This window comes from Candidatus Solirubrobacter pratensis, from assembly GCF_000425945.1.
GTDB lineage: Bacteria > Actinomycetota > Thermoleophilia > Solirubrobacterales > Solirubrobacteraceae > Solirubrobacter > Solirubrobacter pratensis.
Genome location: NZ_AUEK01000012.1, coordinates 108,858 through 164,617 on the forward strand (window position 1 = coordinate 108,858; position 55,760 = coordinate 164,617).

The following is a 55,760-nucleotide window of genomic DNA, read 5'->3' on the forward strand; positions in this document are numbered from 1 at the left end:
CCGACCACCAGGTCGCCGAGGTCGAGCCAGATGGTGTCGTCGTCGAGGAGCGACTCGATGCCGGCGACCGTGCCGCTCTCGCCATACGAGGTCCGCAACGGGACGCTCGTCGCGCCGAGGTCCGACGTCCCGAGGATCCGCAGGACCGTCCCCGGAAGCTTGGGCGGGAGCTCAGCGTTCACGCGCGTCCTCCACGGCCGAGCGCGACGGTCACGAGCGCCGGCGCAGCAGCGCCACGGCGCCGATGTAGGTCACGCCCGCGATCGCCCCGAGCGCTCCGTAGGGGCTGCCATCGCGTCCGCTGGCGATCTCGTAGAGCCAGGCACCGATCACGACGAGGATCAGCACCAGCCCGGCAAGCGCAGTGGCGTGGATGTCGATCAGCGTCCAGCGCTCGTCTCGTGCTGGACCACCGAGGCCCTGCAGCGTCTCCGACCGCCGCCCCAACAGGAACAACGCGCCCACCAGCGCCATGACCCCGAATGAGATCACGCCGTCGCCGGCGTTGTCGCCGATCGCGAACGCGGCAAGCATCAGCGCGCCTAGGAACACCCAGAAGGCGGGCATGAACCAGCGGTTACGCATGATCCGGATCGGCATGGAACACCTCTTCCACGGTCTTCTCGAAGTAGCGCGCAAGGGCCATGGCCAGCGGGAGCGAGGGGGTGTAGCGCTCCTTCTCGATCGAGTTGATCGTCTGGCGCGAGACGTCCATCGCCTCCGCGAGCTGCAGCTGTGAGAGCTGGCTGGCGGTGCGGAGGACGCGGATCTCGTTGCGCATCGTGATGTAAAGCTAACTTGTCAGGAGCGGAGATGTCAAGCAAGCTATCCATCGGCTGTCGCGGACATCGGCCGCTCGGTCTCTCACTTCGACGTTCGCCGGCCGCAGTGGACGGGGGCCGGGGCCACGCGGTTCGCGTTGCGGCGCATCGCCGCGCCTCGGCAGGTCCGGCGAACTGCGCTGGCAAGGGAGTGACTCAGGTTGCCTGCGCGGTTCGCGGGGCCGGTGATCGGTTTGAGCCCCGGCGCTGGGGGTGCCTCACAAACCTTCGAACTATTCGAAGGTTCGTGAGGCACCCCTCCAATCCCCCGCGCGGACATGATCGATCGTGCGCGAAAACGCCACCGCGATGATCGATCGTGACCGTCAGCCGCCGAGCCGCGACAGACACCGGCGCGCACGGCTCAAACACCTCGCGAACCACGCAGCCAACGTGACCCGCTCCCTTACCAGCGCAGGTCCGAGAAGCGAAGCGACGCCCGCACCCGTCACACGCTTGCAACGCGACGGCGGCCCTGACGATCGCCGCGGCGGCACTCGCCGGGCTAGACGCCACGCGCGAGCGTGGCGAAGTGATCGCCGCGCTCCTCGAAGTCGCGGTACGCGGTGAAGCTGGGCGCCGCGGGCGAGAGCAGGATGACCGTCCCGGACTGCGCCCGCCGCGCCGCCTCGGCCACCGCGGACTCCATCCCGGGCACCTCGAAGGCGAGCTCGGCCGGCGCCCCCGCCGCTCTCGCCGCCGCCACCAACCGGGCGCCCGTCGCGGGCAATCCCAGCACCGTCGCGCCGCGCCCGGCCGCCACCTCCCCCAGCACCGCGTAGTCCTGCCCGCGGTCGGAGCCGCCGGCGATCAGGATCACGTCGCGCCCCGCGAACGCGGCGAGCGCCGCGAGCGCGGATTCCGGCGTGGTCGAGATGCTGTCGTCGATCCAGTCGACGCCGTCCGCGCTGGCCACCGTCTGCAGCCGGTGCGGCAGGGCCTCGAGGCCCTCCAGCGCACCGGGGAGCGGCGGCACCGCGATCTGCGCGGCGTCCAGCGCCGCCAGCGCCGCGCACACGTTGAGCGCGTTGTGCTCGCCTCGCAGCGGCAGCTCGCCCGCGGCCGCGCGGACGAGGCCCGAGCCGTCGGCCACCGCGCCGTCGACGACATGCCAACCGCCGGGCGCTCCGAAGCTCGCGCACCCATCCAGCGCAAGGCCCGCGAGCGCCGCGCACGCCTTCACGCCTGGGAGCCCGAGCAGCCGCAGCTTGTCGCGCCGGTAGGCCTCCTCGGAGCCGTGCCAGTCGGCGTGCTCCCGATAGAGGTTCGTGAGCACGGCGACCTCGGGCCCTGCCACGAGATCGGCGATCTGGTAGCTGGAGAGCTCGACGACCGCCCACTGGGACGGCGGGGCGTCGATCAGGTCGAGCGCCGGCCGGCCGATGTTGCCGGCCAGCTCCACCGCCTCCCCCGCGGCGCGCGCGAGGTGCGCGATCAGCGTCGCGGTCGTGCTCTTGCCCTTGGTGCCGGTGACGCCGACCACCCGCGCGCCGCCGCGCTCGGCCAGCCACAGCCCGGTCGCCGTCGTCACCGGCACGCCCAGACCGAGCAGCTCCTGCAGCTCCGGCCGGTACACCGACACGCCCGGCGAGCGCACGACCGCGTCGCAGCCGCGCAGCGCCTCGACCGCGTCGCGCGCGCCGACCACCGGCGCGCCGAGGTCCGCATCCCCTGCCCCGTCCATCACCACGACGGCCAGCCGCGCCGCCGGCAGGCGCTCGCGCAGATGGCGGGCGAACGAGCGGATCTCGCGCCCGGCGCCCCAGACGCCGACGGTCCGCCCGTCAAGCTCCGAGAAGCGCATCCACCTGGCCGAGGAGCTCGCGCGGCACTTCATGATCGTCCGAGAGCGCCAGCACGGGCGCGGGGAGCCCGTCCGCGTCGCCGAACAGCGGCAGCACCTCGTCCACGAGCCGGCGCACGACGCGCTGCGAGCGCCAGCGCGGATCGGCCGCCAGCATCCGGATCGCCGCGACGCTCTCCTCCACCTCACCCACGCACTCGAACGGCTTGTGCCCGCCGGTCGCCGTCAGCAGCGCGAAGCCCGTGTATTGCGCCTCGTCCTCGAGCATCGCCTTGCCGAAGATGCGCTCCAGTGCCGCCGGCTCCATGAACGGCGCGAGGATGAGGAAGACGAAGCGGCACTTGTCGCAGTCGCAGCACCACGACGAGGCTCGCAGCGCGGGATCGAGCCGGAAGATGCGGTTGCAGCTCGTGAACGCCGGGTGGTACTCGGGCAGCCGCGCGAACGCGCGCGCGATCGCGAGCTCCGCCGCCGGCCGCAGCACGGAGAAGATCCGCACGCCCGCCGCCTCGGCCGCCGCCGCGCGCAGCAGCCGCTCGGCCCGCAGCCCCTTGCTGAACTGGTGGTTGACCTCGACGCCGTCCCATGTCGTGTTGCCGGCGGAGGCCGAGCGCTCGTTGGCCAGCGCGACGGCGTCATAGCCGTGCAGCGCGGCCGTGAGCAATGCGACCGACGAGACGATCGCCGTCACGGGCACGTGCCCGTTCAGCGCACCGCGGGCGTTGAGCGCGCCGATCCCCGGGTCCAGGTGCCGCCGGACGAGCAGCCGCGGCAGGCCCGCGACCTCGACGGTCCGCTCGATCGGCTTGGCGTTCCCCACCGAGACCAGCGCCGTGTCGAGTCCCGAGCGCCGCACGATCTCCAGCGCCACCGCCGAGTCCTTGCCGCCACCGACCGGCACGAGCACGCGCCGCAGCGCGGACTCCCCCGCCTCCGCCCGCTGCGCGTCCCCAGCCGCAAACGCCGGCCGCGGCAGCGGAATCCGGTTCGTCGCGGCGAACTCGCCGAGCCCTTCGGAGTACAGCGCCTCCAGCAGCGCGCTCGTCGCCGGGCCCGGCGCCCCGGTCTCCAGCGCGACCCGCGCGGGCGCGGCCGTCTTGTAGTAGCTCACCCCAGCCGTCCAGTGCAGCAGCGCGAGCAGCGGCTCGACGGCGTCGAGGTCGGCCCCCGGAACCGGCGGCAGCTCGAAGCGCTCCTCGAACTCGATCTCGTCGTCGAGGGCGTAGCGCAGGCTCACCGCGCCCGACGGGTCCAGCGAGCGCCCGGTGAAGCGGAACACCGAGTACGCCGCGGGATCGAAGCGCGCGCCGTCGAGGACCTGTGCCGGTTCGGCCACGCGCTGAGGGTAGACGTCCCCGTGAGCGCGAGCGCCGCCCAGTCGAGGACGTCCACCTATGCCGCGATGCGGGCGCGCCGGCGGCTGCGGCCGGTCGCCGCGACGGTGCCGGCGAGCAGGGAGCGCACGCCGGAGCCGCGCGCCGGAGACATCGTTCGGGCTCTGTCGGAATGCGCACGCGCATGTCGGAACGCGAACATGTCGCGAATGTGTCAGTGTGCGCGCCGATGTTGGTCGTTGCAGTGCCCGCCATGGCGGCGGTGAGTACCCCTGCCCGCCATGAAGCGATCGTGCTGTCTTCGCGTCGTGCCGCCGTTCGGAAGGTGCACGCCCGCGAGGGCTCCACGCTCACAATCACCGTCCGGGGCCGCTCGTGCTCCGGCGCACCGCGCCTCGTCGCCACGGTCGACGGCAGGCGCGCGATGGCGATTTCCGTCAAGGGCCGTCGGTGGAGGACCGTCTCGCTCCCACACGGCGTCGCCGCCGGCGCGCACACCGTCCGGCTGCGCCTCGCCAATCCGCACCGCACCTCGCATTGCCGCCGCAGCCTGCACGTGCGCGGCGTCTCCCTCACCGCGAGCGGCGGAGCCGGCGCGCCGCAGGGCGGCGCTCCCGCCTCGCCCAGGGCGCCGGGCGGCGCAACCGGGGCGGCCGCGCCGCGCTGGATCGCCGCGCAGCGGACGACGTGGCAGTGGCAGCTGTCGGGCACGCTCGACCAGAGCGTCGCGGCGGACATGTACGACATCGACCTCTTCGACACGCCCGCCTCCACGGTCGCGGCCCTGCACGCCCAGGGACGGCGCGCCACCTGCTACGTCGATGCCGGCTCCTACGAGCCGGGACGTCCCGACTCCGGGACCTTGCCCGCGGCCGTGCTCGGCGCCGGAGTCGACGGCTGGCCAGGCGAGAAGTGGCTCGACATCCGCCGGATCGACGCCCTCGGACCGATCATGCGCTCGCGGCTCGACCTCTGCAAGAGCAAGGGCTTCGACGCCGTCGAGGCCGACAACGTCGACGGCTACTCCAACTCGTCCGGCTTCCCGCTGACGGCGGACGACCAGCTGCGCTACAACCGCTTCCTCGCCTCCGAGGCGCACGCCCGCGGGCTGTCGATCGCGCTCAAGAACGACTTCGACCAGGTCGCGCAGCTGCAGCCGGACTTCGACTTCGCGATCAGCGAGCAGTGCTTCGAGTACAACGAGTGCGGCTCGCTCAAGCCGTTCACCGCGGCGGGGAAGCCCGTCTTCGAGGTCGAGTACGGCGGCGACCCGGCGAGCTATTGCGCGCAGGCGAACGCCGCCGGCTTCATGGCGATGGCGAAGCGGATGAGCCTCGACGCGTGGCGCCAGCAGTGCTGGTGAGCTGACCGCCGGCCGGAGCCGACTCGCTAGCGTGATCGGGCAGTGACGCGGATCCGCCACGCGGCCTTCGATGCCGACGCCTTCGAGTGGGAGGGGGTGACGGCGCGCGCCTACAAGGACGATCCCGGCAGCGCGCGCGGGATGGCGTGGCAGGGCCTGACCCGCCACACGCTCGTGCGCGCGCCCGAGGCGGGCGTGAGCTTCGAGGTGCGCTACTTCGAGATCGCGCCCGGCGGCTTCTCGAGCCTGGAGAAGCACGAGCACGTCCATGTCGTCGTCGCCGCCCGCGGCAGCGGCCGCGCGCTCGTCGGCGACACGGTCGTCGAGCTCGCGGCGATGGACATCGTCGAGACGCCGCCGTGGGCGCCGCACCGCTGGATCAACACGGGCGACGAGCCGTTCGGGTTCCTCTGCACCGTCGAGGGCGAGCGCGACAAGCCCCAGCCCGTCAGCGACGCCGAGTGGGAGGCGCTGCTCAGCGACCCGCGCACGGCGCCGTTCGTGCATTAGGGCACCACGGCGTACTTCGCCGGCACCGGCGCGTGGAGCCGGCCGGCGAGCGCGTCGGGGAGCTGCTCGAGCGTGATGCGGGGGCCGGCGAGCTCGGCCCACGGGTACTCGCGGGCGGCGAGCACGTCGAGCGCCTGCGCGAGGTAGCGCGGCGTGTGGTGGTAGGTCCCGAGCAGCGTGACCTCCTCGTAGTGCACACGCGCCGTCGGGACGTTGAAGGACGTGTCGCGGGCACAGCCGCCGAACAGGTTCACGGTGCCGCCCGCCGCGGCCATGGCGACCGCGAGCTCCCACGCCTCGGGCCGGCCGACGGCCTCGATCACGAGCTCGGCGCCGCGGCCGCCCGTGAGCTGGCGCACGCGCGCGACGTCCTCGGGCCCGCGCGTGGCCGCCACTGTCGCGGCGGCTCCGAACCGCGCCGCCTGCGCGAGCCGCTCCTCGTGCGGGTCGAGCACGACCGGCGCGCCGCCCGCGCGCGCCACGAGCGCGCAGAGCATCAGCCCGAGCGAGCCGGCGCCGAGGATCGCGACCGGGTCGCCGGGCCGCACCTCGACCGCGTCGAGCGCGTGCACCGCGCACGCGAGCGGCTCCGCCAGCGGCGCCAGCGCCAGCGGCAGGCCGGGCGGCGGCGGATGCAGGTTCCGGCGCACGACGCGCTCGGGCACGAGCAGCTTCTCCGCGAAGCCGCCGAGCAGGTAGAGGAGGTCCTCGCACAGGCTCTCGCGCCCGCGCAGGCACTGATGGCACTCCCCGCAGGGCGCCGAGTTGCCGCAGAACACCGCGTCGCCAGGCGCGACGCCCTCGACGCCCGGGCCGGCCGACTCCACCACGCCGGCGAACTCGTGCCCGAGCCGGGCGGGATAGCGCGTGATCGACGGATGCCCGCGCAGGACGCTCTTGACGTCGGTCCCGCAGCTGGCGGCGGCGGCGATCGCGAGCACGACCTCACCCGGCCCGGCGACGGGGTCCGCGACCTCCTCGACGCGCAGGTCGCCGGGGCCATGCAGCAGCGCCGCCCTCACGCGTTGGTCACGATCACCTTCACGCCCTCGCGGCTGCGCGCCATGGCGAGCGCCGCGCCCGTGTCCTCCAGCCCGAAGCGGTGCGTGATCAGCTTCTCGGGCGTCACCGCGCCCGACTCGATCAGCGCCAGCGCGGCCCGCGTGTCGCGCGGGCCCGCGCTGTAGCTGGCCTGGATCTCGAGCTCCTTGAAGAAGACCTCGTCGACGACGAACGAACGCTCCTGCCCGGGCCCGGACGGCGCGAACAGCTGGATCACCGCGCCGCGGTCCGCGCACGCCAGCGCGAGCTCCCAGGCGGCCGCGGCGCCGGTCGCGAGCATGATCACGTTCGGCGTCCCGACCTGCTCCGCGCGCGGCTCGACGCCGCGTGCGCCCAGCTCCCGCGCCAGCTCACGGCGCGCCTGCAGCGGCTCGGCGAGCGTCACCGACGCGCCGCGCGCGACCGCCGCCTGCGCCGTGAGCAGCCCCATCTGCCCGCCGCCGATCACGAGCAGCCGCGTGCCGTCGCCCACCCGCGCGCGCTCCAGGCCGCGCACGCAGCAGGCGAGCGGCTCGACCAGCGTCGCCGCCTCGTCGCTGACCGAGTCCGGCAGCGGCAGGAGGTCGACGGCGACGTTGCGCGCCGGCACGAGGATCAGCTCCGAGAAGCCGCCCGGCTCGATCCGCGTCGCCTTGAAGGTGTCGCACAGCGTCTCGTGCCCGCGACGGCAGTGCTCGCACTCGCCGCACGGCACGTGGTGGTGGACGAACACGCGCTCCCCGACCGCCGCCGGCGCGCCCTCCCCCACCGCGACCACCACGCCCGCCGGCTCGTGCCCGAGCACGAGCGGGACGCGCGAGGCGAGGTACCACTCCATCAGGTCGCTGCCGCAGATGCCGCACGCGCGCATCTCGACGAGCACCTCGCCGCGACCCGGCACCGGCGCGGCGCGCTCTTCCAGCCGGACCTCGCCGCCGCCGTGGTAGACCGCGGTCCTCACGACGTGAGGGCGTTCGCGATCGCCGGGCCGAGCGGCGCCCGCAGCACGCCCACGTCGGTGATCAAGGCGGTGATCAGCTCGGCCGGGGTGACGTCGAACGCGGGGTTCCAGACGCGCGCGCCGGCCGCCGTCGCCACCTCGTCGGCGCTGCGCTGCTCGATCTCGATCTCCGCGCCGGACGCGGTCGCGAGATCGAGCGTCGAGCGCGGTCCGGCGACGTAGAACGGCACGCCGTGATGATGGGCGGCGATCGCGAGCGCGTACGTGCCGATCTTGTTGGCGATGTCGCCGTTGGCCGCCACCCGGTCGCACCCGGCGATGACGACGTCGATGTCGCCGCGCGCGAGCAGCGCGGGCGCGGCGCCGTCGGCCAGCACCGTCACCGGGATGCCGGCGTCCTGGAGCTCCCACGCCGTCAGCCGCGCGCCCTGCAGCAGCGGCCGCGTCTCGCAGGCGAAGACCTCCACGGGCTCGCCCGCCTCGGCCTTGGCGTAGACGACGCCGAGCGCCGTCCCGCGCCCCGCCGTCGCCAGGCGGCCGGTGTTGCAGACGGTCAGCACGCGCCGGGCGTGCTCGAGCTCGGCGCGCCCGTGCTCGCCGATCGCGCGGCATGCCTCGACGTCCTCCTCGAGGATGCGCAGCGCCTCGGCGCGCCGGTCGGCGGCGCCCAGCACGCGCTCGACCGCCCAGCGCAGATTCACGGCGGTCGGCCGCGCCGAGGCGATCCGCTCGATCGCCGCGGCGTCGTCGCCCGCGAGGACGACCCCCAGCGCGCCCGCGACGCCGATCGCCGGCGCGCCCCGCACTGCCAGCCGCCGGATCGCGTCGACGACCTCGTCGGGCGTCCGCAGCGTCAGGATGCGCTCCTCGCCGGGCAGCAGCGTCTGGTCGATGATCTCGATCGCGTCGCCGGTCCAGGCGACGGCGGCCCTGAAGTCCTTCATCCCCGGGAAGTCTCCTCCCGCGCGATCGCGGCCACCTCGGCGGCGGACGCGGGGCGCTCGAGCAGCAGCCGCCGCACGGTGCCGATGACGCCGCGGCCCGCGGCGGCGCGCGCGTCCTCCTCGAGCGTCTCCAGGTCCGGGACGTGCGCCAGCCCGACGACGCGCCGCGCCGCCTCGGTCGCGGCGAAGCCGGCGGCGTCGCGCCGCACCTGCTCGAGCCGCCGCTCCAGGTAGAGCTCGTTGAACACACGCGGGTCGACGACCGACGGCCAGAGCGAGCGCAGCTCGGCCTCGAAGCCGTTCCACGCCTCCTCGAACAGCGTCGCGACCCACGCGCCGTGCTCGTCGCGGCCCAGCACCGCGTCGCGCGCCAGCGTCACGACGAAGTTCGCCCACAGCAGCGCGAGGTCGAACCCCACCGGCCCGTAGAAGCAGAACTCGCCGTCGAACGCGCGCGTCGAGCCGCCCGGGTGCACCATCACGCTGCCGGTGTGCAGGTCGCCGTGGATGAGCGCCTCCGCGCGCGTCATGAACGCGTGCTTGAGCTCTCCGGCGGCCGCGATCAGCTCCGGCGCCTGCAGCGACTTGGCGGCGTCCTCGAGCTCCGGCTGGTACCAGTTGCGCTCGGCGCCGGAGAACGGCTCGGTGAGCACGAGGTCCTCGGTGATCTCGCACAGCTCAGGCGAGATCGCGGCCGCGACACGCCGCTTGAGCTCCTTCGCCTCGACGCCGAACGGCGACGTCCGGAACCCGACCCGGCCGACGTAGCGGCCCATCTTGCCCGCCGCGCCGTCGTGGCGCTCACCGTCGGTCAGCGCGCCGCGCCAGACGCGGTGGTCGGACAGGTCCTCGACGGCGAGGATGTAGCGCTCCGGATCGAACGCGTGCAGCTTGGGGATGGACTCCGGCGCCCACTTGCCGTGCTCGGCGTACGCGCGCGCCTCCGCCACCGCGCGACGCGGCGTGAACGGCCAGCTCGGCCCGACCAGCCGCACGTAGGGCAGCGCCTGCTTGAGCACCACGCCGCGCCCGGCGGCGTCGCGGCAGAGGAAGACGAGGTTGAGGTTGCCGTCGCCGATCTCCTGCACGTCGAGCGTCGCCGTGTCGACGAGCCCGGCGAGCTCGTCGCGCGCGTCGATATAGCGCCCGACGGTCTCCGGCTCGAGCAGCTCGTAGGTCTCATCGACCGCGGTCATCGCAGCCTCCGCACGCCGAAGGTCAGCAGCAGCGCGACCATGAGCACGACCCCCTTGACGAAGTCCTGCGTGTAGTACGGGAAGTTCTTGATCGTCAGGCCGTTGAGCATGATCCCGAGGAAGACCGCGCCGATCGTCGTCCCGAGGATGTTCGGCCGGTTGACCGCCAGCACGGCGTAGCCGACGAGCGCCGCGGCGACCGCGTCGAGCAGGAACGGGCTGCCGGCGCCGACGTCGCCTTCGCCGATGCGCGCGGCGAGGATGATCCCGCCGAGCGCGGCCAGCGCGCCGGACACGACGTAGGCGGCGATGCGCAGGCGGTCCACGCGCACGCCGGCCAGCCGCGCCGCCTCCGCATTGCCGCCGATCGCGTACAGCTGGCGGCCCCAGCGCGTGCGGTCCAGAACGATCCACAGCACGAGCGCGACGAGCGCGAACAGCACGATCGGGAACGGGATCTCGCCGAACAGCTTGCCGCGCCCGATGTAGAGGAACGCCGAGGTGAAGATGCCGTCGTATTCCTTGTCGCCGAGCACGACGCCGGTGGAGACCGACTGCCCGCGCGAGGGCAGCAGCTGCGCGCCCTGGAGCACGAACAGCATGCCGAGCGTGGCGAGCAGGTCGGGGACCTTCAGCCGCACGATCAGCAGGCCGTTGAGCGCCCCGATCAGGATCCCCGCGGCGAGCGCGACCGGCACGACCGCCACGGTCGGCCAGCCGAACAGGACCAGGCCGATCGCGCACAGCATCACCGTGAAGCCGGCGTTGGCGCCGATCGAGAGGTCGAAGCCGCCGACCACCATCGAGACCGTCACACCGAGCGCGATGATGCCGACGGTCGAGACCGACTGCAGGATCGAGATGATGTTGTCGACCGAGCGGAACGACGGCTCCGACAGCGCGAAGTAGATCGTCACGCCGGCGAACAGCGCCAGTAGGCCGAAGCGCAGGATCAGGCGCTCCGCGCCCGGCGCGGCGCCGACCTGGATCGGCGCGGCGGGCTGCTCGGTGGTGCTCATGCGTTCATCGCCAGGGTCAGCTCCTCGCGGTCGGCCTCGGCCGCCGCCACGTCGCGCACGACCCCGCCGTGCGCGAGCACGACGATACGGTCGGCGACCTCCAACACCTCGTCGACGTCGGCCGACGCGACGACCACGGCGCTCTGCGCCGCCAGCTCGCGCACCTCGGCGGCGATGTCGCGCCGCGCGCCGAGGTCGACGCCGCGAAACGGCTCGTCGAGCAGCAGCACGCGAGCCGGCGCGAGCAGCCAGCGGCCGACGACGACCTTCTGCTGGTTGCCGCCCGAGAGCGACTCGATCGGCGCCTCGGCGCCTGCCGTCGCGATCCCGAGCCGGCGGATCAGCCCGGCCGTGCTCTTGCGCTCGTCGCGCACGCGCGTGAAGAACCGCCGCACGAGCGCCAGCGTGGCGTTCGCGCGCACCGACCAGCCGGGGATCAGCGCCTGCGCGGCGCGATCCTCGGGCACGAGGTGCACGCCGAGCCCGATCGCGTCGGCCGGGTCGCGCGGGCGGATCTCGCGGCCGTCGAGCAGGATCCGCCCGGCGGGCAGACGGCGCAGGCCGAACAGCGCGCCGAGCAATTCGGACTTGCCCGCGCCGATCAGCCCGGTGAGGCCGAGCACCTCGCCCTCGCGCAGCTCGAGGTCGAACGGCTCGCTCCCGGGCAGCACCCGCGCGCCCTCGAAGCGCACGACCGCCGCGCCGCCCTCCCGAGCCTTGGGTCGCGCCACGCCGGCGGCGAGCTCGCCGAGCATCGCCTCGACGATCCGCCCCGCCTGCAGCGGGCGCTCGAAGACCGCCTCCAGGCGGCCGTCGCGCAGCACCGCGACACGGTCCGCGAGCGCCTCGACCTCGCCGAGCCGGTGCGACACATAGAGGATCGCGACGCCCTGCTCGCGCAGCCGCCGCACGATCTCGAAGAGGCGCTCGGACTCGGCGGTCGAGAGCGCCGACGTCGGCTCGTCGAGGATCAGCAGCCGCGGCGCGCGCGAGAGCGAGCGCGCGAGCGCGATCAGCTGGCGCTCGGACACCCCGAGCCGCGTGACGTCGTCCAGGAGCGCGCTGCGCGACAGCTCCAGGCCAAGTCCTTCGGCGACCTCGCGGGCGCGCGGCAGCAGCCGCCGCGGCGAGGCCCACGGTCCGTCCTCCCCGCTCGCGAGCCGGTCGAGCACGAGGTTCTCGGCCGTGCTGAGCCCTGGAACCGTCCACTCCGACGCGTGCTGGTGGACGGTCTCGACGCCCGCCCGCCGCGCGTCGAGCGGCGTCGCGAAGCGCACCTTCGCGCCGTCGAGGACCACGTCGCCGCGGTCCGGCGCGAGCGCGCCGGAGAGGATCTTGTTCAGCGTCGACTTGCCGGCGCCGTTGGCGCCCACGACGGCCAGGACCTCGCCCTCGGGGAGGTCGAGGCTCACGCCGCGCAGCGCCTGGGTGGAGCCGAAGGCCTTGGCGACCTCGTGCAGTGCGACCACTAGCTCTTTGGGATCCAGTCCGCGGTCGCGGTGTCCCGCGTGTCGAGCTGCGGGAGCTTGGCCCGCAGCTGCTCGAGCGTCGCGATCTTGTTCTGGCGCAGGAACTCCTGCGTGATGACCGAGGGCTTGATCAGCACGTCGCGATCGACCGGGTCGCCGTTGACCTTCAGCGCCGCCGCCCGCACCGCCACGCGGCCGACGTTGGCGGGATCGGTGGCGATCGTCGCCACCCACGGGCTGTCGGCCTTCGTCATGACGGCGATGTCGGGCGTCGAGATGTCGGCGCCGTAGACCTTCACGCCGGTCTTGTTGGCCTGGCCGAGCGCGAGCACGACGCCCTTGGCGAACTCGTCGTAGGGCGCGAGCACGGCCTTGAGGTCCGGGTGTGCGGTGATGACGGCGTTGGCCTGCTCCTGCGTGTCGTTGGCGGTCGCGTCGGAGACCTTGCCGAACTGGGCGACCTGCTGAAGCCCCGGGTTGGCCTTCTTGACCTCCTTCCAGCCGCTGTCACGGCGGTCCAGCGGCGCGAAGCCCGCGACGTAGACGTAGCCGACCTTGCCCTGGCCGCCGATGCCCTTCGCCATCTCTTCGGAGATCGCCTTGCCGGCGTCGACGTCGCTCTGCTGGATCGACACGACGTCCTTGTTGGAGGTCTCGACATCGAACGCGACGACCGGGATGCCGGCCTTCACCGCCTTGTCGATCAGCGGGTTGACCGTCGAGGCGAGCCCGTGGTCGACGATGATCGCGTCGGGCTTCTGGTCGATCGCGCGCTGCAGGTCGGTCGCCTGCTGGTCGTTGTTGTTGCGCGCGTCGGAGATCCGCAGGTCGATGTTGAGCGCCTTCGCCTGCTCGCGCGCGCCGAGCAGCCACTGCTGGAAGAAGTCGCCGGACCCGAGCTGGCGCACGAGCGCGATCTTGACGCCCTGCTCGAACTTCGGCGGGAGCTTCGCCGCCGCAGCCGTCGGCGTGCTCGAGGCCGCTTCGGAGTCCGATCCGCCGCCGGTGTTGTCGCCGCAGCCGGCCAGCACGGCCAGCGTCGCGACGAGCGGAAGCATGCGCAGGAGTGTTCTGGGCACCTGGGGACCTCGATACAGTGGGACGGGGTCGGCAAACATACATTTGCCGATCGGGATTCGGGAACTTAACACACGTGACTCCGGCAAGTCGAGGATTCAGCCCGCGCCGCGTGAGCGCCGAGCGCGCCCGCCGGCTCCCGCCCGGGCAGTACGAGACGCGCGACTTCCCCGTGCTCAGCGTCGGCCCGACGCCGCGCGGCGCGGAGCGCGACTGGTCGCTCGCCGTGACCGGCGCGGCCGAGCCGCGACGGCTGGACTGGGACGCGCTGCTGGCGCTCCCGAGCGAGACGATCGCCGCCGACATCCACTGCGTCACGCACTGGTCGAAGCTCGACACGACCTGGACCGGCGTGCCGCTCGACGCGCTGGTCGAGCCGCTGCCCGGCGCGACGCACCTGCTGGCGCACTGCGAGGGCGGCTACACGACGAACCTGGCGCTCTCGGACGCACTCGGTGGCCGCGCGTGGATCGCCTACGCCTACGAGGGCGAGCCGCTCGCGCCGGCGCACGGCGGCCCCGCCCGCCTGCTCGTCCCGCACCTCTACTTCTGGAAGAGCGCGAAGTGGGTCCGGCGGCTCGAGCTGCTGCGCGCCCACGCGCCCGGCTACTGGGAGGCCAACGGCTACCACGACCGCGGGGACCCATGGCGCGAGCAGCGCTACCAGGGCGACGCGTAGCGCCGTACCGCACCGCCACGGTCCTGGCTGTGCGCGACGAGACGCCGCGCGTGCGCACGCTCGCGCTCGACGTCCCGGGCTGGCCTGGCCACCGCGCCGGCCAGCACGCCGATGTGCGGCTCACGTCGGACGACGGCGCGGTGGCGCAGCGGCCGTACTCGATCGCGTCGGCGCCGGAGGACCCGCGGCTGGAGCTCACGGTCTCGCTGCTCGATGACGGCGAGGTGTCGCCATGGCTGGCGCGCGAGGCACGGCCGGGCGACCAGCTCGAGCTGCGCGGGCCGGTCGGCTCGGCGTTCAGCTGGCACGTCGGCGACGGCGGGCCGCTGCTGCTGGTCGGCGGCGGCGCGGGACTCGTGCCGCTGCGCGCGATGGTGCGCCACCGGATCGCGCAGGGCGCCGCGACCGAGACGCGCCTGGTGGTCTCCGCACGCACGCGCGACGACCTGCTCTACGCGGCCGAGCACGGCGACTGGATCGCGGCGGGCGTCTCGCTGGAGGTGACGCTCACGCGCGCGGCCCCGCGCCGGCGCGTCGACGCCGCCCTGCTGTCGGCCCCGTCCGCGGGCGCTCGCCCGCACGTCTTCGTGTGCGGGCCGACCGCGTTCGCCGAGGCCGCGGCCGAGCATCTGCTCGACCTCGGCCACGCGCCCGAGCGGGTGCGCGTCGAGCGCTTCGGCGGCGCCTTGAAGTCCACAAATTCGATCGGGTTTGCCAAAAGCCGCTAGGCTCGCCAAGATCAGGGTGATGACCGGGCTCGTGCTGCAGACTCAGGCCGACGCGCCCCCGGGGCTGCTCGAGCCGTGGGCGGCCGCGCACCGGCTCGAGCTCGAGGTCGTACGCGTCGACCGCGGGGGGCCGCTGCCCGACCCGCAGGACGTCGAGCTCGCCGTCGCGCTCGGCTCATCCGCGTCGGTCGCCGACGGCGGCGCCGCGTGGATCGCCGAGGAGATCGAGTGGCTGCGCGCCGCCGACAGCGCCGAGCTGCCGGTGCTCGGCATCTGCTTCGGCGCCCAGGCGCTCGCGGCCGCGCTTGGCGCGCGGGTGTACCGGCTGCCGGAGCCCGAGAGGGGCTGGATCGAGGTCGACACGCTCGACCCCGAACGCGTCCCCGCCGGCCCGTGGATCGCTTGGCACCAGGACGGGTTCGAGCTGCCGCCGCTCGCCTACGAGCTCGCCCGCAACGCGTTCGGCGTGCAGGCGTTCTGCCACCGGCGGCACCTCGCGGTGCAGTTCCATCCCGAGGCGACGCCCGCGATCGTCGCCGGCTGGGACCGGGACGGCCGCGGGCTCGGCGGTGCTGCCGCCTCGGCGGCCGCGGCAGCCGCGCGCAGGCTCTTCGACGGCTTCGCCGCCCGGGCGGGCCTTCAGCCGCTGCGCGTCTGACGCTCGCGGTCAGATCAAGGCGGCGGGCGCCGGCCTCGCCGTCCGCCCACTGACGGCCCGGCGGCGATCCCACGTCCACTTGCTGCGCAGGCGACAGTGTTGATGCGATGGATGCGCTCATCCGCACGAGCCCATCGCGACCGCTGCGGCGCGCCGATGAGCAAGTGCTGTTCCGGCGCTATCGCGAGACGCGCGACCGCGCCGCGCGCGCCGCTCTGGTCGAGCGCTTCCTCCCGCTCGCACGGCATCTCGCCCGCCGCTACCCGAGCGCCGGCGAGCGCGACGACGTCACGCAGGTCGCCTGCCTGGGTCTCGTCAAGGCCGTCGATCGCTTCGACCCCGAGCGCGGCATCGCGTTCTCGTCGTTCGCGACGCCGACGATCCTCGGGGAGATCAAGCGCTACTTCCGCGACTGCGGCTGGTCCGTCCACGTCCCCCGCGAGCTGCAGGATCGCAAGCACCGCGCCGATGCCGCCGCGGAAAGCCTCACAGCCGCGCTCGGCCGCGCGCCGACGGCGAACGAGCTCGCCGAGGACCTCGACCTCAGCGTCGAGGACGTCATGGAGGCGCTTGCGACGGCCACCGCCCACCGCCCCGTCCCGCTGGACAAGCCGAGCAGCGAGCGCGAGACCGCTGCGGTGCCGTTCGCCGCGAGCGAGGACGAGGGCTACGCGCGCGCCGACGACGCGGCGGTCGTCGACTCCCTGCTGCGCCTGCTCGGGGAGCGCGAGCGGGCGGTCGTGGTCCTTCGTTTCCGCTATGACCTGCTGCAGCGCGAGATCGCCGCCCTGCTCGGCATCTCGCAGATGCAGGTCTCGCGCATACTGACGGCCGCGATCGCCCAGCTCGCGCGCCACGTCGAAGAGTCGCCGGCTTGACGGCGGGCGTCAGCAGACCGACGCGCTCGGGCCGGACGCGCGCAGCCGGGTAGCCCCACGCGCATGATCACGCGCGATGTCGCCGCCGGCGTCCACCGCATCGAGGACGCGTTCACGAACTGGTACCTGGTCGAGGGCGACGGCGGCCTGACGATCGTGGACAGCGGCGTCCCCGCGTCCTGGCAGTCGCTGCTCGAGGCGCTGGCGCAGGTGGGACGCTCGCGCGAGGACGTGCGGGCGGTCGTGCTCACGCACGCGCACTTCGATCACGTCGGCTTCGCCGAGCGCGCCCGCACCGAGCTCGGCGTCCCCGTCTACGTCCACGAGGACGACGTGCCGCTGACGCGTCACCCCTGGCGCTACGACCACGAGCGCTCCCGCGTGCGCTACCTGGCGACGCAGCCGAAGGCGCTCCCGATCGTGGCGACGTTCCTGCGCGAGCGCGCGTTCTGGCCCGCGCCGATCGGCGCGGTCGTCCGCTACGGCGACGACGGCGTCCTCCCCGTCCCCGGCCGCCCGGCGATCGTGCGCACGCCCGGCCACACGCTCGGCCACTGCGCGCTGCACCTCCCCGAGCGCGACACCGTGCTCGCCGGCGACGCGCTGGTCACGCTCGACCCCTACACCGGCCGCACCGGCCCCCGGCTCGTCGCGCGCGCGGCGACGGTCGACACCGAGCGAAACCGCGCCAGCCTGGCCGCCGTCAAGGACACGGGCGCGAGAATCGTGCTGACCGGCCACGGCGAGCCCTGGATGCAGGGAGCCGAGGCCGCGGTCAAGCAGGCGCTGGCCGCAAGAGTCGCGTAGCCGACTGTCAGAGCGCCGACCTTCCGGCAGGCATGACCGGTGCGATCGGGAGAATCATGGCCGAATGCCGGACGATCGAACGCACCAGGTCGCCCTCACCGAGGCGGCGTTCCGGATCGCGAACGAGCGCATGTCGGACTGGAGCGAGCGCCACGCCGGCGGGGAGCGTGAGCTCTACCTGTGCGAGTGCGGGGTGCAGCCGTGTCGCAAGCGCGTCCCGCTCACGCGCGAGGAGTACGAGTCCGTGCGCTCCGACGCGCGCCACTTCTTGACCGTGCCCGGTCACGCGATCCCCGACCTCGAGACCGTGGTCCAGGTCTTCCCCGAGTACGAGGTGATCGAGAAGCCGACCGCGCTGCTGGATCTGCTCACCGAGACCGACCCGCGCGACGCGCGCTCCGGCGAGGCGACCGGCCGCGCGCAGGAGCTCGCCGACGACCTGGGCGAGGCGGCCACCGGAGGCTGATCCGCGTAGCCTGGACCGCGTGTCGGTCGACTGGGGGCTCGGGCGCTACGAGCGGACCGCCGCGCAGCTGCTGCCGGCCGCGCGCGCGGTGATCGAGCGGGCGGCGCCCGCGCCCGGTGAGCAGGTCGTGGACGTCGGCTGCGGGACGGGCAACGCGGCGCTGCTCGCCGCCGAGCGCGGCGCTCGCGTGACGGGCGTCGATCCCGCGGCGCGGCTGCTGGAGGTCGCCGCGGGCCGGGCCGCGGCGCAGGGACTCGACGCGACGTTCTCGCGCGGCGACGCGGCATCGCTGCCGGTGGCGGACGGCACGGCCGGCCTGACCGTGTCCGTGTTCGGCGCGATCTTCGCCCCCGACCCGACCGCCGCGGCGGCGGAGATGGCGCGCGTCACCGCCCCCGGCGGCCGCATCGCGCTGAGCGCATGGCTACCCGACGGCGCCGTCGCCAGGGCCGTCCGCGCCGCGCGCGAGGCGGCCGGGGCCGCCGGCGGCCCGCCGCCGTTCCCGTGGCACGAGCAGGAGGCGCTGAGCGCGCTCTTCGCCCCGCACGGCTTCGACGTCACCGTGGAGCACGCGAAGATCGGCTTCACCGCCGGCTCCGCGCGCGAGCTCGTCGAGCAGGAGCTGGCCAACCACCCGATCGCCGTCGCGACCCGCCCGGCGCTCGAGCGGCGCGGCGAGGCCGAAGCGCTCCCCGGCCGCATGGTTGCGATCTACGAGGCGGCCAACGAGGACCCGGACGCGTTCCGGGTCACCAGCCGCTACGTGATCGCGCTCGCCCGCCGGAGAGGGTGACCGTCGCGATCGGCCCGCGCCGTCGCGCGGCGCGATCGCCGACGTACCGTCGTGGAGCGCCGCGATGCGGTAGCGGGAGCTCGCCGCCGAGCCCGGCGGCACATGCCCGGCGCCGCTCGCCGACGCCTCGGCCGGATGAGGACGTGCGAGGCTTTGCCGATGCCCAAGCGCCGCGACGTCCGCCGGTTCGGCCCGGGCCCGTACATCCTCGGGCTCGAGCCCGGCGCCGCGGACTGGGGTGAAGGCTTTCCGTTCGACGTGCCGGCCGTGGCGGACGTCGCCAAGCTGCGGCTCGACGCGTCCGTGACGCTGCTCGCGGGCAACAACGGCAGCGGGAAGTCGACGCTGATCGAAGCGATCGCGGAGGCGATCGGCTTCGCCCCGGAGGGCGGCGAGCTCGAGCGCGCGGGCGAGCTGCCCGCCGTCCCGCGCGCGGTGTTCGGCGGCGCGCTCGAGCCCGTCCTCGCGCCGTGGTCGAAGCCGCGCACCGGGTACTTCCTGCGCGCCGAGAGCTTCTTCAACATCGCCGCCTTCATCGACGGCGGGAGCACGTTCGCGCCCGACCTCTCGCTGTACGGCGAGGTCCCGCTGCACCAGCAGTCGCACGGCGAGTCGTTCCTCGCCCTCGCCGCCAACCGCTTCGGCGGCGAGGGCCTCTACATCCTCGACGAGCCCGAGGCCGCCCTCTCGGTCTCCGGCGCGCTCGCGCTGCTCACCGCCGTCGTGCCCGCGGCCCGCGCCGGCGCCCAGTTCGTCATCGCGACGCACTCGCCGGTCTTGCTCGCATGCCCGGACGCCGTCATCTACGAGCTCGGCGAGGCCGGCATCGCGCGCTGCGAGTACGACGACCTCGACGCCGTCCGCTTCACGCGCGGCTTCCTCGATGCGCCCGAGCGCTACCTGCGCGCCGCGCTCGGGGAGCTCGACTGACGCGCCGAGCTAGGGCGTCGCCGTCGAGAGCGTGAACGTCAGCGTCTTGGTGTAGCTGCCGCTGCGCAGCACGTCGTTGCCGCCGATGTGCTGCTTGAAGCCGATCGGCACCTGATCGTTGGTGACCGGGCCGGTGTAGGTCAGCAGCGCGGCCGGGCTCCCGGAGACGGCCGCAAAGGCGCCGCCACGGGTTGGCCTCGAGCGCCTGCGGGAGCGAGAACGTCCCGTTGACGAGGTGGCCGGGCGCCGTGGCGCTCGCGTCGGCCACGCTCAGCACCGCATCGCCGGCGGTCGACGTCACGGTCGCCGTCAGCCCGGCCGTGTAGTCCTTGTCGACGCCGGCGATGAACGCGCCGAGCGACGCCCGCGAACCCAGCGCCGGCGCGAGCGCTTGCCCGCCGCGTCGAACAGGTTCACCGCGTCGCCGTCGGTACTGAGCCCGACGCCCGAGCCGCTGTAGCTGCCGATCTGCAAGCCCGTGGGCACGTTCTCGCCGAACCAGGCCGCCTTGAAGGCGGCGGCCGCGTTGCCCTCGGTGAAGATGACCGACTCGCCGGGGGCGATGCCGCTCACGCCCGTCAGCGCGACCGCGCTCCCGAACGCGTTGGAGCTGTCGTCCATCTTCCAGCCGGTCAGGTCGACGCCTGCGCCCCGGTGTTGGTCAGCTCGAACCAGTCGGCGGCGTACGGGCTGTTGCCGCTGCTCCATGGCGAGACCTCGGAGACGATCACCGACGCCGGCGCGGCCGCCGCGGTGACGGCGAGCGCGAACGGCGCGCTGGTCGCGTCCGGCGTGGCGCCGACGCTCGGGTCATCGACGGCGACGGACACGCCGTAGCTCGGCTTCGCGGTGCGGTTGAGCACGGTCCCGGCCTTCAGATACAGGCCGGTGCCGTCGACCTCGAAGGCGCTCGCGTCAGCCCCCGTGACCGTCAGGGCGTTCGTCCCGATGCCGTCGTCGGCGACGGCGACGTCCGCGACCTTGACGCGCGACGCGGTGCTCGCGCTCTCGGGATCGAGTGGACCTGGTTGGCCAGCGTCACCGCCGTCGGCGCCTGGTGCTGTGCCGCGGACGGCGCGTAGACCCACAGCTGCGGGTGAGCGGCGTCGCCGCCGCCTTCCTCGCTGACCGTGTAGATCCGGCCGTCGTCGCCCATCGTGACGCCCTCGTGGGTCTGGTCGGGCACCGACAGCGGGTTGCCCGGGTCCGCCGGGATCGTCAGCGAGCTCGAGACGTGCCCGGAGCGGTCGACATCGACGATGCGGCCCGACTCCTGGCTGATGATCAGCAGGTGGCTCGCATCCGGCCCGCTCACCGCCGCCGGCAGATTCGACAGGGCGAACACGTCGGAGAAGTCGGCGACGCCGGCGAGCGCCGGGTCGAACAGGTTGACCGATTCGCCGGTGGCGGGGAGCCGTTCGTCGCGGCGCCCGCGGCGAAGTCGATGCCGGTCTGGAAGACGCCCGGCGGCTGCGTCTCCTTGACGACGACGAAGCCGCCCGTCTGCGGGTCGTTCGTGAGGCCTTCGAGCCAGACGTTGCCGACCGTCGTGCCGAGCTTGACCGTCCGGGCGGCCGCGCGCGTCAGCGTCCCATTCGGGACGTACGTGAACTTGACGACCTGCCGGTCGCGCTCCTCGGTGAAGACGAACTGCCCGCCGCCGACGTACGCGATGCCCTCGGTGTCGTAGAACTCCGTGCCCTGGGGGCTGCTGCCCGAGGGCAGCGTCATCGAGTCGATCAGATGCCCGGTCTTGTCGACCTGCGTGACCGACGTGCCACCGTCGCCGACGATGAACAGCGTGCCGGTGTCCCAGTCGTAGGCCACGCCCGAGGCCTCCTGGGCGAGCAGGCTGCCGGGGGGCGCCAGGGTCCTGGTCGGCTCGGGAAGGTCGTAACGCCCGACGCGCTGGTAGGTCGAGAGATCGACGCCCGGTCGCGAAGCAGTCCATTGCTGCGCGACCTAGGGCGCCGCCGCGACGCCTTGTGACGGGGTTGTTCCCGCCGCGCAGGTGAGCCGCGACGCCGGATTGGGCAATGATGGAGGCGTGTCCACCACCTCCACGACCTTCGACACCATGTACCGCCACGGCATCGTGCGCGTGGCGGCGGCAGTGCCGCGGCTGCGCGTGGCGGACCCGGCCTTCAACGCCGAGCGCACGCTGGCGCTCGCGCGGCGGGCGTCGGACGAGCGCGCCGCGGTCGTCGCGTTCCCCGAGCTCGGGCTCTCGGCCTACTCGATCGACGACCTGTTCCATCAGGACGCGCTCAACGACGCGGTCGAGGGCGCGCTCGCGACGATCGTGGCGGCGAGCGCCGACCTCTTCCCGGTCTTGATGGTCGGCGCGCCGCTGCGCGCGCAGGGCGGGCTGTTCAACTGCGCCGTGATCGTGCACCGCGGGCGCGTGCTCGGCGTGGTGCCCAAGAGCTACCTGCCGGAATATCGCGAGTACTACGAGGAGCGGCAGTTCCGCGCCACGCGCGAGCTGATCGGCGGCGAGGCCGAGGTGCTCGGGGAGCGGGTGCCGTGGGGCTCGGAGCTGATCTTCGAGGCCGCCGACCTGCCCGGCCTCGCGCTGCACGCCGAGGTCTGCGAGGACCTGTGGGTGCCGATCCCGCCGAGCCGGTACGGCGCGCTGGCCGGCGCGACGGTGCTCGTGAACCTGTCGGCGAGCAACATCACCGTCGGCAAGGCGGACTTCCGGCGCCTGCTGTGCGCCTCGCAGTCCGCGCAGACGTTCTCGGCCTACATCTACACGGCCGCGGGCGAGGGCGAGTCGACGACCGACCTCGCGTGGGACGGGCAGGCGCTGATCTGCGAGAACGGCGACCTGCTCGTCGAGGCCGAGCGCTTCGCCGTCGACGAGCAGGTGATCTTCGCCGACGTCGACCTCGGCCGCATCGCCTCCGACCGCTCGAGCACGAACAGCTTCGGCGACTCGATCCACGACCACCGCGAGCGGCTGGAGCGGTTCCGCCGGATCGGCTTCACGCTCGGCGCCGGCGCCGAGCGGGTGCCGCTGCGGCGCGAGATCGAGCGCTTCCCATACGTCCCCTCGGACCCCGCGAGCCGCAACGAGCGCTGCGAGGAGGTCTACAACATCCAGGTCCGCGGGCTCGAGTCGCGCCTGCGCGCGACCGGGATCGAGAAGGTCGTGATCGGCGTCTCCGGCGGCCTGGACTCGACGCACGCACTGATCGTCGTCGCGCGCGCGATGGACCGGCTCGGCCTTCCCCGCTCGAACGTCCTCGCCTACACGCTGCCCGGGTTCGCGACCAGCGAGCACACGCGCGGCAACGCGTGGCGGCTGATGGAGGCGCTCGGCGTCAGCGCGACCGAGATCGACATCCGGCCGTCCGCGACCCAGATGCTGCGCGACCTGGGCCATCCCGCGGCGGACGGCGAGGCGCAGTACGACGTGACCTACGAGAACGTCCAGGCCGGCGAGCGCACCTCGCACCTGTTCCGGCTCGCGAACTACCACCGCGCGCTGGTGGTCGGCACCGGCGACCTGTCCGAGCTGGCGCTCGGGTGGAGCACGTACGGCGTCGGCGACCAGATGTCGCACTACTCCGTCAACGCCTCGGTCCCCAAGACGCTGATCGGCTTCATGCTGCGCTGGGCGATCGACACGAACCAGTTCGGGCCCGAGGAGAACGCCGTGCTCGAGTCGGTGCTAAACACCGAGATCTCACCCGAGCTGATCCCGGGCGACGGCGACAAGCCGACCAGCGACAGCGAGAGCGTCGTCGGCCCGTACGAGCTGCAGGACTTCTTCCTCTTCCACATCCTCCGCTACGGCTACCGGCCGTCGAAGGTCGCGTACCTCGCGCTGAAGGCGTGGGGCGATCGCGAGCTCGGGAGCTGGCCGGACCTGATCCCGCCCGAGCGCCGCAACGAGTACTCGCTGGGCGAGATCAAGCACTGGCTCGGGGTCTTCCTCGAGCGCTTCTTCCACATCAGCCAGTTCAAGCGCTCGGCGATGCCCAACGCGCCGAAGGTCGGCTCGGGCGGCTCGCTCTCGCCGCGCGGCGACTGGCGCGCGCCGAGCGACTCGACGGCGACCGCCTGGCTCGACGAGCTGCGCGCGAACGTGCCGGACGGTCAGTCGTAGTAGCGGCGCACGCTCGAGCCGACGCGGTCGACGTCGGTGCCGTAGATGTGGATCGAGATCGCGGTCGTGTCGCCGATGTTGCGGACCCGATGGATGTCGCCGGGCGGCGCGAAGCCGTTGACCTCGCCGGGAGAGGCGGCGCTCTCCCCCACGCGCGTGCCGTGCGCGTCGAAGAGCTCCTCGTACTCGATGCCCTGCACGACGCCGAAGACGACCACGTCAGGTGGTCGTGGATCCGGGTCGCCTGCCCCGGCCGCCAGACGAGCGCGATGATCGAGAACGAGCCGTCGGGCTCGACGTGCAGGGTGTGGCTCCGGTGGCGGTCGGGATCGCCGAGCCGCTCCTCGGGCGTGAGGACGTCAGGGCCTGGGAGGTGACGGCGCAGCGCCGCGGCGACGAGCTGCGCGGTGGCCTCCCAGTCGGCTTGGACGCCGACCGCGCCGCGCACGGCGGCGACCAGGTCGGCGATCTGGCGGGTGTCGGTGCTGATGGCGGGGGCGGTGGACATCGGGACGGCTCTCTTTCCAGGGTGTACCGATCAGGACGACCGGACGTGCCGATCTGTTCCTCCCAGCGCGCAGGACTTGCCACAGCTCCCGGGAAGATGGTCCGCATGCAGAGCGAGGGTGCGCTCGCCGGGCTCAAGGTGCTCGAGCTCACGCAGATCATGGCCGGGCCCTTCTGCGGCCAGGTGCTGGCCGACCTGGGGGCGGACGTCGTGAAGATCGAGCCGCCCGAGGGCGGCGATCAGGCGCGCCGCTCGCTCGGCTTCCCGCTGCGCGAGGGCGGGGACACGGCGGCGTTCCTCGCGGTCAACCGCAACAAGCGCAGCGCGGCGCTGGATCTCAAGGATCCGGGGCAGCGCGAGCAGTTCTACGGGCTCGTGCGCGGCGCCGACGTGCTGATCGAGAACTTCCGCCCCGGCGTGGCGGCCCGGCTCGGGGTCGACTACGAGACGCTCGAGCCGATCAATCCACGGCTGATCTACGCGAGCATCTCCGGCTTCGGGCAGACCGGTCCGTACGCGCAGCGCCCGGGCTTCGACCTGATCGCGCAGGGCCTGGCCGGCGTCATGAGCGTGACCGGCGAGCCAGGCGGCGAGCCCGTCAAGTGCGGCGTCCCGATCGGCGACCTGTCGGCCGGGCTGTTCTGCGCGGTGGCGATCCTCGCCGCGCGCATCGCGCGCGAGCGCACCGGTCGCGGCCAGCACATCGACACGTCGCTGTTCGAGGGCGCGCTGGCGCTCTCGATCTGGGAGTCCGCGGAGCTGTGGGCGACGGGCCGGACGCCGCAGCCGCTCGGCTCGGCCCATCGCCTCACGGCGCCGTATCAGGCGCTGCGCACGGGCGACGGCCACATCACGGTCGGCGCCAACAGCGAGCGCTTCTGGCGGCGGTTGTGCGCGGCAGTCGGGCGCGAGGAACTGGCCGAGGACCCGCGGTTCGCGACCAACGCCGCGCGCATGGAGCACCGGCCGGAGCTGGTCGCCGAGCTGGAGTCCGCGCTGGCGGTGCGCGGGACCGGCGAGTGGGTCGAGATCCTGCTCGAGGCCGGCGTCCCCGCCGGGGCGATCCACGACTACCGCGAGGTCTTCGACGATCCGCACACGCTGGCGCGCGAGATGGTGGTCGAGGTCGACCATCCCGTCGAGGGGCGGGTGAAGGCGCTGGGGATCCCGGTCAAGCTGAGTGCGACGCCCGGGTCGGTGCGGCGCGCGGCGCCGCTGCTGGGCGAGCACACGGGCGAGGTGCTGCGCGAGGCCGGCAGCGCGCGTTGAGTGCGACCAGTTCCGCGCCCTGCGGCAGTCTGCACCGTATGACCCACATCACCCAGCTGTCGACCGTGCTCGTCCGCGTCGCCGACCAGGACCGGGCGCTCGAGTTCTACACCGGCACACTCGGGTTCGAGAAGCTCGTGGACTTCGGCTACGCCGGCGGCGCGCGCTGGATCGAGGTGGCGCCGCCGGGCGCCGCGACCTCGCTCTCGCTCGCGCGCGGCACCGGTGGCGAGGAGACCGGCGTGGCGTTCGACAGCGCGGACGTCGAGGCCGATCACGCCGCGCTGCGCGCCCGCGGCGTCGACGTGGACGAGTCGATCCTGCGCGAAGGCGATTCCGTCCTGCACTGGGCCGGCGCCGTGCTCGCGGGCATCCCGCCGATGTTCCGGCTCCGCGACCCCGACGGCAACTCGCTGCTCGTCGTCCAGCAGCCCTGAGGGCGTCAGGCGGCCATCCATGGCCGGTCGGCGACGTCGCACGTCTGGACGACGCGGGTGTCGAGCCGCGGCAGGATGCGGTCCACGACGAGCGCCTTGAAATGCTGCGACTCCCGGTGGGCCGCGAACGCCTCGGGCGACGTGTAGCGCTCGAGCACGACGACGTTGCGAACGTCGCGCTCCTCGCGGTAGGCCGCGAAGAAGACGTTCCCCGGCTCGGTGCGGGTGGCCGCGGCCAGCCTGGGCAGCAGTGAGAGGACCTCGTCCTCGCTGCCGGCGGAGATCCGGTAATAGGCGATCACTTGAAGCTCTCTCAAGACGGCATCCTCGGTCCGAGGGCGGCGGCCGAGCCGGGTGCTCCGAATTCACCCGGCCCGGAAGCCCGGGTCCTGCTTTGAAGGGCGTTGTCTCACGAGCCGGACCCTCCCGGGCAGGCGCGGCACCCGCTCTTGCCCCGAAGGTGCCATGCCCGCAGATGGACTTCAGGGTCCAATTGCTTGGACCGGTTCCGCCGGGTACGCTGTCCCCGTGGGCACTCGGCGGCCTTCACGCTTGACGGCGCGCGGAGCGGCGACGCGCGCGCGGATCGTCGAGTCCGCCGCCGATCTGATGCACCTCAACGGCGTGTCCGCGACGACGCTGGACGACGTCCGGGCGGCCAGCGGCACCAGCAAATCGCAGCTCTACCAGCACTTCGCCGACAAGGACGCGCTCGTTGACGCGGTGATCGCGTTCCAGGCCGGCGAGCTGATCGCGCGCCAGACGCAGCGGCTGCAGCGGCTGGACTCGCTGCGCGGGCTCGAGCTGTGGAGGGACGCGGCAGTCCGCCGGAGCGCACTCCGCCGCGGCGCGCATGGCTGCGAGCTCGGATCGCTGGCGAGCGAGCTCGCCGACCGCGACGAGGACGCGCGCGCCGCCCTCGCGGCGCACTTCAGGAACTGGGAGGCGCTGCTGACGGCCGGCCTCGAGCGGATGCGGGCGAACGGCGCGCTCAGGCCCGAGGCGGACCCGGTCAAGCTCGCGACCGGCATCCTCGCAGCGCTCCAGGGCGGCTACCTGCTGGCCCAGACGGCGCGCGACACGGCGCCGCTGGAGGTCGCGCTCGACATGGCCCTCGACCGGGTGCGGGCGGCTGCAGCAGCGGAGTGAATTGGACCTTGAGGACCAATTTCCCTCACGCGACGGGCGGCGCGGGCGTTATACCGGCATGACCACGTCCTGGACCATCTACGAGAGCCCGCTCGGGCCGCTGACGGTGATCGCGGGCGCCTCCGGCATGAGCCGCATCCGCTTCCCCGGCTCGGACGAGCGACTCGACGAGGCCGGGCGCCGCCCCGCCGCCTTCGCGGTGGCGACCGAGCAGCTCGACGAGTACTTCGCGGGCGACCGGCAGGCGTTCGAGCTGGACCTGGACCTCAGCGCCGGAACCGCGTTCCAGCGCAAGGTCTGGGTGCAGCTGCGCGTGATCCCCTACGGCACGACGGTGAGCTACGGCGACCTGGCCCGTGCGATCGGGCGCCCCGACCGGCTCCGCGCCGTCGCCGCCACCGTCGGGCGGACGCCCGTGCCGATCGTCATCCCCTGTCACCGCGTCATCGGCGCCGACGGCTCGCTAACGGGTTACGGCGGCGGCCTGCACCGCAAGCAGGCGCTGCTCGAGCTCGAGGCGCGCGGCGCCGCCGGGCAGGCGCCCGAGCCCGCCTGGGCATTCCGCCAGCTCACGCTCAGCTAGGCCACCTCCCCCGGACCGGGGATGAAGACCGGCGCCGAGCGTCCGATGACACGGATGTGCAGCGACTTCCCCCTGAGCCGGTGCAGCGCCACGTGCAGCGCCTGGCTCCGTTCGCCGCGGTGACGGCCGTCGGGCTGGTCCTCGCGCTGCCCTGGTCGGCATCGGCGGAGAGCTACGCGGGCTACGGCATCTGCTGGCTGCTGATGCTGGCGGTCGGCGCGATGTCCGTGTTCGCGCGCTCCTCAGGCCCGGCCTGGCTGCGCCTCGGGCGCCCGCTGACGTACCTCGCCGCCGTCGGCGTCCTGCGCGAAGTCACCGGCGGCGCGAGCGGCGGCGTCGGGATCCTCGTGCTCGTGCCCGTGATGTGGGTCGCCCTCTACGGCTCGCGCTGGATGCTCCGCGGGACGCTCCTCGGCGTCGCCCTGGTGTGGGTGCTGCCGCTCGTGGCGATCGGCGGGGCGCGCTATCCGGCGACAGGTTGGCGCAGCTGCGTCCTGACGGTCGCGCTCGCGGCGATCATCGGCACGACGGTGCAGCACCTCGTCGCCCAGGCGCGCGAGCAGGCCGGGAGCGCGCGGCGTCACGCGCGCGAGCGCGAGCGGCTGCTGGCTCAGGTCAGCGAGCTCGCGCGCACCGACTCGCTCACCGGGCTGGCCAACCGGCGCTCATGGGAGGAGCACGTCGCCGCGACGCTGGAAAGCGGCGAGCACGCGGTCAGCGTCGCGGTGCTCGACCTCGATCGCTTCAAGGCCCTCAACGACGAGTCCGGGCACGCCGCCGGCGACCGCTGCCTGCGCGAGAGCGCCGCGGCGTGGACCGCGCAGCTGCGCCCGAGCGACCTGCTCGCGCGCATCGGCGGCGACGAGTTCGCGATCCTGCTGCCCGGCTGCACACTCGACGAGGCGCGCGTCATCGCGACCCGTGTCGCCGAGGCGACCGCGGGCACCGGGTGCTCGATCGGGGTCGCGGAGTGGGACGGCAAGGAGACGCCCGAGGAGCTGCAGCGGCGCGCCGACCTGTCGCTCTACGCGGCGAAGCGCGAGCGCGCGGGTAGCTCGGTGTGGGCGCCGAGCAGGGCCGCGTAACCCTCCGTCCTCCACCGGTGAGCGACAACCACGGTTGACGATCGCGCCAGGATCCGGACCATCCGTCCTGCCAGCAACCGGACCACTGGACGCCACGGACGGTCCGCATCCCCGTAGCGTTGGGCCATGCCAGACCTCGCGCACCGGCCGCAGCGCCCGGCACGCGCCGCGGGGACGACCTGGACGCGCGCCGGCGAGCCGGATCCGGACTTCGGGGACGAGGAGCGGCGCAGGAACCACCTCGGCCTCACCGACGCCTGCCTCGCCGCGCGCTTCCTCCAGCGCCGCCCCTACCGTGCGCACGCGGGCTACGACGAGATGATCCGCGCGCTCGGGTACGTATGGGAGTGCCGGAACGACGGCACGCTCAACGTGACCGGATACCGCTGCGCCGCATGCGGCGAGCGGCGCGGCCTCGCGCTCGACGAGTAGCGAGCCGCGCCGCGGAACGCCGTCAGGCGGCTCGCGGAGAGAGCGCGAGCAGCGCGTCGAGGACCTGCGCCGGCTGCGCCGGCGGCGTGCCGCCCAGCGTCGACGGATTGAGGATGCCCGTGATGCCACGCGCGCCGGACCGGTCTGCGCACCCGCGACGCCGGCGCCGCACGCGATCGTGGCCGCCACCGGCGTTCAGGTGCCGTTCAGGCGCCACGCGGCACGCTGAGGGCATGGCACCATCGGCGGGGTGAGAGTGACCCAGATCGGGATCTGCGAGGACGACACCGGATTGCGCTCGGTGCTCACCCGCGCGCTCACCGACGAGGGCTTCGACGTGCGGGCGGTGGCCGGCGGCCGGCTGGCCGTGCAGGAGTTCTCGGCGCTGCCGCCGGATCTGCTGGTGCTCGACATCGGCTTGCCCGACGCGGACGGGCGCGACGTCTGCCAGGCGCTGCGGGCCCACGGCGTCGAGGCGCCCGTGATCTTCCTCACCGCGCACGGGCAACTGACGGACCGGCTCGCCGGCTTCCACGCCGGCGGCGACGACTTCCTCACCAAGCCGTTCGCGCTCGCCGAGCTGCTCGTCCGCATCCATGCGCTGCTGCGGCGCCGCGCGGCGGAGCCGGAGGCCGCGGACCGGGGCGGCCTCCAGCTCGACCCGGCCGCCCACGGCGTCCGCGCCGGCGACCGCACGGCCGCCCTCACGCCGACGGAGTTCCGGCTGCTCGGGGCGCTGGCCGCGCGCCGCGGCGAGGTGGTCCGGCGGCGCGAGCTCGTCTCGGCCGCGTGGCCGGACGGCGCGATCGTGCACGCAAACACGCTCGACGCATACATCGGCCGCCTGCGGCGCAAGCTGCGCACCGTCGAGGCCGACGCGGAGATCGCCACGGCGCGCGGGGTCGGGTACGTGCTGCGGTGAGCCTGCGCACGCGCGTCACGCTCGGCACCGTCGCCGTGCTCGGCGCCGGGCTGGCAATCCTCTCGGTGGCGCTCAATCTGCTGCTCGTCAGCCGCCTCAGCGCCGACGCCTCCGCGGTGCTCGCCAACCGCGCCGACGCGCAGCTCGCGACGCTGGACGCGCGCCACGGCACGCTGCGGGTCCGGGAGACGGCCGACGACGCGGCGCTCGACGAGCACGCGTGGATCTTCGACCGCCAGGGCCGCGCGATCGAGCGTTCGCCGGCCGAAGCTCGGCTCGCCGCGGCGGTCGAGGCGCTCGCCCGCGTCGACCGGCCGACGGTGCGCAACCCGACCGAGCACGTCCGCCTGCTCGCCCGCCCCATCGACCGGGCCGGCGTCGTCGTCGTCGGCGTCTCGATGGACCCATACCGCCACACCGAGCGGATCGCCGTCGGCTTCACGGTCGTCCTCGACGTCTTCGTGCTGCTCGCCGGCGCGCTCGTCGCCCGCCGCGCCGTCGGCGCCGCCCTGCGCCCGGTCGCCGACATGACCCAGCGCGCGGCCGAGTGGAGCGAGCACGACCTGCACCGCCGCTTCGGACTTGGCCCGCCGCGCGACGAGCTCACCGCCCTCGCCGCGACGCTCGACGGACTGCTCGGCCGCATCGACGCCGCGCTGCGCCACGAGCAGCGCTTCTCGGCCGAGATGGCACACGAGCTGCGGACCCCGCTGAGCGGCGTCCGCGCCGAGGCCGAGCTCGCGCTCCACGCCGGCCGGTCCGACGCCGAGCTGCGCGCCGCGTTGGAGACCGTGCTCGCCGGCACCGACCGGATGGCGGCGGTGATCGACACGCTGCTGGCGGCCGCGCGCAGCGACACGGTCCGCGGCTCGTCGGACGCCCTCGCCGCCGCGTACACCGTCCAGCAGCTCGTCCGCCCCGTCGCCGAGGCGCACGACCGGCGCGTGAGCGTCCACGCGGACGGCGCACCACTGACCGTCGGCGCCGCGGAGGACGTCGTCGCCGGCGCGCTGCACCCGCTGCTCGAGAACGCCGTGCGCCACGCGCAGCATGCCGTCGAGGTCAGCCTGCTGCGCGAGAACGGCAGCGTCGTCATCGCCGTCGCCGACGACGGCGCGGGCGTCACGCCGAACGATACGGAGCGGATCTTCGAGCCCGGGGTGAGCGACACGGGCGGCGCCGGCCTCGGACTGCCGCTGGCTCGACGGCTCGCCCGCTCGGCGGGAGGCGACGTCGTCGCCGTGCCGCAGGAGGGCGGCCGCTTCGAGCTGCGGCTGCCCGCCTGAGCGCTGAACTGGCGGGTGACGGCGCGGGGCATACGGCCCGGCTTGCTCGCGCCCTGCCGGCTCCGGCGAACGTCAACGGCGGCGGGTGAGGGAAGCGAGGGGCGAGCCGCGCGGCTTGCTTCGCGCCCCGCCGGCGCCGGCGAGCGTCAACGGCGGCAGGTACGGGAAGCGAGGGGCGAGCCGCCCGCCCAAACGATCACGGCGCGCGATGGGTGCACGACGTTCCTTCGAACTATTCGAAGGGTTTGTAGGTCACCCCCGGGACCTGCCGGGCGGAGACGATCGTTTGTGACGAATATCCACCAATCGCGATCGGGCGCGATCGGACTCACGCCCTTACCGCGCAGTTGACGTCCGCCGGCCGAGATCCGCGGGCCGCAGAGACCGCGCGGGGGGGCAGGGATTCGTCACGGCGGCGGAGACGAACGATCGCGATCGCCGAGCCGGCCCACGGTGACCGGGCGCGATCGGACTCACGCCCTTACCGCGCAGTTGACGTCCGCCGGCAGAGACGGACCGCCCGCCGAACCTGGGCCCGCGGCGGAACGCGGCGCTGCCCGGGTATCGCGCCCCGGGTCTCGCCCGCTGCAACGGCCCTGTAACAGCCGGTGCGTTAGGGTGACCTAACGATGTCCGCCGCCGACGCCACCGACCGCCGCGCCCAGACCCGCCGCCGCCTCCTGCTCTGGACCACCGCCGCCGCCATCGTGACCGGCCTCGTCTACCTCATGGCCACCGCCAGCACCGGCCCCATCGACCCGACCGAGATCCACCACTCCCAAAGCCACGCGACGATCGTCTTCAACGCCGGCATGATCGTCTTCCGCGAAGGCCTGGAAGCCGTGCTGATCTTCGCCGCCGTCACCGCCAGCTTCCGCGGCGCCAACACCGCCCGCCGGCGCCCCGTCACCCTCGGCGCCCTCACCGCCTTCGCCGCCGCCGTCGCGACCTGGTTCATCGCCCAAGCGATCCTCGACGCCGCCTCCGGCCTCGGCCCGCGCCTTGAGGCGATCACCGGCTTTCTCGCGATCATCGTCCTGCTGGTCGTCCTCAACTGGTTCGTGCACAAGGTCTATTGGTCGCAGTGGATCGCCCGCCACCACCGCCAGCGCCGCAAACTGCTCACGCGCACCGGCCACACCGCGACCCTCGGCCTGATCGCCCTCGGCTTCACCAGCGTCTACCGCGAAGGCTTCGAAGTCGTCCTCTTCCTCCAGAACCTCCAACTCCAAGACGGGTCGGGCACCGTCCTCGAAGGCGTCGCCTTCGGCCTCATCGCCACCGCCATCGTCGGCGCCCTGACCTTCTGGCTGCACGCCAAGCTGCCCTACCGCCGCATGCTCATCCTCACCGGCGTCCTCGTCGGCGTCGTCCTGGTCGTCATGACGGGCGGCACCGCCCTGAGCTTCGTCGAGCTCGGCTGGCTCCCCAACGACCCCACCCCCTTCACCCTCCCCACCTGGCTCGGCGCCTGGTTCGAGATCTACTCCACGTGGGAGACCCTCGCCGCCCAGTTGCTCGCCGCCGCGTTCGTCATCGGCTCCTACTACGCAGCCGAATACCTCAAGGTCACCCGCCCCCAACGCCGCGGTCAACCCATCACCGCCACCCGCGCCACCGCCGCACCCGCCGAGGTCCCCTTCTAGGCGCGGCGTCGGAGACCCCGTCGCCGGCGTGGGCGACGAGGTGCTCGCGGTCGATCGGGCTCATGACCGCATCCACGCCTGCGCGTGGGCAACGTCCGGTGCGTGCCGTCGCGCAGGCCCCCGCGACGCGGCGGCGACTCGGCCGTAAGAGCGGGCTGACCTCGCGCGCCCCGGGCGGTCAGGGGGTCACCCTGACCTTTGCCCTCCGCTCCCCTCGAACCGGCGGCGCGCTGAACCGGGAGCTCGGAGGCCGCGTACCCCGCCGCGACTCCGCTCCACAACGAAGGAAGTCCGATGCGTCGTCTGTTGATCGCGGTCGCGGTCATCGCGGCGGCCGGTCTCGCCGTCGGCGCGACCGGGCACGCCGCCGGCAGCGCCACCGCGCTGAAGACCCGGCACGGCGAGCTCGGCACGTTCCTCGTGGACGGCCACGGCCGCACGCTGTACCTGTTCGAGAAGGACAAGACGTCGAAGAGCACGTGCTCCGGCGCGTGCGCGGCGGAGTGGCCGCCGCTGCGCACCAGCGGCAGGCCGACGGCGTCCGGGGTCGGCGAGGAAGTCGCTGCTCGGGAAGACCAAGCGCGGCGACGGGACCACGCAGGTGACGTACAAGGGTCATCCGCTCTACGCCTTCAGCCGGGACCAGAAGCGAAGGGGCAGGGCGTCAAGGCGTTCGGCGCCAAGTGGTACGCGGAGTCGGCCGCGGGCACGAGGATCGGCGGCGGCTACTGACGCCGCGTATACGCGGCCGGGCATGCGTACGTGCCCGGCTCCGGCGTCACCGCGGCAAGCGGGGGCTCTCTCCCGCCGGCTCCTCGGCGGCGCCTGCGGGAAGGGTGACGGCGCCGAGAAGGCGCACGTCCAGGCGCTCGAGCGCGCGGCGCGCCTCGTCCGCCTCCTCGGGCGAGCACTCCTCGGGACAGGCGAGGATCGCGGCGTCGGCAGCGCGCGCGACCAGGCACCCCTCCGGCGCGACGAGGAGCCCCGGCGCGTCGACGACGATGTAGTCGTAGCCGGCGTCCCTCAGCGCGCCGAACAGCGCGTCCACCACCCCCGGCCGCACGAGCCCGATGCCGTCGTCAGGGCGGCCGCCGCCCGGGACGACGTGCAGCGAGTCCAGCCCCGGGACGCGCGTGGCGCGCAGGCGCACCGCGGTGCCGGTGCGGGCCTGCTCGAGCGCCTGTACCAGCCCGGGACCGGCGGGCACGCCGAGGGCGTCGGCGAGCTGCGGCGACGCTACATCGCTCGACAGCACGAGCGTCTCCTCGCCCGCCCGGGCCAGCCCCTGCGCGAGGCCGGCGGCAACCTGCGCCGAGTGCCGCCCGCGTCCCGGACTGGTGACCAGGATCACGTGGCGAGCTCCTGGCGGCAACGTGAGCAGCGTCGCGGCGAGCAGCGACCGCAGCCCGTCCTCGGCGACCGCCCGCACCTGCTCGCGGCGGGCGGCCTGCGCACCACGGCGGCGCGCGGCCACGCCGGCCATCAGCTCCCGCAGCCGCGACGGCGCGCGGGCCTCCAGGGCCTCCAGGCCGCGGTCCCAGGGCGACACCGGCGGGTACGCCGGCAGCGCCGCAAGCAGCGGCACGCCGGCGAGGCGGGCGACCTCGCGCCTGGACGCGGCGAGACGCCGGTACTCGCGCAACGCGACGATCAGCACGGCGGCGACGAGGGCGGCGAGGAACGCTCCGGCGGCCGCGCGCAGCGGGCGCGGCGCGTACGGCCGCGCCGGCGCCTGCGCGGGCTGGACGAGCTGCAGGTCGGTGCCGGCGCCGGCCGCGGCGACCACCAGTTCGTCGACGCGGGCTCGCAGCGCCGCGACCTCGGGGGCGCGGTCGGGCATCGCGACGAGCGGGGCGATCTGGGCCTCCAGCGCGCCTTGGGACTGCGCGATCGCCGCTCGCCGGTTCTCCGCGCGCCGGCTGAGGAAGGCGGCGGCGACGGCGTTCGCGATCGCAGCGGCGCCACGGGCGTCGTGGTCGTGAGCCGTGATCTCGATCAGGTCGGCGTCCGGCGCGATCGCCGTCGTCACCTTGCCGGCCAGCGAGGAGCGGCTCTCACCCGGGAGCTTCGCCGCGGCGGCGGCGAGCACGGGCGCACCCTTCACGAGCGCGACCTGCGTCCGCAACCACCGCACCTCGTCCTGCGGGCTCGTATGGGGCGCCGCCGAGGCGGCGATGCGGGCGGTCGCGCGGTAGCGCTTGGCCGCCGACGAGGCGATCGCGTAGGTGCAGAGCGTCAATCCTGTGACCACCAGCGCGATCGCGAGCGCGTTGTCGCGCAGCGCCTGGGCGAGGCGGCCTGGATCGATCCGGTGCTCCTGCTGGGGCCCTGCTCCCATCTGCCCGACAGCGCGGTCCAACGCGGCCACCTGGGATTTGTACCGCCTCGGCGCCCGGGCGACCAAGCGCTCACAGGTGGAACGCTGAGCGTATGCTCTTTGCTGAGGCGGCGTTGCCCAGCAGCGGCGTGACGCCCAGCATCTCCTCGGTCGTGCGCAGCATGGAGTAGTGGTCGAACCGCACCCCGGACCGTGTCCCCGCCCTCACCGAGGGCGCGACGACGAGCGTCGGGATGTGGTTGCCGCTGGCGTCGTCGTCCTCGTCCCAGGTCAGGAACATCGCGGTTCTCCCCGCTCGGTACTGGCGGCTGGCGAGGACCTTCGACACGAAGCGCTCGAGCCACGCATCTCCGGTCGAGACGCTGCAGTCATGCATGTTGTGGCAGTTGTTCGGCGTGACGAACGTGAACCTCGCGCTGAGATCCGGCCTGGCGCCGAGCGGGACGACGTTGGTCTGACAGGCGCCGCGCAGGTTCGTGTAATACGCCGCGGGGTTGTGGTGGACCGCATACGCGCCGGCGTCGCTGCGACGACAGGCCGAGGGCATCGACTCCTGCAGCGAGCGCCAACCGCGCGGCCCGAGTTGGGAGAAGATGCTCGGCGCGGTCAGCTGGTGCGCGTCCGGTCCGTCGTCGTCGGTGACCCCCTGCGTCGAACCGGACGTCATGGCGATGTAGTTCGGCAGGCTCGGATGCCGCTCCGCGAAGAAGCGCGTGGCCACGCCGCAGCGCGCGGCCAGGCGGTTGATGTACGGCGCCCTCCGCGACCCGATGACCTGCGAGTACGCGTGGTTCTCCATCACCACCCAGACCACGTGGTCGTAGGTGGCGGGCGGGCGCTTCGCCCGCCCGCAGACCGGCCCGATCGTGGCTGCCGTGTCGCGCGTGCCGGACGTGCCGGGCACGACCGACAGCAGCGCGGCGACCGCCACTGCGAGCACGGCTGTGCCGGCCATGAACCACATCCTTCCGACGGGGAGTCCGAACATCGAAGGCCCTCGCTTGCTCATGCCGCCTCCACGTACTCGAAGACCTGCGCCGCGCCGCGGCGGAATACGAGCCGGAAGTCCGGGGACGCCGCCAGTGCGCGCCCGAGGCGAGCGAAGGAGTCCCCCGGCGCCAACCCGTAGAAGCGCGCGTAGCGCTCGCCGCTCGGCGTCAGCGCGAGGTAGCGGGCGCGCGTTCCGCCCTTGCGCAGCAGGCGCTCCAGGACCGGGACGTCCTGCGGCCCGAGGCGGTGCGGCCGGAAGCCGGGCGTCTCGACCAGGCTCAGCGGCGAGTCGAGGCGCTCGGCGTAGCGCCCGTTCAGCCGGGCCGGCAGGTTCGGGGCCACGAGCATCAGGCTGGCGTCGGGCGGCGTGTGGTCCAGGAACCAGCGGCTCGCCGCCACGTCGTCGCGCCCGATCCGGTTCACCATCTCCTGGCCGAAGTAGCCGAACAGCGTGCCGATGCCGAGGAGGACCGTCACGCCCACAAGCCGCCAGGACCCGCGCAGGGACGTCGCGTCGCACGCCGCGGCGGCGAAGAAGGCGAGCCACGGCAGGGCGAACAGGTAGGCCCGCAGGGGCGCCTCGCCGCCGTAGGCCTGAATGCCCACGACCAGCACCGGCGCCGCGGCGAGCGCAAGCGGCGCGACGTCCGTGTGACCGGCGCGCAGCCGGCGTACGACTCCCGCCGCGGCCACCAGCAGCAGCACGAGCATCGCGGCGCGCGACACGTCGACGCCCAGGTGGGCTCCGGGCAGGCCGGGGCCCGCGGGCCGGGCGCTCGCGGCGACGTCGACGCTGAAGACGGCGAAGTGCTCCAGCAGGAAGGCGTGGCTGAGGTACAGCCACCAGGCCTCCAGCGCGATCAGCCCGCAGACGATCCAGAGCGGCGGCCGGCCGGTCATGAGGGTGAGTGCGCCGACGCTCACGATCAGCATGACCGGCGACAGCTGGTGGGCGACGACCACCGCCAGCGAGCACAGCGCCCCGACGACCACGGCCGCGGCGGGACTCATGGGCGGCGCCGCCCGTGCGGGCCGGCGGGCCAGGCGCCCGCGCCGCGCCGTGGAGGCGATCCGGTCGACGCGGCGGTCCACCCACCGCCCCAGCGCCGTCTGTCGCGCGGACGCCGGCGTGCAGCGCAGGATCAGGCCGAGGATGACCTCCACGACCAGGAACCCGAACGCCTGCGGCGCGAGGTAGTCCTGCCCGATCCAGTTCGCGACCACGAAGATCCACACGGCGGTCCACTGCAGGCGCGGATCGCGCGTGACGCCGCGCAACGCGAACAGGATCGCGGCGACGTTCGCGAGCTCGAAGGCGGGCTGCGCCCACGCCGCGTAGTCGATCGGCGCGACCCCCGTGGCCCGGCTGAACCAGGCGTTGAGCGCGAAGAACCCAGGCCAGTTCTGGTAGACGTCGATCCAGCGATCGACCGAGCCGTGCCCGGCGATGTAGTCGATCACGCCGAGGTGCTTGTACGTCCATGCGTACCGCGGCTCGGAGTACAGCAGCGCGGTCGTCGCGTGCAGCACGACCACGAGCGCGACGACGTACAGGCCGAGGACCGCCGGCTGCACGCGGCGGCGCGTCGCCGCGACCGCGAAGCCGCCGGCGAGCAGCGCCAGGGCGGCGTAATAGGCGGGCGGCAGCGCCGCGAGCAGCCCGTAGCCCGAGATCCGGCCCAGGTCGGTGCCGGTCAGCGCGACCGCCCAGCACAAGAGCGCGGCGCCGGCGACGCCCGCGTGGGCGGCGGCCGGCGTCGCGAGCCGCGTCCAGGGCAGCGGCACCGGCGCGGTGGCGATCGCGCCGTCGGCCGTCCCCGGCCGCAGGCCTTCGGGCAGCACCGGGGGCGAGTCCCAGTGCGCCGCGTTCGGCGCAGCGACGCGCCGCTGATCCTCGTAGGCGGTCATCCGGCTCGCGGTGCGGCCTCGCGCAGAACGTCCCCGCCGTACGCCCACCGGCGCGGATGCAACGTCATGCTTCGAACGCTCAACCGCAAACTGTCCGTCAGTCCTTCTCCTCGCGCCAGGCGTAGTGTTGCACGCATGTTCGAGGCCACGGCCGCGGTCGCCGTCTCCGTCGTGATCTGCGCCTATGCCGATCGCCGCTGGCCGGAGCTCCAGGAGGCCGTCGAGTCCGTGCGCGCCCAGTCCCTGCCGCCGCTCGAGACGATCGTGGTCATCGACCACAACCCCGCCCTGCTCGAGCTCGCCCGCCGCGGGCTGCCGGGCGCGATCGTGATCGAGAACGAGGAGCCGCGCGGGCTGTCGGGCGCCCGCAACAGCGGCCTGCGCAGAGCGCGCGGCGCCGTCGTGGCGTTCCTGGACGACGACGCGATCGCCGAGCCGGACTGGCTGCAGTGGCTCGCCGCTCCATACGCCGAGCCGGAGGTGCTCGGGGTGGGCGGAGCGATCGAGCCGCGCTGGGCCGGCGAGCGTCCGGCCGCGTTCCCGCCGGAGTTCCAGTGGGTCGTCGGCTGCAGCTACGAGGGCCTGCCGACCCGGCGCGCTCCCGTCCGCAATGTGATCGGCGCGAGCATGTCGATGCGGCGGGACGTGTTCGAGCTCGCCGGCGGTTTCCAGACGGGCATCGGGCGCGTGGGACCGATCCCGCTCGGCTGCGAGGAGACCGAGTTGTGCATCCGCGCGCGCCGGCGGCGCGGTGACGGCGTGTTCCTCTACGAGCCGCGCTCCAGGGTCGCCCATCGCGTCCCGGAGGGCCGCACGACCTGGAGCTACTTCTGCTCGCGCTGCTTCGCCGAGGGCATCTCCAAGGCGCGCGTGTCGTCGGCGGCGGGCCCCGGCGACGCGCTCGCCTCCGAGCGCGAGTACGTCCGGCGCACCCTCCCGGCCGGCGTGTTGAGGGGCATCGGCGACGCCCGCCGCGGCGATCCGTGGGGGCTCGCCCGGGCGACCGCGATCGTCATGGGCCTGGCGCTCACCACGCTCGGCTACGTCGCGGGCAGCGTCGCGGAGGTGACCGCGCGAGCGCGGAAACGCGACGAGCGCCGCAGCCCGCCTTGACATGGCGGCGCGTTTCTGGCCCCCTAGCGGGATGGCGTCGCCCGTCACGGCCGGAGCCGCCCGCCGGTTCATCGAGCACGTCCGGATACCCCTGCACCGCGATGCGTACGCACTGGCCCTCAGCTCCGGGCTGACCGCGGCGACCGGGCTGGTCTATTGGATCGTCGCGGCGTACGTCTACAGCCCGCACGCCGTCGGGGTCAATTCGGCCCTGATCGCGAGCATGATGTTCCTCGCCGGCATCTCGAGCCTGAACCTGCCCAACATCATCGTCCGCTTCCTGCCGGAGGCCGGGAGCCGCACGCTGCGGCTCGTGGCATCGTCGTACGCGGCCGCGGCGCTCCTCGCGGCCGTCGCCGCGACGGTCTTCCTGGTCGGCGTGAGCGCGTTCGCGCCGAAGCTGGGCTTCCTGCGCGGACACGGGTCGATGCAGCTGTGGTTCGCCGTCTCCTCGCTGGCCTGGTGCATCTTCACGATCCAGGACGGCGTCCTCACCGCGCTCGGGCGCGCGGTCTGGGTCCCCGTCGAGAACGCGGGCTTCTCGCTGCTCAAGCTCGGGCTGCTCGTGGGCACGGCCGCGCTCGCGCCGGTCTACGGCATCTTCGTCTCGTGGACGATCGCGACGCTCGTCGCGGTGATCTGCGTGAACCTGCTGATCTTCCAGCGGCTCGCCAAGACGGCGCCGCGAGCGCGGGCCGGCGGGTTGATCGTGCTCCGCGACCGGGCCTTCGCGCGCTACTTCGCCGCCGACTACGTGTGCTCGGTCGCCTGGGTCTCGGCCTGCAACCTGATGCCGGTGGTCGTCACGGCCGTGGCGGGAGCCACGACGAACGCCTACTACGCCCTCGCGTGGGCCGTCTCGCTGCCCGTATACGCGATCGCGGCGAACATCGGGACGTCGCTGGTGCTGCACGGGACCATGGACCCCCCATCGCTCGGCGTCCTCAGGCGCCAAGCCGCCGTGCAGGGCGCGCGCGTCCTGGTCCCCATCGTCCTCGTGCTCATCGTGGGCGCGCCCTACATCCTGGCCCTGTTCGGAGGCGACTACGCGGAACGCAGCGCGACGCTGCTCCGGCTGCTCGCGATCGGGACGCTGCCCTACCTCGTGCTGGTGCTCGCGGTCAGCGCCGCGCGCGTGCGGCGGCGCCTGCGTACGGCGGTGATCGCGATGAGCTCCCAGGCGGTGCTGGCCCTCGCCCTCGTGGCCCCGCTGCTGGACCGGTTCGGCGTGACCGGCGCCGGCGTCGCCTGGCTCGCCAGCCAGTGCGTGGTGGCGGCTGGGCTGCTGCTCGTGGGATCGCGCCGGCGCGAGGGGCGGCGCCGTGCGTAACGGGCTGCCGATCCTGCTCTATCACGGCGTCGGGCCGCCCAGCGGGCGCTTCAGCGTCAGCGAGGCCGAGTTCGCGCGCCAGATGGACGCGGTCGTCGCCAGCGGGCGCTCCGCGCAGACCGTCGGCCGGCTCGCCGAGCCGCGCGTCCGCGGCGAGCCGATGGCGGCCTCGGCCGTCGCGATCACGTTCGACGACGGCACGGCGGACTTCTACGATCGCGCGTGGCCGGTGCTGCGCGAGCGCGGGCTCCCGGCCACGCTCTACGTCACCAGCGGCCTTGTCGGCGGCCGCCACGAAGGCACGCCGATGCTCAGCTGGCAGCGGCTCGAGGAGCTGCGCGACTCCGGGCTGGAGATCGGCGCGCACAGCCACGAGCACATCGCCCTGGACCTCGTGCCGCTCGAACGGGCGGCGCGCGAGCTGGTCAACAGCAAGCTCGTGCTCGAGGATCGGCTGCAGGTGGAGATCAGCGGCTTCGCGTACCCGTTCGGCTACCACACGGCCGCGGTCAAGGCGCTCGCGGCGCGCGCGGGATACCGGTCGGCCTGCGCGGTCAAGAACGCGCTCAGCCACCCGTATGACGACCGCTTCGCGCTGGCGCGCTTCATGGTGACGGCCGTCACGCCGACGGCTCGCATCGACCGGCTCCTGGCCGGCCGCGGCGCGCGCGTCGCGCCCCGGCGCGAGCTCGTGCGGACGCGTGTGTGGCGGCTCTACCGGCGCGCGCGGGCGATCTCTGTTCCGACCGCCTAGTAGTCCCGGAACCGGAGCACGCGCTTCACCTGCCGCCGCAGCTGCGCGTCCATCGCCGTCAGCGGCAGCCGTTCGAAGCGGTAGCCGGCATGCGGCTGCTCCACGGCGCCGAAGCCGCGCTTGAAGCGGGCCAGCGAGGAGCCGGGCGCCGTCTCGCCCATGTGGTACCAGCGCCGGCCCGAGGCGCAGGCGTCCTCGATCGCGAGCCGGTGGAGCAGCTCGTTCGCCCCGGTGCCGGATATCAGCTCGCGGTCCATCGCCCCGCGCCAGTACGTGCTGTGCTCGCCGTGCGTGAGCACGATGATGGCCGCCGCCGGCTCGCCCGAGCGCCGCGCGAGCCACACCCTGCAGCCGCGCCCCACCCGCTCGGCCACGACGGAGAACTTGCGCCTGGGGTCGCGGCGCTGCCCTCGCCACTGCGCGAGCCGCTCGGGCTCGTGCTGCTGGCCGGCCCAACGGGCGATCGAACGGCGATACAGCTCGTCGAAGGCGCCGATGAGCCGCCCGGCGTCATCGCACTCCACCGTCAGTCCCAGCCGCTCCGCCCTCCTGCACGCCCGTCGCACGTTGGAGGAGAACCGGCGCGACCACACCTGGTCGAAGCCGCCCGAGAGATCGAGTGCCTGGCTCGTGTGCATCGTCCGCACGACGCCGGAGGGCACGGCATCCTCCCAGACCGGATAGGCGGATGGACTCGGCCGGACCGCGACGCGCAGGCGGCGCTGGGCCTCCAGGTCTGCCACCACGGCGGCGACGTCCTCGCGCAGGACACGGCCGCCGGAGGACACGAGCCCTCCGGTGCTCCATCCGAACGGCATCGAGCTCTCCACGCCGGCCGCATCGGGCAGGCGGCGAACCCGGGCCAGCGGCAGGACGAGCTCGCGGCCGTCGGACGTGCGGTACGCGCGCGTGGCGTCGGCGTAGCGGCCCACGACGCAGACGCAATCCAGCCATGCGGGCGTCTGCGACACCAGCGCCGTGGGATCGCTCGCCAGCGCGCGGGTCCACGCCGGACGCGCCGCGGGACCGACGGCCGTCAGCGTCACCGTCATAGCGCCGCCAGGACGACGTGGACGTTGCGCGCCTCCCACAGCCGGTAGCGGAGGCCGCCGATGCGGCTGCGCTGGCGCGCTTCCATGGCGACCTGGCGCAGCCAGTACAGCAGAAGGGCGTGACGGTCCGACAGCGAGCCGTCATGCCGCCAGGTCGCGTAGCGCTCGAGCAGGCGGCGCTCGCGCAGCGGCCAGCTCCAGTGCCTCAGCTGCTCGCGGACGATCGTTCCCATCTGCTCTCCGCTCGCCTCCCTCCGGGTGGACACCAGCAGATGCAGCACGTCATGGACCGCAAGCTCCGGCGCCGCGGCCGCCTCCCAGTCCACGATGCCGGCCGGCCGCTCGCGCGCTTCCTCGAACAGCAGGTTGCCGATCCAGTAGTCGCCGTGGATCCAGCCGGCGGAGAAGTCGCGGCCGGCGACCGCTTCGTGGAGCTCCTCGCGCAGCCGCCGCATGCGCGTGGCGATGAACGGCGGCGGCGGCCCGTGGCGCGCCAGGTCGCGCACCGGCGCGTCGATCCAGCGCTCGACGTCGCCCGCGACGCGGGTGGCCGTGGCTTGGTGCAGCAGGTGGATCGTCTCGGCGGCGCCGTCCTGGAGGCCTCGCCGGCCGGCCTCGCCGGCGTCCACCGAGCGGCCGGACAGGGCCGAGTCCACGCGGTAGGCCTGCCCGAGGACGGAGCCCGACGCGAGCGGCCGGGCCAGCAGCGCGCGCCATCCGTCGAGCCGCGCATCGGCGTGCAGCGCGGTCATCGCGGCGCCCTCGCGTGCGAGGCCGCGCGCCGCCGCTGCGGTCACGGGCAGCTTGACCACGGACGACGGCCGCCCGCCATCCGCGGTCAGCATCACGATCCCCATGCCCGTGGATGTCAGCCGGGCGTCGGCGACGAGCGAGCGCCGGACGGCCGCGGGGAGCGTCCCGGCGGCGTGGGCGTCGGCGAGGATCCGCGGCACCAGCGCGGCGGCCTCCGCCAGCCGGCGGCGCCGCTCGATCACCCGTGAAACGGGGTCGGCGAGGCGGAGCGGTGCGGGGGCGGCGGCGCCCCGCGCCGGCGGACCCCGGCCCACCGGTCGGCGACCCGGCGCCAGACGATCGCCGTCACCTCGGCGCGGACCGCGGCGAGCTCGCGCGACGCGTCGACGATCTCTGCGCCGGGCACGCGGCTCGCGACCTGGCGATAGACCCGCCGGTCCGCGTCGATCTGGGCGGGCGGGTTCTCGTTCTTGCGCCCGTAGGCCACCGCGGCGGGAGCGTCGAGCACGACGGTGGCGGCGGGCCGCGGGACCGCGTGCGCGAGCAGCCAGAAGTACGGCCGCTTCAGCGCCGTGAGCGGGGGCTGCGGCGGCAGCTGCGCTTCGTAGACGTAGCGGTCGTAGATCACGAGGCGCCCGCGCAGCTGGTGGTACTGCGCGAGCAGGTAGCGGCGCCAGATGCGAAGCGGCCGCACGGCCGCCGCGGCAAGCCCCGGCGGGCGGTTCCCGGTCATCTTCCACAGCCCCATGTAGATGATCCGCGACTCCAGCGGGAAGCCGCCGGCGATGGCGGCGGCGACCGTCGACTTGCCGACCCCGTCGGGCCCGAGCAGCGCGACGCTGATCCCGCGCCGCCGTCGCAGCAGCAGCGGCTTGCGCGCCAGTGCGGCGAGCCGCCCGCGTGCCGCGTGGAGCCGCTGTGCGACGGGCCTCTGGCGCCGCAGATCCGCGAGCAGGCGCTCGCCCAGCGCCTCGACGCCTTCCCAGTCGCCGCGCAGGACGGCGGCGGTGAAGGCGTCGGGGCCGGAGGTCGCTCCCGCCGCCTCGAGCAGCTGCCGTCCAAGCTCCGAGTCGTCGTTCGCACGCGCCAACTCGCGCAGCGGGGCGCGATGGCGCTCGGCCACGCTGCCACGGTCGAGCAGGCAATGCAGGAGCAGCAGCCAGAACTGGTCCGCGTCCGCCGGCACGGCCATGGCGTCGCTGAGCCGGCGGCGGCGGATCACCTCGCGGGCGACGTCCGGAGGCCGCCAGCCGGGCGCGCGGCGGAACGCCACGGTGGTCACGATGTCGAGCATCAGCCAGCGGTCCGACGGCAGGTCGAAGCTGAGCAGGAGAAGGTTCGGCGGGGACTCCCATCCGGGCAGCGACGCGAACCCCAGCCGGTGCGCCGCCGCCCGCAGCTCCGTCGCGTCCCCGGGCGCGACGAGGATGTCCACGTCACCGCTGGGCGCGGCGGGGTTCGAGGGCGTCCGCAGCAGGGTCCAGGCGACGTGTCGCTGCTCGAGGTCCTCGAACAGCCGCCGCAGGACCGGGTGAAGGTCGGCTCCGATTATCATCGGATCAGAGCAATAGCGGGAGGTGGGTCAGAAGATGCCCAGGACGTCTGGATCTCGACCTCGGCACCGACGCGGCCGGCCGACGGGCAGGCAAAGGGTACTGTCTCGTGGCCCGCTCGTGCTCGTGTTCGCAGCGCTCGCCGTGGTAGCTGGCGCGCTCGCCGCGGTCGGACTTGGACAGCCGCAGCGCGGCTGGAAGCTGGTCTTCTTCGATGACTTCTCGGAGGGGCTGAAGGAGGCCAACTGGGGCAGGTACTCCGGCCAGCCCGGCGGCGATCCGGGTGGCTGGTGGGCCCCGTCGCACGCGGTGGCGACGAACGGGATCCTGCGCCTGCAGACGTACCGCGACCCAAGGGTCGGCAACCGCTGGGTGTCGGGCGGCCTCTCGAGCGCGCGCGCGCTGCGGCAGACCTACGGCAAGTACGAGGTCCGCTTCCGCATGGACGCCGGCCGCGGCGTCGCGGGCGTCGTGCTCCTGTGGCCGGCGCGCGACCGCTGGCCGCCGGAGATCGACTTCGCGGAGAGCGGCGGCCGGCAGACCACCCGCCGCGCCATGACGGCGACGCTGCACTACGGCCCCGACAACCGCCAGATCCAGCGCTCGGTCCGCGCCGACTTCACCCGCTGGCACACGATGGGCGTCCAGTGGACGCGGGGGCGGCTCGTCTACACGCTCGACGGCCGCGCGTGGGGAACGGTCAGGAGCCCCCACGTGCCGAACGAGCCGATGGAGCTCGACATCCAGAGCCAGGCCGGCACCTGCGGAGACCACTACGTCCCCTGCCCGGACGGCTCGACGCCCGAGCGCGTCGACCTCGAGGTGGACTGGGTACGCGCATACGCATACCGCTAGCCGAGCGGCATTCTGGAGCCCAAGAGAACGCAATATGGGAACCAGATGAGACTCCTGGCGGACGGTCGGCTCATTGCTGACGTCGGCAACGCGTATACGTCGAGTTGGCACGAGCATCCCTGACCGGGGCATTGACGCCATGGGCAACGGCGCCGAGACTTTGTTGCCGAATCGTTAAGGAGAACCGCGACGCCAGTGGGGATGGATGTAAAGGCGTCGTGCGGCCGTAGCGAAGGACATTGGATGCCCGTGGAACCGGAAGAACTGGATCGTCCGGGGCCCGGCCCCGGTGGTGCTCGGGGACGGAGCGGCTCGCCCGTGAGCGCGATTACGTGGCTTACCGAGGCACCGCCTGTGACCGGCCCTGGTCTTGAGCGGTCGCCGTCGGCGGCCCCGCGCGTAAGCGTCGTCATACCGACCCTCAATGAGGAACGAAACCTGCCGTTCGTGTTCGAGCGGCTGCCGTCGAGCCTGCATGAGGTGATCGTCGTCGACGGTCACTCGACCGACGGGACCGTCGAGGCGGCCCGGCGGCTGCGGCCGGACGTGCGCGTGCTGCATCAACGCGGCCGCGGCAAGGGGAACGCCCTGCAGGAAGGCTTCGCCGCCTGCACGGGGGAGATCATCGTGATGCTGGACGCCGACGGGTCCACCGACGCGGCTGAGATCCCGCGCTTCGTCGCCGCGCTCAAGAACGGCGCCGACTTCGCGAAGGGCTCGCGCTTCGTGCAGGGCGGAGGCAGCTCGGACATCACCGCGTTGCGCCGGATCGGCAACCGGGTCCTCAACGCCTTCGTCAACTCGCTCTACGGAACGCGCTACAGCGACCTGTGCTACGGCTACAACGCCTTCTGGTGGCGGTGCCTGCCGTACATGCGGGTCGACTGCGACGGGTTCGAGGTCGAGACCCTGATCAACATCCGCATCGCCCAGGCCGGCCTCGTGATCCACGAGGTTCCGAGCCACGAGTACTACCGCATCTACGGGACGAGCAACCTCCGCGCGGTCCGCGACGGCATCCGCGTCCTGCGGACGATCGCCCTCGAGCGCCTGCCGACGCTGCGGAGGGCGTGGGCCGTCGTCGGGGCGACCCGCACGGCGGTGTCATGAGGATCGCCGCGGTGGTCCCTCATGCCGCTGCGGGCGGGCGAAGCGCGGAGCGCCGCCTCGTCAACGGCGCGCTGGCCCTGGGGGCGGCGGGCGTGAGCGTGGACATCTTCTCCGACCGCGCCGCGCCCGGAGCGCCGCGACGGCTCGGCGCGGGCGTGGCCATCCGGCGGCTCGCCCCCCATCGCGTGCAGCGCGACCTGATCGCGCGGCATGAGGCCTATGACGTGATCCACGCGTTCGGCCTGCCCGCGATGCGCATGATCGCGGCGCCGGGCACGGCGCCGCGCCGCGTCTTCAGCCCATACGGCGACCGCTGGTCGCAGCCCGCTCCGGTCCATGCGATGCACCGGGCGTGGCCGCGTGCCGCGGCCATGCTGGTGGGCGCCGTCGACACGATCGTCTGCGGCTCCGACCGGGAGGCCGCCCGCGTGAGGCGCGACGCACCCGAGCTCGCCGATCGGGTGCGCGTAGTACGGCCCGGCGTCGACGCCGAGGCGCTCGCGCGCGCCGAGCCGCTGCCGATCAACCGCGCGGTCGTCCTGGCGGTGGGCCCGCTGATCCGGAGCCCGCGGCTGGTCCGCGTGGTCGGCGCGCTCGCCAGCCTCGACGAGCGGTTCATCCTGGTCGTGCTCGGAGACGGTCCGGCGCGACGGCGGCTGCGCGGCGTCGTGGCCGACCTCGGCCTGGCGGATCGCGTCCGCTTCCTCGGCGACGTGACGCTCGAGCAGCGCCGGCGCTGGATGCGCACCGCATCCGTGCTGCTGCCGATCACGGAGTACGAGGACGTCGAGATGCTGGCGCTCGAGGCGGCGGCGATCGGCAAGCCGCTGATCATCCCCGACTCCGCCGACCATGCGGGAGGCTGGGAATACCACAGCGGCGGCGTCGTGCGCGTCATCTCGGGTCCCTCCTCCCCACTCGCGATCGCCGATGCGATCCGCGAGACGGCGGTGCTCCACGGACCCTCGGAGTCGCGCACGGGCGTACGGTCCTGGGCGGCCTACGCGCACGAGATGCTGAGCGTGTACCGGCTCACGATCCACGGACTGCGCGAGATCGAGGCGCCGCCGGACGAGGAGCCGCACGGCGAGCCGGCAGTCGGGTCGACGCCGGTCGAGCGGCAGGGCCGCGTCTTATGACCGGCACGGTGCCGATGGCGGTGCGAATCCTCGATCTCGACCGGCCGCTGCGCGAGATCGTGCCGGCACCGGCTCCCCCCTACCGCTCAGCGCTGTTGATCGTGCGATTGCACGGCGCTCCGCTCGGCATCGCGACCATCTCACTCGAGCCCGGCGGCGACGGCCTCGCACCGGCGCGGCTGGCGGAGGCCGTCCGGGAGCAGCTCGGGCGGGAGCTCGAAGAGGCGGGGATCGACCTCCGGTCCGGGCTCCCCGCGGACGGCGTGCCCGTTGCGGAGCCACCCGCCCTGAGCCGCGTCCCTGAGCCGGCGGTGACGGTGGTCGTCCCGACGTGCCGGCGCCCTGAGGCGCTCCGGCGCTGCCTGGAGTCGATCCTCGCCTGCGACTACCCGCGCTTCGACGTCATCGTGGTGGAGAACCGCCCGGGTTCGGCGGAGACCGCGCGCGTGCTGGCCGAGCGCTTCGCGCGCGAGGGCCGCCTGCAGTATCTGGAGGAGCTGCGGCGAGGCTCGTCGCATGCCCGCAACGCCGGGCTCCGGCGAGCGTCGGGCGAGATCGTGGCGTTCGTCGACGACGACGTGGTGGTCGACGAACGCTGGCTGCGCGCCGCGGTGGCGGGCTTCTTGCGCGCCCCGGACATCGGCTGCGTGACGGGGATGATCGCGCCGCTGCGCCTCGATACGCGCGCCCAAGCCCTGCTCGAGCAGCTGGCCTCGTTCGGCAAGGGGTTCCGGCCACTGCGGTTCGGGCTACCGGAGTCGCGCGTCGCGAATCCGCTCTTCCCGTACACCGCCGGGCACATCGGCTCCGGAGCGAACATGCTCGTCCGTGCGGGGCTCGCGCGCGACCTCGGTGGGTTCGATCCGCGGCTCGGACCCGGCACGCCCGCCCATGGCGGCGAGGAGCTGGACTTCTACATCCGCACGATCCGGAGCGGCGCGTCGATCGCCTACGAGCCCGCCGCGATCGTCTGGCACGAGCACCCGGCCTGCTGGGAGCAGCTGCAGCGCCATGCCTTCCGGTACGGCATCGGGCTGACCGCGATGCTGACCAAGCAGCTCGTCGCAGGCCCGGAGCGGCTGCGCATGCTCAGTCTCGTCCCCGCAGGCGTGCGCTACGCCTTCGATCCGCGTTCGCGCAAGAACGCGAGCAAGACGCCGGCCTTCCCGCGCCGCCTCAACGCCCTTGAACGCGCGGGGATGCTCCTCGGGCCCGCCGCCTTCGTGCGCAGCGCCGCCGTCGCGACCGGGCGCCGGGAAGCTCGATGAGGGTGCCGCCGCAGCGGCTGCTCGCGCTGGCCGGCGCAGTCGTGCTGTTCGCCGCCGCGGGGACGGTCGTCATCGACGCGTTCGCGCGCGACGGCACCGACCGCGCCGTCGCCACGGTGCTGATCGTCGCGCTGCTCGCGGTGGCGGCCGCCGCCGCGCGCGTGTTCGTCGGGACGCTGGCCGCCCGCTCGCGCGGGCCGCGGTGGTCGGACGCGCCCCCCACCCGCGACGGAGCGCGTCCGCCGCCGCCGCCTCCGCCGCGCTCGCCGGCCGCCGCGCCCGCGCGGATCGTCGAGGCGCAGTTGCCGAGGGGGCGCAGCGATCTCGTGCTCAAGGTCGCCGCGGCGGCGTGCGTGACGGCGCCGCTGCTCGTCCTCGTCGACGCGCCGGCCTGGGCGCGCTTCCCCGCCGTTCTGCTGCTCCTTGCGCTGGCTCCAGGCGCGGCGCTGCTGCGCGTGCTCGGGCGGCCCGGACGGCGGATCGAGATCGGGGCCGCCGTCGGCATCAGCCTCGCCGTCGCGGTCGTGATCGCACAGTGCATGCTCTGGATCGGCCTCTGGCACCCCGATCTGCTCGTCTGCCTTCTCGCCGCGACCTGCCTCGCCGCCCTGGTCGGGCGGCCGTCCGGCCTGACGTGGCGGCGGCGGATCCGCGCCCGGGCGCCGATCAGCCGGCCGGGCCCGTGGAGCGCCCGCAGACGCGCGCGGCCGCGGCCCCGGCGCCGTGAGCGGACCGCCGGGCTCAGCGCGCTGCTGCTCTCCGAGGCGCTCGGTCCGGACGCGGTAGACGAGCCCGAGCGCGGCACGAGCATCGTGGTCCGCGCCCGCGGCGATCCGGCGCCGCCCGGGCTCGCGCTCGAGGCGCTGCCGGCGCTCGAGGCGCCCGGCGAGCGAGGGGCGCTGGAGATGACGCGGCGAGACGCAGACATGCAGGAAGACGGCTCGGTCGTTCCGGACGAGCCGCTCGAGTCCAGGGACCCCACCGAACCTTGACGAGAGAGAGGGAAGGCCATGGTAAGGAAGCTCGCAGTGCTTTTACCGGCGGTCGCCTGCTGCACCGCGGCGGCCGCGGCGGTCCCGCGGACGGCGGCCGCCGATCCGGTCGTCTATGTCGGGGGCGACATCGCGTGCGACCCCGCCGACCCCGGCTACAACGGCGGCGACGGCACGCCGACGTCATGCCGCCAGAAGGCGACCTCGGACATCATCGGCGGCGGAGGCTTCGATGCGGTGATCCCGCTGGGCGATCTCCAGTACGAGGACGCCACGCTGAGCAAATTCCAGCAGTCCTATGACCCCACCTGGGGCCGGTTCAAGGCACAGACCTATCCCGTGATCGGCAATCACGAGGGGACCACCGCGGCGAGCGGCGACGGATACTGCGCGTACTTCGGCGCTGCGGCGCACTGCAACGCGAGCGGGGTACAGGGCGGTGCCGGGTACTACTCGGTCAATATCGGCGCCTGGCACGTGGTGGTGCTCAACTCCAACTGCGACGCGGCGGGAGGCTGCGACGTCGGCTCCCCCCAGTACCAGTGGCTGGCGGCCGATCTCGCCGCGAACCCGCGGGCGTGCACGCTGGCGGCATGGCACCATCCGCGCTGGAGCTCGGGCGAAGGCGGCAACAACGCGTTCATGCAGCCGATCTGGCAGCTCTTCTATGCCGACGGCGGCGACCTCGTCCTGGCGGGGCACGCTCACGTCTACGAGCGCTTCGCGCCGATGGACGGCAGCGGCGCCGTCAACTGGTCGGATGGGATGCGCTCGTTCGTCGTGGGCACCGGCGGGGTCAACTTCTTTCCCTTCGTCGGGCCGCCCGGGACGGGCAGCGAGGTGCGCGAGAACACGGTGTTCGGCGCAATGCGCCTCGTGCTGCACCCGACCAGCTACGAGTGGAGCTTCTCCCCCGCGGCCGGCGGGGCGTTCACGGATTCGGGCGTCCAGTCATGCCGCGCCTTGCCCGACACCGTGGCGCCGAGCGCGCCCGCCAGACTGAGCGCGACGGCGAAGGCCCCGAAGCGGGTCAATCTCACATGGGCCGGCTCGGCGGACAACGTGGGCGTGGCCGGATATGAGATCTGGCGTGGCGCGCCGAATGGCCCGATGGCGCCGATCGCGACCGCGGCCGCGCCGGGCTTCGCCGACACCAGCGTGGCCGCCGGGAAGCGCTACGCCTACCAGGTCCGGGCGCGCGACGCCGCCGGGAACGTGTCGGCGATGTCCAACGCCGACTCCGTGACGACGCCCACTTCGTCCAAGCGCCGCCGTGGAACGCTGCTCGCGCGCTGGCGCCTGAAGCGCGCGGTCGCGCGCCGCGCGCTCGCGCGCGGGCGCGCCCGCATCCGCGCACGGCGCTGGGCCCCGACCGTGATCACCGTGAGCGTGGGGGGCCGGGTCGCCGCGACCCGGAAGACGCGAGTCAAGCACGCGCTCACGCTGCGGCTGGCCTCGTGGTCGAAGCGGCACCGCTACCGCCACCGCACGGTGGTCGTGACGATCCGCCGGCCGGTCTGAGCCGCCGCCGCGCCGAACGCCCGCCGGCCCGTCTGCGGCCGGCGGGTCGGCTGCGGCGTGTAACGAAACTTGCGCGGAGTCGTGGGGCTGACCCGCGCCTTGCGGCGGGCGGAGAGCCGGTGGGAGGCTGGCCCCCATCCGAGCCCCAGGAGCCTTTCAGATGCCCACATCCCAGGCTGTCCGCGCAGTGCTCGGTGCTCTCGTAGCCCTCTTGGTCTGGACCGGCGGCGCGTCCGCTGCGACCGACCATGTGGTGATCACCGGCGGCGCAGTCGTTCCGCCCGGCCAGACCGCCGGCGACGTCGTCGTGCTCGACGGCCCCGTGACGATCGCCGGACACGCCACGGGCGACGTCGTGGCGGTGAGCGGACCCGTCCGCGTCAGCGGACGCGTCGACGGCGATCTGATCGCCGTGTCCGGCCAGGCCTTGCTCGGGCCGACGGCGCGCGTCGGCGGCGACCTGCGCTACGGCGACGAGCGCCCCGTGCTGGCGCGCGGCGCGAGGGTCGCCGGCACGATAAGCAACGAGGACTGGACCGACACGGCGAACGGATGGGGTTGGATCAGCGCGATCGCGTGGTGGCTGGCGGTGTCCGTGTCGACGCTGATCGTCGGCGCCCTGCTCGTCTGGCTGGCGCCGGCCGCGCTGTCCGCAACCGAGCGGGCGGTGCGCGAGCGCCTCGGCGCGACCATCGGGTGGGGTGTCGCGATCGCGATCGGCGTGCCGCTGCTCGCGGTGCTGGCGCTCGTCACGCTCGTCGGCATCCCGTTCGGCATCGCGCTGTTGCTGGCCGCGATCCCCGTCCTGCTGGTCGCCTACGCGACGAGCGCCTGGGTCGTCGGGCGGCGGGTGCTGCGCAACCGGTCGGCGTCGCGGTGGGTGGCGCTGCTGATCGGCTGGGCGATCCTGCGCGTGCTGGCCCTCATCCCCGTCGTGGGCGGCCTCGTGTGGGTCGTGGCGACGGTCCTCGGGCTCGGAGCGCTGGCCGTCGCGCTGTGGCGAGGCGGCAGGACCGGCGCAGTGGCGGCGACGCCCGAGGCGCCGGCTCCCGGTCGTCCCGCGCCGGCCGCCTGACCTCGCAGACCCGCTGCCCGGCAGGCGAAGGCCGCGCTGCGGCTGCACGCGCTCCAGGCGCCGACCAAGGCGTCGAGCACGTCACCGTCCTGTCCGAGCGTGTCAGGAAGTAGCCATAGTCCGCGGGATACGGCGCGGCGCTCATGAGCAGCCGGTCGAAATCGATCCTTCCATGAGAAGCGGGGCCTACCCGCGATTGCGGTTCGTCCCGCGCGGGGTAGCCCAGCAGCGCACCCGCTTCACTCTCTGGAGGAGTTACATGTCGCGCTTCATGACCGGGATCGCGCTCGGCACGAGCGTCGCCGCCCTGAGCCTCGGTGTGAGCACCGCCCATGCGAGGGTGGCGCCCACCGCCTCAGGCCTCGACAAGCAGTACCTCACGACGTCGATCCAAGGCGATCGCTTCGAGGTGCTCGGCGGCCAGCAGGCACTCAGCCGATCCCAGAACCCGGCCGTGCGGGCCCTGGCCACGCGCCTGGTCAAGGACCACGCCAAGTCGCTCAAGGAGAGCATCGCGCTCGCCAAGCGGCTCGGCGTCTCGGTCCCCAAGGCTCCCGCGCCCTCCATGCGATGGGAGCTGCAGATGGTCGGCGCGCTCTCGGGTCCGCAGTACGACCACTGGTACGCCGACCTCGAGGCGAAGGACCACGTCCAGGACATCTCCGAGGCCTCCGACGAGGTCAAGATGGGATCCAACGCCGCGGTGCGGCAGTCGGCGCGCAAGGAGCTGCCGACGCTGCGCGCGCACCTGAAGCTCTCCCGCGCGGCCCTGAAGGCCAGCCCGGGCACCTGATCCGCCTCGGAACGCGGTCGCCGGCCGGTGCTCGGGCCGGCCGGCGCCGCGTCTGCGGGTAGCGCGGCTCAGCCGAGCAGCGCCGCGAGGTCGGCCGTCGCAAGCTCCGTCTTGGGGAGGAAGGAGATGCCCCCGGTGGGGCGGATCACGGCATCGGAGGACGTGAGCAGCACCCGCAGCTCCGGGAACGTGCCCATCAGCTCCGCGGCCAGTGCCGGGCCGTAGCCGTCCGGCAGATTGACGTCGATCAGGGCGGCATCGGGGCGAAGGCGCGCGCACGTGAGCTGCGCCGCGGCGGCGTCGCCCGCCTCACCGGCGACGCAGAGGCCGGAGCGGCGCAGCAGTATCGCGGCGAGCCGTCGGAACTGCTCGTCGTCGTCCACGATCACGACGGTGGCCGTCACCGGTGAAGAACATAGCTGCGCGCAGAAGCGAATGGATTACAACGTTGGTCTCCAGGCTTACCGTGGGGTCAAGGGCCGCGACGCCCTGCGTCACATTCCGTGGCCTCCCTGGCGCCGATGTTCGCCAGGGTCATCTCCCTGGCATCGGATGGCGCATGAAGAACCCGTACATCGCGCCGGCCGCTCCCGGGCCGCCGGGGTCGGCGTATGCGGCGCAGCTGCAGCCGCCTGACCACGCGTGACCCATCCCGCGCACGAGCCAGCGCTGCACGAGCTCCTGGCCACGACGATCCGTATAGCCGGCGACGCTGGCGGTCTGGCGGCCGGACCGCCGATCGAACGAGGTCTTGCGTGGGACGCGCGGGATCGAGCGGTTGGCGGCGCCGTCATCCGCCCAGTCGGCGGTGACCTGCCACTGCCGCACGAGCTGCTCGGCGTTGACCGGTGGCACCGTCGTGTCCCGGTCGCCCTGGAAGACCACGACGGGCAGCGGGCGGGCGAAGGGTCCCATGGCGCGCTGGGCGAGCAGCCCCGCCTGCTCGGGATCGGCGCCGCGATAGCCGGCGCAGGGCACGCCGGCCGCGTACTCGCACCCCGAGGCGACGCCGATCGCCGCGTAGAGGTCCGGATACGTCGCGCCCATCACCGAAGCCATCGCCCCGCCTGCGGAGAAGCCGGTCACGTAGATCCTCCGCGGGTCGATCGCGTAGTGCCGCCGCACCCAGGCGGTGATGCCGGCGATGATCGACGGCTCACCGGCCGACCGGCGCATGTTCGAGTCGAGGAACCAGTTCCAGCAGCCGAAGAAGTTGGCCTTCTTGCTCTGCTGCGGGTAGACGACGACGAACCGCTTCGCCTTGGCGAGCTTGTCGAACCCCGTCAGCTTCCGGAACTGCGCCGCGGTCTGGGTGCAGCCGTGAAGTGCCACGACCAGCGGCAGCGGCGTCGCCCTGTTGTACGCCGGCGGCACGTATCCGAGGAACGACCGGGCGCCCGCCGCCTCGCTCTGCCGGCCGGCGAAGGTCGCCGCCTCCCCGGCGGCCGACCCCGGGCCCATCAGCACGCCGAGTGCGATCAGCGCCGTCGCGAAGCACCCTCTCATCCCGTCGCTCCCCAGTCCGGTGACGATCGGCGGCACGCTAAGCGCAAAGCCGCCCGGCGTCGATGCAGGAAACCGAGAACCCGGCCGCCCAGCTGTTGTGGAGCGTCACGCTTCCCGGCGCTCGAGCGGGTCGACCGCGGGTCCCTCCAGCACGCTGCCGTCGACGTCGAAGCGCGAGCCGTGGCAGGGACAGTCCCAGCTGCGCTCGGCGCGATTGAACCGCACCAGGCAGCCGAGGTGGGTGCAGCGCAGCGAGACCGCGTGAAGCTCGCCGTCCTCGTCGCGATAGACGCCGGTCTTGCCGAGCCCGTCGCGCACCTCACGCGCCTCGCCGGGTGGGATGTCGTCGGTCGCGCCGATCCCTGGACGCAGTCGGTCGCCGACGAAGTGGATGCCGGCCTTGGCGTTGAGCCGTGCGAGCTGCGGCGTGGATCGTGGCGAGAGCCGGTTGGGACTGAAACGAGCCGCCCAAGGGTTGTCGCGGCCGGCGATCACGTCCGCGAGCACCATGCCGGCGAGCGTCCCGCCGGTCAGACCCCACTTCATGAATCCGGTCGCGACGTGGATCCGGGAGGGCAGCGGCGTGTATGGCCCGATCAGCGGCAGATGGTCGTGCGGGATCGGGTCCTGGGCCGACCAGCGGTGCGTGACGGCCTCGACGTCCCACTGCGCGCGGGCGAACGCCTCGAGCCGGCGGAACCGCTCCTCGTCGGCCGCGCCGCTCCCCGCGGCGTGACCTTCGCCGCCCACGATCACCAGGTCCCCGTACGAGCGGATCGACCGTGTCGGGCTGCCGGCGCT

Annotated in this window: 58 protein-coding genes and 1 pseudogene (2 of these 59 cut by a window edge); 32 read left to right on the forward strand and 27 right to left on the reverse strand. The window is 73.6% G+C overall.

Translation table 11 applies throughout. The features are described from left to right. The 5 genes from H958_RS0119005 to H958_RS38630 form a co-directional block, all read right to left on the reverse strand. Nucleotides 1-182 carry the 5' end (the start) of a metallophosphoesterase gene (locus tag H958_RS0119005; protein ID WP_028059824.1) on the reverse strand. Its footprint begins 1,111 nt before the window's first position, so 182 of the gene's 1,293 nt are visible here — the first part of the coding sequence; the start codon lies at nt 180-182; its stop codon lies beyond the left edge, outside the window. Between the two features lie 28 nt (nt 183-210). After that, entirely contained in the window at nt 211-600 is a 390-nt protein-coding gene (locus tag H958_RS0119010) for a hypothetical protein (protein WP_028059825.1), read from the reverse strand. Beyond that, nucleotides 578-781, reverse strand: coding sequence for a helix-turn-helix transcriptional regulator (locus H958_RS0119015; RefSeq protein WP_028059826.1), 204 nt, complete (start codon nt 779-781; stop codon nt 578-580). Before H958_RS0119015 ends, H958_RS0119010 begins: the two co-directional genes overlap by 23 nt. A 545-nt stretch (nt 782-1,326) precedes the next feature. Beyond that, nucleotides 1,327-2,625, reverse strand: a complete 1,299-nt coding sequence (locus H958_RS38625; RefSeq protein ID WP_051324508.1) for a Mur ligase family protein — start codon at nt 2,623-2,625, stop codon at nt 1,327-1,329. Next, entirely contained in the window at nt 2,606-3,961 is a 1,356-nt protein-coding gene (locus H958_RS38630; RefSeq protein WP_051324509.1) for a hypothetical protein, read from the reverse strand. The genes H958_RS38625 and H958_RS38630 overlap by 20 nt, the downstream gene beginning before the upstream one ends. Before the next feature lie 422 nt (nt 3,962-4,383). On the opposite strand from H958_RS38630, the gene H958_RS38635 reads away from it, so the two are divergent. After that, the gene (locus H958_RS38635; RefSeq protein ID WP_081686073.1) at nt 4,384-5,322 is read left to right on the forward strand and encodes an endo alpha-1,4 polygalactosaminidase; all 939 of its coding nucleotides are present in this window, start codon (nt 4,384-4,386) and stop codon (nt 5,320-5,322) included. Between the two features lie 42 nt (nt 5,323-5,364). Further along, a complete protein-coding gene (locus H958_RS0119040) occupies nt 5,365-5,832 on the forward strand; it encodes a cupin domain-containing protein (RefSeq protein WP_051324510.1) in 468 nt (155 codons plus the stop codon). Here H958_RS0119040 and H958_RS0119045 read toward each other — a convergent pair. From H958_RS0119045 to H958_RS0119075, 7 genes are read right to left on the reverse strand one after another with little or no spacing between them, the layout of a single operon-like run. Beyond that, the gene (locus H958_RS0119045; RefSeq protein ID WP_028059828.1) at nt 5,829-6,854 is read right to left on the reverse strand and encodes a zinc-dependent alcohol dehydrogenase; all 1,026 of its coding nucleotides are present in this window, start codon (nt 6,852-6,854) and stop codon (nt 5,829-5,831) included. The genes H958_RS0119040 and H958_RS0119045 overlap by 4 nt on opposite strands. Next, complete coding sequence (locus H958_RS0119050; RefSeq protein ID WP_028059829.1) at nt 6,851-7,834, reverse strand: alcohol dehydrogenase catalytic domain-containing protein; 984 nt, start codon at nt 7,832-7,834, stop codon at nt 6,851-6,853. The genes H958_RS0119045 and H958_RS0119050 overlap by 4 nt, the downstream gene beginning before the upstream one ends. Then, nucleotides 7,831-8,778, reverse strand: coding sequence for an S-methyl-5-thioribose-1-phosphate isomerase (mtnA, locus tag H958_RS0119055; protein WP_028059830.1), 948 nt, complete (start codon nt 8,776-8,778; stop codon nt 7,831-7,833). The genes H958_RS0119050 and mtnA overlap by 4 nt, the downstream gene beginning before the upstream one ends. Further along, the gene (gene mtnK / locus H958_RS0119060) at nt 8,775-9,974 is read right to left on the reverse strand and encodes an S-methyl-5-thioribose kinase (protein ID WP_037410746.1); all 1,200 of its coding nucleotides are present in this window, start codon (nt 9,972-9,974) and stop codon (nt 8,775-8,777) included. Before mtnK ends, mtnA begins: the two co-directional genes overlap by 4 nt. Beyond that, nucleotides 9,971-10,993: an ABC transporter permease gene (locus H958_RS0119065; protein ID WP_028059832.1), complete on the reverse strand. Its 1,023-nt coding sequence runs from the start codon at nt 10,991-10,993 to the stop codon at nt 9,971-9,973. The genes mtnK and H958_RS0119065 overlap by 4 nt, the downstream gene beginning before the upstream one ends. Then, nucleotides 10,990-12,462, reverse strand: coding sequence for a sugar ABC transporter ATP-binding protein (locus tag H958_RS0119070; RefSeq protein ID WP_196807433.1), 1,473 nt, complete (start codon nt 12,460-12,462; stop codon nt 10,990-10,992). The genes H958_RS0119065 and H958_RS0119070 overlap by 4 nt, the downstream gene beginning before the upstream one ends. Then, a complete protein-coding gene (locus H958_RS0119075; protein ID WP_028059834.1) occupies nt 12,462-13,541 on the reverse strand; it encodes a sugar ABC transporter substrate-binding protein in 1,080 nt (359 codons plus the stop codon). Before H958_RS0119075 ends, H958_RS0119070 begins: the two co-directional genes overlap by 1 nt. Before the next feature lie 74 nt (nt 13,542-13,615). Here H958_RS0119075 and H958_RS0119080 point away from each other — a divergent pair, with 74 nt between their 5' ends. The 8 genes from H958_RS0119080 to H958_RS0119115 all read left to right on the forward strand — a co-directional run bounded on the left by H958_RS0119080 (nt 13,616) and on the right by H958_RS0119115 (nt 19,478). Further along, entirely contained in the window at nt 13,616-14,218 is a 603-nt protein-coding gene (locus H958_RS0119080; protein WP_028059835.1) for a sulfite oxidase-like oxidoreductase, read from the forward strand. A 29-nt stretch (nt 14,219-14,247) separates the two neighbouring features. After that, complete coding sequence (locus tag H958_RS0119085; RefSeq protein WP_231379302.1) at nt 14,248-14,946, forward strand: FAD-binding oxidoreductase; 699 nt, start codon at nt 14,248-14,250, stop codon at nt 14,944-14,946. 19 nt (nt 14,947-14,965) lie between these two features. Further along, nucleotides 14,966-15,604 (forward strand): type 1 glutamine amidotransferase, encoded by a 639-nt coding sequence (locus H958_RS38640; RefSeq protein WP_051324512.1) that lies wholly within the window; start codon nt 14,966-14,968, stop codon nt 15,602-15,604. Between the two features lie 107 nt (nt 15,605-15,711). Beyond that, a complete protein-coding gene (locus H958_RS0119095; protein ID WP_051324513.1) occupies nt 15,712-16,482 on the forward strand; it encodes a sigma-70 family RNA polymerase sigma factor in 771 nt (256 codons plus the stop codon). Nucleotides 16,483-16,545: 63 nt separating this feature from the next. Beyond that, nucleotides 16,546-17,289: an MBL fold metallo-hydrolase gene (locus H958_RS0119100; RefSeq protein ID WP_028059838.1), complete on the forward strand. Its 744-nt coding sequence runs from the start codon at nt 16,546-16,548 to the stop codon at nt 17,287-17,289. 64 nt (nt 17,290-17,353) lie between these two features. Beyond that, nucleotides 17,354-17,755 (forward strand): hypothetical protein, encoded by a 402-nt coding sequence (locus H958_RS0119105; RefSeq protein WP_028059839.1) that lies wholly within the window; start codon nt 17,354-17,356, stop codon nt 17,753-17,755. Nucleotides 17,756-17,774: 19 nt separating this feature from the next. Continuing rightward, entirely contained in the window at nt 17,775-18,548 is a 774-nt protein-coding gene (locus tag H958_RS0119110; RefSeq protein WP_028059840.1) for a class I SAM-dependent methyltransferase, read from the forward strand. Between the two features lie 159 nt (nt 18,549-18,707). After that, entirely contained in the window at nt 18,708-19,478 is a 771-nt protein-coding gene (locus H958_RS0119115) for an AAA family ATPase (protein ID WP_156028069.1), read from the forward strand. 309 nt (nt 19,479-19,787) lie between these two features. Here the strand turns inward: H958_RS0119115 and H958_RS43645 are convergent, their stop codons facing one another. The 4 genes from H958_RS43645 to H958_RS48765 all read right to left on the reverse strand — a co-directional run bounded on the left by H958_RS43645 (nt 19,788) and on the right by H958_RS48765 (nt 21,347). Next, nucleotides 19,788-20,099, reverse strand: a complete 312-nt coding sequence (locus H958_RS43645) for a hypothetical protein (protein ID WP_028059842.1) — start codon at nt 20,097-20,099, stop codon at nt 19,788-19,790. A gap of 11 nt (nt 20,100-20,110) precedes the next feature. Beyond that, entirely contained in the window at nt 20,111-20,341 is a 231-nt protein-coding gene (locus H958_RS47675) for a hypothetical protein (RefSeq protein ID WP_028059843.1), read from the reverse strand. Nucleotides 20,342-20,409: 68 nt separating this feature from the next. Continuing rightward, nucleotides 20,410-20,793, reverse strand: a complete 384-nt coding sequence (locus H958_RS48760; RefSeq protein ID WP_196807434.1) for an SdiA-regulated domain-containing protein — start codon at nt 20,791-20,793, stop codon at nt 20,410-20,412. Continuing rightward, the gene (locus H958_RS48765; protein ID WP_081686047.1) at nt 20,790-21,347 is read right to left on the reverse strand and encodes an SdiA-regulated domain-containing protein; all 558 of its coding nucleotides are present in this window, start codon (nt 21,345-21,347) and stop codon (nt 20,790-20,792) included. The genes H958_RS48760 and H958_RS48765 overlap by 4 nt, the downstream gene beginning before the upstream one ends. A gap of 208 nt (nt 21,348-21,555) precedes the next feature. Here H958_RS48765 and H958_RS0119150 point away from each other — a divergent pair, with 208 nt between their 5' ends. After that, nucleotides 21,556-23,592 carry an NAD(+) synthase gene (locus H958_RS0119150; RefSeq protein ID WP_037410752.1) on the forward strand — a complete coding sequence of 679 codons (2,037 nt, stop codon included), beginning with the start codon at nt 21,556-21,558 and terminating at the stop codon, nt 23,590-23,592. Here H958_RS0119150 and H958_RS47690 read toward each other — a convergent pair. Beyond that, nucleotides 23,583-23,810 carry a cupin domain-containing protein gene (locus H958_RS47690; RefSeq protein WP_196807435.1) on the reverse strand — a complete coding sequence of 76 codons (228 nt, stop codon included), beginning with the start codon at nt 23,808-23,810 and terminating at the stop codon, nt 23,583-23,585. The genes H958_RS0119150 and H958_RS47690 overlap by 10 nt on opposite strands. Before the next feature lie 395 nt (nt 23,811-24,205). On the opposite strand from H958_RS47690, the gene H958_RS0119160 reads away from it, so the two are divergent. Further along, nucleotides 24,206-25,369 carry a CaiB/BaiF CoA transferase family protein gene (locus H958_RS0119160; RefSeq protein WP_028059847.1) on the forward strand — a complete coding sequence of 388 codons (1,164 nt, stop codon included), beginning with the start codon at nt 24,206-24,208 and terminating at the stop codon, nt 25,367-25,369. Nucleotides 25,370-25,407: 38 nt separating this feature from the next. After that, the gene (locus tag H958_RS0119165; RefSeq protein ID WP_028059848.1) at nt 25,408-25,806 is read left to right on the forward strand and encodes a VOC family protein; all 399 of its coding nucleotides are present in this window, start codon (nt 25,408-25,410) and stop codon (nt 25,804-25,806) included. 5 nt (nt 25,807-25,811) lie between these two features. Here H958_RS0119165 and H958_RS0119170 read toward each other — a convergent pair whose 3' ends face one another. Beyond that, complete coding sequence (locus H958_RS0119170; protein WP_028059849.1) at nt 25,812-26,123, reverse strand: putative quinol monooxygenase; 312 nt, start codon at nt 26,121-26,123, stop codon at nt 25,812-25,814. 235 nt (nt 26,124-26,358) lie between these two features. On the opposite strand from H958_RS0119170, the gene H958_RS0119175 reads away from it, so the two are divergent. The 8 genes and pseudogenes from H958_RS0119175 to H958_RS49120 form a co-directional block, all read left to right on the forward strand. Beyond that, nucleotides 26,359-26,955 carry a TetR/AcrR family transcriptional regulator gene (locus tag H958_RS0119175; protein WP_051324514.1) on the forward strand — a complete coding sequence of 199 codons (597 nt, stop codon included), beginning with the start codon at nt 26,359-26,361 and terminating at the stop codon, nt 26,953-26,955. Between the two features lie 58 nt (nt 26,956-27,013). Further along, nucleotides 27,014-27,538 carry a methylated-DNA--[protein]-cysteine S-methyltransferase gene (locus tag H958_RS38655; protein ID WP_051324515.1) on the forward strand — a complete coding sequence of 175 codons (525 nt, stop codon included), beginning with the start codon at nt 27,014-27,016 and terminating at the stop codon, nt 27,536-27,538. A gap of 56 nt (nt 27,539-27,594) precedes the next feature. Continuing rightward, entirely contained in the window at nt 27,595-28,623 is a 1,029-nt protein-coding gene (locus H958_RS43665; protein ID WP_156028072.1) for a GGDEF domain-containing protein, read from the forward strand. A 126-nt stretch (nt 28,624-28,749) separates the two neighbouring features. Continuing rightward, nucleotides 28,750-29,055 carry a hypothetical protein gene (locus tag H958_RS0119190; RefSeq protein ID WP_028059852.1) on the forward strand — a complete coding sequence of 102 codons (306 nt, stop codon included), beginning with the start codon at nt 28,750-28,752 and terminating at the stop codon, nt 29,053-29,055. A gap of 250 nt (nt 29,056-29,305) precedes the next feature. Beyond that, nucleotides 29,306-29,977, forward strand: coding sequence for a response regulator transcription factor (locus tag H958_RS0119200; RefSeq protein ID WP_028059854.1), 672 nt, complete (start codon nt 29,306-29,308; stop codon nt 29,975-29,977). Then, a complete protein-coding gene (locus H958_RS0119205; protein WP_051324516.1) occupies nt 29,974-31,263 on the forward strand; it encodes a sensor histidine kinase in 1,290 nt (429 codons plus the stop codon). Before H958_RS0119200 ends, H958_RS0119205 begins: the two co-directional genes overlap by 4 nt. Nucleotides 31,264-31,892: 629 nt before the next feature. Then, the gene (locus H958_RS38665; RefSeq protein ID WP_051324517.1) at nt 31,893-32,909 is read left to right on the forward strand and encodes an FTR1 family protein; all 1,017 of its coding nucleotides are present in this window, start codon (nt 31,893-31,895) and stop codon (nt 32,907-32,909) included. Nucleotides 32,910-33,203: 294 nt separating this feature from the next. Then, nucleotides 33,204-33,413: pseudogene (locus H958_RS49120) on the forward strand (hypothetical protein); the annotation flags it as partial. Between the two features lie 274 nt (nt 33,414-33,687). Here H958_RS49120 and H958_RS0119220 read toward each other — a convergent pair. The 3 genes from H958_RS0119220 to H958_RS47700 form a co-directional block, all read right to left on the reverse strand. Continuing rightward, complete coding sequence (locus H958_RS0119220; RefSeq protein WP_156028073.1) at nt 33,688-35,247, reverse strand: tyrosine-protein kinase family protein; 1,560 nt, start codon at nt 35,245-35,247, stop codon at nt 33,688-33,690. 70 nt (nt 35,248-35,317) lie between these two features. Continuing rightward, entirely contained in the window at nt 35,318-36,202 is an 885-nt protein-coding gene (locus tag H958_RS47695; RefSeq protein WP_037410846.1) for an alkaline phosphatase family protein, read from the reverse strand. Nucleotides 36,203-36,252: 50 nt separating this feature from the next. Continuing rightward, a complete protein-coding gene (locus H958_RS47700; RefSeq protein ID WP_028059857.1) occupies nt 36,253-38,145 on the reverse strand; it encodes a hypothetical protein in 1,893 nt (630 codons plus the stop codon). Between the two features lie 135 nt (nt 38,146-38,280). Here H958_RS47700 and H958_RS38680 point away from each other — a divergent pair, with 135 nt between their 5' ends. From H958_RS38680 to H958_RS0119245, 3 genes are read left to right on the forward strand one after another with little or no spacing between them, the layout of a single operon-like run. Further along, the gene (locus tag H958_RS38680; protein WP_051324520.1) at nt 38,281-39,258 is read left to right on the forward strand and encodes a glycosyltransferase family 2 protein; all 978 of its coding nucleotides are present in this window, start codon (nt 38,281-38,283) and stop codon (nt 39,256-39,258) included. Between the two features lie 31 nt (nt 39,259-39,289). Next, a complete protein-coding gene (locus H958_RS38685) occupies nt 39,290-40,588 on the forward strand; it encodes a lipopolysaccharide biosynthesis protein (protein ID WP_051324521.1) in 1,299 nt (432 codons plus the stop codon). Beyond that, entirely contained in the window at nt 40,581-41,342 is a 762-nt protein-coding gene (locus tag H958_RS0119245; protein ID WP_051324522.1) for a polysaccharide deacetylase family protein, read from the forward strand. The genes H958_RS38685 and H958_RS0119245 overlap by 8 nt, the downstream gene beginning before the upstream one ends. Here the strand turns inward: H958_RS0119245 and H958_RS0119250 are convergent. Genes H958_RS0119250 through H958_RS46460 form a run of 3 tightly spaced genes read right to left on the reverse strand, consistent with a single transcriptional unit; the run spans nt 41,339 to nt 44,702 of the window. Beyond that, nucleotides 41,339-42,394, reverse strand: coding sequence for a GNAT family N-acetyltransferase (locus H958_RS0119250; protein WP_028059859.1), 1,056 nt, complete (start codon nt 42,392-42,394; stop codon nt 41,339-41,341). The genes H958_RS0119245 and H958_RS0119250 overlap by 4 nt on opposite strands. Beyond that, nucleotides 42,391-43,389 (reverse strand): phosphotransferase family protein, encoded by a 999-nt coding sequence (locus tag H958_RS46455; RefSeq protein ID WP_156028074.1) that lies wholly within the window; start codon nt 43,387-43,389, stop codon nt 42,391-42,393. The genes H958_RS0119250 and H958_RS46455 overlap by 4 nt, the downstream gene beginning before the upstream one ends. Continuing rightward, nucleotides 43,386-44,702 carry a nucleoside/nucleotide kinase family protein gene (locus tag H958_RS46460; protein ID WP_028059861.1) on the reverse strand — a complete coding sequence of 439 codons (1,317 nt, stop codon included), beginning with the start codon at nt 44,700-44,702 and terminating at the stop codon, nt 43,386-43,388. Before H958_RS46460 ends, H958_RS46455 begins: the two co-directional genes overlap by 4 nt. A 118-nt stretch (nt 44,703-44,820) precedes the next feature. Here H958_RS46460 and H958_RS38690 point away from each other — a divergent pair, with 118 nt between their 5' ends. From H958_RS38690 to H958_RS0119300, 8 genes are all read left to right on the forward strand, one after another. Continuing rightward, nucleotides 44,821-45,555, forward strand: coding sequence for a glycoside hydrolase family 16 protein (locus tag H958_RS38690; RefSeq protein WP_051324523.1), 735 nt, complete (start codon nt 44,821-44,823; stop codon nt 45,553-45,555). A 243-nt stretch (nt 45,556-45,798) separates the two neighbouring features. Next, complete coding sequence (locus H958_RS38695; protein WP_081686052.1) at nt 45,799-46,665, forward strand: glycosyltransferase family 2 protein; 867 nt, start codon at nt 45,799-45,801, stop codon at nt 46,663-46,665. Then, the gene (locus tag H958_RS0119275; protein WP_156028076.1) at nt 46,662-47,804 is read left to right on the forward strand and encodes a glycosyltransferase family 4 protein; all 1,143 of its coding nucleotides are present in this window, start codon (nt 46,662-46,664) and stop codon (nt 47,802-47,804) included. The genes H958_RS38695 and H958_RS0119275 overlap by 4 nt, the downstream gene beginning before the upstream one ends. Next, nucleotides 47,801-49,072: a glycosyltransferase gene (locus tag H958_RS38700; RefSeq protein WP_051324524.1), complete on the forward strand. Its 1,272-nt coding sequence runs from the start codon at nt 47,801-47,803 to the stop codon at nt 49,070-49,072. Before H958_RS0119275 ends, H958_RS38700 begins: the two co-directional genes overlap by 4 nt. Then, nucleotides 49,069-50,064 carry a hypothetical protein gene (locus H958_RS0119285; protein WP_196807440.1) on the forward strand — a complete coding sequence of 332 codons (996 nt, stop codon included), beginning with the start codon at nt 49,069-49,071 and terminating at the stop codon, nt 50,062-50,064. Before H958_RS38700 ends, H958_RS0119285 begins: the two co-directional genes overlap by 4 nt. Before the next feature lie 18 nt (nt 50,065-50,082). Then, nucleotides 50,083-51,585: a metallophosphoesterase gene (locus H958_RS43670; protein WP_081686053.1), complete on the forward strand. Its 1,503-nt coding sequence runs from the start codon at nt 50,083-50,085 to the stop codon at nt 51,583-51,585. A gap of 211 nt (nt 51,586-51,796) precedes the next feature. Continuing rightward, nucleotides 51,797-52,660 (forward strand): bactofilin family protein, encoded by an 864-nt coding sequence (locus H958_RS46465; RefSeq protein WP_028059864.1) that lies wholly within the window; start codon nt 51,797-51,799, stop codon nt 52,658-52,660. 259 nt (nt 52,661-52,919) lie between these two features. Beyond that, a complete protein-coding gene (locus H958_RS0119300) occupies nt 52,920-53,453 on the forward strand; it encodes a DUF4142 domain-containing protein (RefSeq protein ID WP_028059865.1) in 534 nt (177 codons plus the stop codon). A gap of 68 nt (nt 53,454-53,521) precedes the next feature. Here H958_RS0119300 and H958_RS0119305 read toward each other — a convergent pair whose 3' ends face one another. The 3 genes from H958_RS0119305 to H958_RS0119315 form a co-directional block, all read right to left on the reverse strand. Next, nucleotides 53,522-53,857, reverse strand: a complete 336-nt coding sequence (locus H958_RS0119305) for a response regulator (RefSeq protein WP_028059866.1) — start codon at nt 53,855-53,857, stop codon at nt 53,522-53,524. Nucleotides 53,858-53,987: 130 nt separating this feature from the next. Next, a complete protein-coding gene (locus H958_RS38710) occupies nt 53,988-54,959 on the reverse strand; it encodes an extracellular catalytic domain type 1 short-chain-length polyhydroxyalkanoate depolymerase (protein ID WP_156028077.1) in 972 nt (323 codons plus the stop codon). A gap of 105 nt (nt 54,960-55,064) precedes the next feature. Next, on the reverse strand, nt 55,065-55,760 hold the 3' end of the coding sequence (locus H958_RS0119315) for an FAD-dependent oxidoreductase (protein WP_028059867.1). The gene runs 792 nt beyond the window's last position; the window shows 696 of its 1,488 coding nt (coding positions 793-1,488); its start codon lies off the right edge, out of view — the gene reads right to left on this strand; it ends in the stop codon at nt 55,065-55,067.

Bases quoted from the DNA above. Each gene is read 5' to 3' on its own strand.
- H958_RS0119010 (WP_028059825.1), bottom strand. From the start codon at position 600: ATGCCGATCCGGATCATGCGTAACCGCTGGTTCATGCCCGCCTTCTGG.
- H958_RS0119015 (WP_028059826.1), bottom strand. From the start codon at position 781: ATGCGCAACGAGATCCGCGTCCTCCGCACCGCCAGCCAGCTCTCACAG.
- H958_RS38625 (WP_051324508.1), bottom strand. From the start codon at position 2,625: ATGCGCTTCTCGGAGCTTGACGGGCGGACCGTCGGCGTCTGGGGCGCC.
- H958_RS38635 (WP_081686073.1), top strand. From the start codon at position 4,384: ATGGCGATTTCCGTCAAGGGCCGTCGGTGGAGGACCGTCTCGCTCCCA.
- mtnA (WP_028059830.1), bottom strand. From the start codon at position 8,778: ATGAAGGACTTCAGGGCCGCCGTCGCCTGGACCGGCGACGCGATCGAG.
- mtnK (WP_037410746.1), bottom strand. From the start codon at position 9,974: ATGACCGCGGTCGATGAGACCTACGAGCTGCTCGAGCCGGAGACCGTC.
- H958_RS0119065 (WP_028059832.1), bottom strand. From the start codon at position 10,993: ATGAGCACCACCGAGCAGCCCGCCGCGCCGATCCAGGTCGGCGCCGCG.
- H958_RS38640 (WP_051324512.1), top strand. From the start codon at position 14,966: ATGACCGGGCTCGTGCTGCAGACTCAGGCCGACGCGCCCCCGGGGCTG.
- H958_RS0119095 (WP_051324513.1), top strand. From the start codon at position 15,712: ATGGATGCGCTCATCCGCACGAGCCCATCGCGACCGCTGCGGCGCGCC.
- H958_RS0119100 (WP_028059838.1), top strand. From the start codon at position 16,546: ATGATCACGCGCGATGTCGCCGCCGGCGTCCACCGCATCGAGGACGCG.
- H958_RS0119105 (WP_028059839.1), top strand. From the start codon at position 17,354: ATGCCGGACGATCGAACGCACCAGGTCGCCCTCACCGAGGCGGCGTTC.
- H958_RS0119115 (WP_156028069.1), top strand. From the start codon at position 18,708: ATGCCCAAGCGCCGCGACGTCCGCCGGTTCGGCCCGGGCCCGTACATC.
- H958_RS43645 (WP_028059842.1), bottom strand. From the start codon at position 20,099: ATGGACGACAGCTCCAACGCGTTCGGGAGCGCGGTCGCGCTGACGGGC.
- H958_RS0119150 (WP_037410752.1), top strand. From the start codon at position 21,556: ATGTACCGCCACGGCATCGTGCGCGTGGCGGCGGCAGTGCCGCGGCTG.
- H958_RS0119160 (WP_028059847.1), top strand. From the start codon at position 24,206: ATGCAGAGCGAGGGTGCGCTCGCCGGGCTCAAGGTGCTCGAGCTCACG.
- H958_RS0119165 (WP_028059848.1), top strand. From the start codon at position 25,408: ATGACCCACATCACCCAGCTGTCGACCGTGCTCGTCCGCGTCGCCGAC.
- H958_RS38655 (WP_051324515.1), top strand. From the start codon at position 27,014: ATGACCACGTCCTGGACCATCTACGAGAGCCCGCTCGGGCCGCTGACG.
- H958_RS0119190 (WP_028059852.1), top strand. From the start codon at position 28,750: ATGCCAGACCTCGCGCACCGGCCGCAGCGCCCGGCACGCGCCGCGGGG.
- H958_RS38665 (WP_051324517.1), top strand. From the start codon at position 31,893: ATGTCCGCCGCCGACGCCACCGACCGCCGCGCCCAGACCCGCCGCCGC.
- H958_RS0119220 (WP_156028073.1), bottom strand. From the start codon at position 35,247: ATGGGAGCAGGGCCCCAGCAGGAGCACCGGATCGATCCAGGCCGCCTC.
- H958_RS47695 (WP_037410846.1), bottom strand. From the start codon at position 36,202: ATGGCCGGCACAGCCGTGCTCGCAGTGGCGGTCGCCGCGCTGCTGTCG.
- H958_RS47700 (WP_028059857.1), bottom strand. From the start codon at position 38,145: ATGACCGCCTACGAGGATCAGCGGCGCGTCGCTGCGCCGAACGCGGCG.
- H958_RS38680 (WP_051324520.1), top strand. From the start codon at position 38,281: ATGTTCGAGGCCACGGCCGCGGTCGCCGTCTCCGTCGTGATCTGCGCC.
- H958_RS38685 (WP_051324521.1), top strand. From the start codon at position 39,290: ATGGCGTCGCCCGTCACGGCCGGAGCCGCCCGCCGGTTCATCGAGCAC.
- H958_RS0119250 (WP_028059859.1), bottom strand. From the start codon at position 42,394: ATGACGGTGACGCTGACGGCCGTCGGTCCCGCGGCGCGTCCGGCGTGG.
- H958_RS46460 (WP_028059861.1), bottom strand. From the start codon at position 44,702: ATGATAATCGGAGCCGACCTTCACCCGGTCCTGCGGCGGCTGTTCGAG.
- H958_RS38695 (WP_081686052.1), top strand. From the start codon at position 45,799: ATGCCCGTGGAACCGGAAGAACTGGATCGTCCGGGGCCCGGCCCCGGT.
- H958_RS0119275 (WP_156028076.1), top strand. From the start codon at position 46,662: ATGAGGATCGCCGCGGTGGTCCCTCATGCCGCTGCGGGCGGGCGAAGC.
- H958_RS38700 (WP_051324524.1), top strand. From the start codon at position 47,801: ATGACCGGCACGGTGCCGATGGCGGTGCGAATCCTCGATCTCGACCGG.
- H958_RS0119285 (WP_196807440.1), top strand. From the start codon at position 49,069: ATGAGGGTGCCGCCGCAGCGGCTGCTCGCGCTGGCCGGCGCAGTCGTG.
- H958_RS43670 (WP_081686053.1), top strand. From the start codon at position 50,083: ATGGTAAGGAAGCTCGCAGTGCTTTTACCGGCGGTCGCCTGCTGCACC.
- H958_RS0119300 (WP_028059865.1), top strand. From the start codon at position 52,920: ATGTCGCGCTTCATGACCGGGATCGCGCTCGGCACGAGCGTCGCCGCC.
- H958_RS38710 (WP_156028077.1), bottom strand. From the start codon at position 54,959: ATGAGAGGGTGCTTCGCGACGGCGCTGATCGCACTCGGCGTGCTGATG.